Annotated in this window: 59 protein-coding genes (2 of these 59 running past the window's edge); 38 read left to right on the top strand and 21 right to left on the bottom strand. The window is 64.0% G+C overall.

Annotated elements, in window-relative coordinates:
* On the top strand, window positions 1-263 hold the final stretch of the coding sequence (locus AC07ZH_RS05780) for a cbb3-type cytochrome c oxidase subunit I (RefSeq protein ID WP_495198917.1). Its footprint begins 1,195 nt before the window's first position; only the last 263 of its 1,458 coding nucleotides appear in the window; its start codon lies beyond the left edge, outside the window; it ends in the stop codon at window positions 261-263.
* The gene (locus AC07ZH_RS05775; protein WP_495198916.1) at window positions 260-2,206 is read left to right on the top strand and encodes an FAD-binding oxidoreductase; all 1,947 of its coding nucleotides are present in this window, start codon (window positions 260-262) and stop codon (window positions 2,204-2,206) included. Before AC07ZH_RS05780 ends, AC07ZH_RS05775 begins: the two co-directional genes overlap by 4 nt.
* Here AC07ZH_RS05775 and ubiD read toward each other — a convergent pair.
* The 6 genes from ubiD to ubiU all read right to left on the bottom strand — a co-directional run bounded on the left by ubiD (window position 2,188) and on the right by ubiU (window position 7,669).
* A complete protein-coding gene (ubiD, locus tag AC07ZH_RS05770) occupies window positions 2,188-3,672 on the bottom strand; it encodes a 4-hydroxy-3-polyprenylbenzoate decarboxylase (RefSeq protein WP_495198915.1) in 1,485 nt (494 codons plus the stop codon). The two genes, AC07ZH_RS05775 and ubiD, sit on opposite strands and share 19 nt — an antisense overlap.
* Window positions 3,673-3,805: 133 nt before the next feature.
* The gene (locus AC07ZH_RS05765) at window positions 3,806-4,423 is read right to left on the bottom strand and encodes a UbiX family flavin prenyltransferase (RefSeq protein ID WP_495198914.1); all 618 of its coding nucleotides are present in this window, start codon (window positions 4,421-4,423) and stop codon (window positions 3,806-3,808) included.
* A 176-nt stretch (window positions 4,424-4,599) separates the two neighbouring features.
* On the bottom strand, window positions 4,600-5,043 hold the full coding sequence (locus AC07ZH_RS05760; RefSeq protein WP_495198913.1) for a putative zinc-binding protein: 444 nt from the start codon (window positions 5,041-5,043) through the stop codon (window positions 4,600-4,602).
* Complete coding sequence (gene ubiT, locus AC07ZH_RS05755) at window positions 5,040-5,570, bottom strand: ubiquinone anaerobic biosynthesis accessory factor UbiT (protein WP_495198912.1); 531 nt, start codon at window positions 5,568-5,570, stop codon at window positions 5,040-5,042. The genes AC07ZH_RS05760 and ubiT overlap by 4 nt, the downstream gene beginning before the upstream one ends.
* A 114-nt stretch (window positions 5,571-5,684) precedes the next feature.
* Window positions 5,685-6,593, bottom strand: coding sequence for a U32 family peptidase (locus AC07ZH_RS05750; protein WP_495198955.1), 909 nt, complete (start codon window positions 6,591-6,593; stop codon window positions 5,685-5,687).
* Window positions 6,594-6,607: 14 nt separating this feature from the next.
* The gene (ubiU, locus tag AC07ZH_RS05745; protein ID WP_495198911.1) at window positions 6,608-7,669 is read right to left on the bottom strand and encodes a ubiquinone anaerobic biosynthesis protein UbiU; all 1,062 of its coding nucleotides are present in this window, start codon (window positions 7,667-7,669) and stop codon (window positions 6,608-6,610) included.
* Between the two features lie 334 nt (window positions 7,670-8,003).
* Here ubiU and AC07ZH_RS05740 point away from each other — a divergent pair, with 334 nt between their 5' ends.
* Both AC07ZH_RS05740 and AC07ZH_RS05735 read left to right on the top strand, forming a co-directional pair.
* Window positions 8,004-9,188, top strand: a complete 1,185-nt coding sequence (locus tag AC07ZH_RS05740) for an MFS transporter (RefSeq protein WP_495198910.1) — start codon at window positions 8,004-8,006, stop codon at window positions 9,186-9,188.
* Window positions 9,189-9,260: 72 nt separating this feature from the next.
* Window positions 9,261-9,734 carry a YidB family protein gene (locus tag AC07ZH_RS05735; RefSeq protein WP_495198909.1) on the top strand — a complete coding sequence of 158 codons (474 nt, stop codon included), beginning with the start codon at window positions 9,261-9,263 and terminating at the stop codon, window positions 9,732-9,734.
* 78 nt (window positions 9,735-9,812) lie between these two features.
* Here the strand turns inward: AC07ZH_RS05735 and AC07ZH_RS05730 are convergent, their stop codons facing one another.
* The 5 genes from AC07ZH_RS05730 to alr form a co-directional block, all read right to left on the bottom strand.
* Window positions 9,813-10,664, bottom strand: a complete 852-nt coding sequence (locus AC07ZH_RS05730; RefSeq protein WP_495198908.1) for an alpha/beta hydrolase — start codon at window positions 10,662-10,664, stop codon at window positions 9,813-9,815.
* Window positions 10,665-10,752: 88 nt separating this feature from the next.
* Complete coding sequence (locus AC07ZH_RS05725) at window positions 10,753-12,213, bottom strand: M20 family metallopeptidase (RefSeq protein ID WP_495198907.1); 1,461 nt, start codon at window positions 12,211-12,213, stop codon at window positions 10,753-10,755.
* 81 nt (window positions 12,214-12,294) lie between these two features.
* Window positions 12,295-13,497 carry a GGDEF domain-containing protein gene (locus AC07ZH_RS05720; protein ID WP_495198906.1) on the bottom strand — a complete coding sequence of 401 codons (1,203 nt, stop codon included), beginning with the start codon at window positions 13,495-13,497 and terminating at the stop codon, window positions 12,295-12,297.
* Window positions 13,498-13,729: 232 nt separating this feature from the next.
* Window positions 13,730-15,739, bottom strand: a complete 2,010-nt coding sequence (locus AC07ZH_RS05715) for a methyl-accepting chemotaxis protein (protein ID WP_495198905.1) — start codon at window positions 15,737-15,739, stop codon at window positions 13,730-13,732.
* Between the two features lie 147 nt (window positions 15,740-15,886).
* Window positions 15,887-16,993: an alanine racemase gene (gene alr / locus AC07ZH_RS05710; RefSeq protein ID WP_495198954.1), complete on the bottom strand. Its 1,107-nt coding sequence runs from the start codon at window positions 16,991-16,993 to the stop codon at window positions 15,887-15,889.
* A 164-nt stretch (window positions 16,994-17,157) separates the two neighbouring features.
* On the opposite strand from alr, the gene lplT reads away from it, so the two are divergent.
* The 4 genes from lplT (at window position 17,158) to corA (ending at window position 20,976) form a co-directional block, all read left to right on the top strand.
* On the top strand, window positions 17,158-18,462 hold the full coding sequence (lplT, locus tag AC07ZH_RS05705; protein ID WP_495198904.1) for a lysophospholipid transporter LplT: 1,305 nt from the start codon (window positions 17,158-17,160) through the stop codon (window positions 18,460-18,462).
* A gap of 102 nt (window positions 18,463-18,564) precedes the next feature.
* Window positions 18,565-19,485 carry a DMT family transporter gene (locus tag AC07ZH_RS05700; protein WP_495198903.1) on the top strand — a complete coding sequence of 307 codons (921 nt, stop codon included), beginning with the start codon at window positions 18,565-18,567 and terminating at the stop codon, window positions 19,483-19,485.
* A gap of 9 nt (window positions 19,486-19,494) precedes the next feature.
* On the top strand, window positions 19,495-19,986 hold the full coding sequence (locus AC07ZH_RS05695) for a glutathione peroxidase (protein ID WP_119109967.1): 492 nt from the start codon (window positions 19,495-19,497) through the stop codon (window positions 19,984-19,986).
* Window positions 19,987-20,010: 24 nt separating this feature from the next.
* A complete protein-coding gene (gene corA, locus AC07ZH_RS05690; protein ID WP_495198902.1) occupies window positions 20,011-20,976 on the top strand; it encodes a magnesium/cobalt transporter CorA in 966 nt (321 codons plus the stop codon).
* Between the two features lie 188 nt (window positions 20,977-21,164).
* On the opposite strand, the gene AC07ZH_RS05685 is transcribed toward corA, so the two are convergent.
* The 5 genes from AC07ZH_RS05685 to hemB all read right to left on the bottom strand — a co-directional run bounded on the left by AC07ZH_RS05685 (window position 21,165) and on the right by hemB (window position 29,028).
* Window positions 21,165-22,793: a methyl-accepting chemotaxis protein gene (locus AC07ZH_RS05685; protein WP_495198901.1), complete on the bottom strand. Its 1,629-nt coding sequence runs from the start codon at window positions 22,791-22,793 to the stop codon at window positions 21,165-21,167.
* Window positions 22,790-25,063, bottom strand: coding sequence for a putative bifunctional diguanylate cyclase/phosphodiesterase (locus AC07ZH_RS05680; protein ID WP_495198900.1), 2,274 nt, complete (start codon window positions 25,061-25,063; stop codon window positions 22,790-22,792). The genes AC07ZH_RS05685 and AC07ZH_RS05680 overlap by 4 nt, the downstream gene beginning before the upstream one ends.
* Window positions 25,064-25,283: 220 nt before the next feature.
* A complete protein-coding gene (locus AC07ZH_RS05675) occupies window positions 25,284-25,901 on the bottom strand; it encodes an ANTAR domain-containing response regulator (RefSeq protein ID WP_495198899.1) in 618 nt (205 codons plus the stop codon).
* Window positions 25,898-27,796, bottom strand: coding sequence for a PAS domain S-box protein (locus tag AC07ZH_RS05670; protein ID WP_495198898.1), 1,899 nt, complete (start codon window positions 27,794-27,796; stop codon window positions 25,898-25,900). Before AC07ZH_RS05670 ends, AC07ZH_RS05675 begins: the two co-directional genes overlap by 4 nt.
* Before the next feature lie 221 nt (window positions 27,797-28,017).
* Window positions 28,018-29,028, bottom strand: a complete 1,011-nt coding sequence (hemB, locus tag AC07ZH_RS05665) for a porphobilinogen synthase (RefSeq protein ID WP_495198897.1) — start codon at window positions 29,026-29,028, stop codon at window positions 28,018-28,020.
* 54 nt (window positions 29,029-29,082) lie between these two features.
* Here hemB and AC07ZH_RS05660 point away from each other — a divergent pair, with 54 nt between their 5' ends.
* The 20 genes from AC07ZH_RS05660 (at window position 29,083) to rpsQ (ending at window position 43,396) form a co-directional block, all read left to right on the top strand.
* On the top strand, window positions 29,083-29,511 hold the full coding sequence (locus AC07ZH_RS05660) for a CopD family protein (protein WP_495198896.1): 429 nt from the start codon (window positions 29,083-29,085) through the stop codon (window positions 29,509-29,511).
* Between the two features lie 19 nt (window positions 29,512-29,530).
* Complete coding sequence (locus AC07ZH_RS05655) at window positions 29,531-30,631, top strand: VanZ family protein (RefSeq protein ID WP_495198895.1); 1,101 nt, start codon at window positions 29,531-29,533, stop codon at window positions 30,629-30,631.
* A 32-nt stretch (window positions 30,632-30,663) separates the two neighbouring features.
* Window positions 30,664-31,014: a (2Fe-2S) ferredoxin domain-containing protein gene (locus tag AC07ZH_RS05650; protein ID WP_119109976.1), complete on the top strand. Its 351-nt coding sequence runs from the start codon at window positions 30,664-30,666 to the stop codon at window positions 31,012-31,014.
* A 110-nt stretch (window positions 31,015-31,124) separates the two neighbouring features.
* On the top strand, window positions 31,125-31,751 hold the full coding sequence (locus AC07ZH_RS05645; protein WP_495198894.1) for an alpha/beta hydrolase: 627 nt from the start codon (window positions 31,125-31,127) through the stop codon (window positions 31,749-31,751).
* Between the two features lie 66 nt (window positions 31,752-31,817).
* The gene (locus AC07ZH_RS05640; protein ID WP_119109978.1) at window positions 31,818-32,987 is read left to right on the top strand and encodes a D-alanyl-D-alanine carboxypeptidase family protein; all 1,170 of its coding nucleotides are present in this window, start codon (window positions 31,818-31,820) and stop codon (window positions 32,985-32,987) included.
* Between the two features lie 291 nt (window positions 32,988-33,278).
* Entirely contained in the window at window positions 33,279-33,656 is a 378-nt protein-coding gene (gene rpsL / locus AC07ZH_RS05635; protein ID WP_056266875.1) for a 30S ribosomal protein S12, read from the top strand.
* 178 nt (window positions 33,657-33,834) lie between these two features.
* Window positions 33,835-34,308: a 30S ribosomal protein S7 gene (gene rpsG, locus AC07ZH_RS05630; RefSeq protein WP_119109979.1), complete on the top strand. Its 474-nt coding sequence runs from the start codon at window positions 33,835-33,837 to the stop codon at window positions 34,306-34,308.
* 82 nt (window positions 34,309-34,390) lie between these two features.
* Window positions 34,391-36,493, top strand: coding sequence for an elongation factor G (fusA, locus tag AC07ZH_RS05625; protein ID WP_119109980.1), 2,103 nt, complete (start codon window positions 34,391-34,393; stop codon window positions 36,491-36,493).
* A 272-nt stretch (window positions 36,494-36,765) separates the two neighbouring features.
* Window positions 36,766-37,956, top strand: a complete 1,191-nt coding sequence (tuf, locus tag AC07ZH_RS05620; protein WP_119110021.1) for an elongation factor Tu — start codon at window positions 36,766-36,768, stop codon at window positions 37,954-37,956.
* A 26-nt stretch (window positions 37,957-37,982) separates the two neighbouring features.
* The gene (gene rpsJ / locus AC07ZH_RS05615) at window positions 37,983-38,294 is read left to right on the top strand and encodes a 30S ribosomal protein S10 (protein ID WP_005796953.1); all 312 of its coding nucleotides are present in this window, start codon (window positions 37,983-37,985) and stop codon (window positions 38,292-38,294) included.
* A 220-nt stretch (window positions 38,295-38,514) separates the two neighbouring features.
* On the top strand, window positions 38,515-39,189 hold the full coding sequence (rplC, locus tag AC07ZH_RS05610) for a 50S ribosomal protein L3 (RefSeq protein WP_119109989.1): 675 nt from the start codon (window positions 38,515-38,517) through the stop codon (window positions 39,187-39,189).
* Window positions 39,189-39,809: a 50S ribosomal protein L4 gene (gene rplD / locus AC07ZH_RS05605; protein ID WP_119109990.1), complete on the top strand. Its 621-nt coding sequence runs from the start codon at window positions 39,189-39,191 to the stop codon at window positions 39,807-39,809. Before rplC ends, rplD begins: the two co-directional genes overlap by 1 nt.
* Window positions 39,806-40,120 carry a 50S ribosomal protein L23 gene (gene rplW, locus AC07ZH_RS05600; protein WP_119109991.1) on the top strand — a complete coding sequence of 105 codons (315 nt, stop codon included), beginning with the start codon at window positions 39,806-39,808 and terminating at the stop codon, window positions 40,118-40,120. The genes rplD and rplW overlap by 4 nt, the downstream gene beginning before the upstream one ends.
* A 3-nt stretch (window positions 40,121-40,123) precedes the next feature.
* A complete protein-coding gene (rplB, locus tag AC07ZH_RS05595; protein ID WP_119109992.1) occupies window positions 40,124-40,948 on the top strand; it encodes a 50S ribosomal protein L2 in 825 nt (274 codons plus the stop codon).
* A 10-nt stretch (window positions 40,949-40,958) separates the two neighbouring features.
* Window positions 40,959-41,234: a 30S ribosomal protein S19 gene (rpsS, locus tag AC07ZH_RS05590; RefSeq protein WP_119109993.1), complete on the top strand. Its 276-nt coding sequence runs from the start codon at window positions 40,959-40,961 to the stop codon at window positions 41,232-41,234.
* 9 nt (window positions 41,235-41,243) lie between these two features.
* On the top strand, window positions 41,244-41,576 hold the full coding sequence (gene rplV, locus AC07ZH_RS05585) for a 50S ribosomal protein L22 (RefSeq protein WP_106445895.1): 333 nt from the start codon (window positions 41,244-41,246) through the stop codon (window positions 41,574-41,576).
* Window positions 41,577-41,591: 15 nt separating this feature from the next.
* Window positions 41,592-42,485, top strand: a complete 894-nt coding sequence (rpsC, locus tag AC07ZH_RS05580; RefSeq protein ID WP_495198893.1) for a 30S ribosomal protein S3 — start codon at window positions 41,592-41,594, stop codon at window positions 42,483-42,485.
* 3 nt (window positions 42,486-42,488) lie between these two features.
* Window positions 42,489-42,905 carry a 50S ribosomal protein L16 gene (gene rplP / locus AC07ZH_RS05575; protein ID WP_119109995.1) on the top strand — a complete coding sequence of 139 codons (417 nt, stop codon included), beginning with the start codon at window positions 42,489-42,491 and terminating at the stop codon, window positions 42,903-42,905.
* Between the two features lie 17 nt (window positions 42,906-42,922).
* On the top strand, window positions 42,923-43,117 hold the full coding sequence (rpmC, locus tag AC07ZH_RS05570) for a 50S ribosomal protein L29 (RefSeq protein WP_119109996.1): 195 nt from the start codon (window positions 42,923-42,925) through the stop codon (window positions 43,115-43,117).
* Window positions 43,118-43,126: 9 nt separating this feature from the next.
* Window positions 43,127-43,396, top strand: coding sequence for a 30S ribosomal protein S17 (gene rpsQ / locus AC07ZH_RS05565; RefSeq protein ID WP_119109997.1), 270 nt, complete (start codon window positions 43,127-43,129; stop codon window positions 43,394-43,396).
* Window positions 43,397-43,574: 178 nt separating this feature from the next.
* On the opposite strand, the gene AC07ZH_RS05560 is transcribed toward rpsQ, so the two are convergent.
* On the bottom strand, window positions 43,575-44,048 hold the full coding sequence (locus AC07ZH_RS05560; protein WP_495198953.1) for a GNAT family N-acetyltransferase: 474 nt from the start codon (window positions 44,046-44,048) through the stop codon (window positions 43,575-43,577).
* A 315-nt stretch (window positions 44,049-44,363) separates the two neighbouring features.
* The gene (locus AC07ZH_RS05555) at window positions 44,364-44,867 is read right to left on the bottom strand and encodes a TlpA family protein disulfide reductase (protein WP_119109999.1); all 504 of its coding nucleotides are present in this window, start codon (window positions 44,865-44,867) and stop codon (window positions 44,364-44,366) included.
* A gap of 169 nt (window positions 44,868-45,036) precedes the next feature.
* On the opposite strand from AC07ZH_RS05555, the gene AC07ZH_RS05550 reads away from it, so the two are divergent.
* Genes AC07ZH_RS05550 through ptsP form a run of 6 tightly spaced genes read left to right on the top strand, consistent with a single transcriptional unit; the run spans window position 45,037 to window position 49,324 of the window.
* Window positions 45,037-45,444, top strand: a complete 408-nt coding sequence (locus AC07ZH_RS05550) for a hypothetical protein (protein ID WP_495198892.1) — start codon at window positions 45,037-45,039, stop codon at window positions 45,442-45,444.
* Window positions 45,445-45,570, top strand: a complete 126-nt coding sequence (locus AC07ZH_RS05545) for a hypothetical protein (RefSeq protein ID WP_495198891.1) — start codon at window positions 45,445-45,447, stop codon at window positions 45,568-45,570.
* Window positions 45,567-46,781, top strand: coding sequence for an MFS transporter (locus AC07ZH_RS05540; RefSeq protein ID WP_495198890.1), 1,215 nt, complete (start codon window positions 45,567-45,569; stop codon window positions 46,779-46,781). The genes AC07ZH_RS05545 and AC07ZH_RS05540 overlap by 4 nt, the downstream gene beginning before the upstream one ends.
* 21 nt (window positions 46,782-46,802) lie before the next feature.
* The gene (locus tag AC07ZH_RS05535) at window positions 46,803-47,246 is read left to right on the top strand and encodes a PTS sugar transporter subunit IIA (protein WP_495198889.1); all 444 of its coding nucleotides are present in this window, start codon (window positions 46,803-46,805) and stop codon (window positions 47,244-47,246) included.
* Complete coding sequence (locus AC07ZH_RS05530; RefSeq protein ID WP_495198888.1) at window positions 47,221-47,490, top strand: HPr family phosphocarrier protein; 270 nt, start codon at window positions 47,221-47,223, stop codon at window positions 47,488-47,490. Before AC07ZH_RS05535 ends, AC07ZH_RS05530 begins: the two co-directional genes overlap by 26 nt.
* A gap of 52 nt (window positions 47,491-47,542) precedes the next feature.
* Window positions 47,543-49,324 carry a phosphoenolpyruvate--protein phosphotransferase gene (gene ptsP / locus AC07ZH_RS05525; RefSeq protein WP_495198887.1) on the top strand — a complete coding sequence of 594 codons (1,782 nt, stop codon included), beginning with the start codon at window positions 47,543-47,545 and terminating at the stop codon, window positions 49,322-49,324.
* Between the two features lie 377 nt (window positions 49,325-49,701).
* Here the strand turns inward: ptsP and lipA are convergent, their stop codons facing one another.
* The 3 genes from lipA to AC07ZH_RS05510 are packed head-to-tail and all read right to left on the bottom strand — an operon-like array spanning window position 49,702 to window position 51,704.
* Window positions 49,702-50,682 (bottom strand): lipoyl synthase, encoded by a 981-nt coding sequence (lipA, locus tag AC07ZH_RS05520; RefSeq protein WP_119110005.1) that lies wholly within the window; start codon window positions 50,680-50,682, stop codon window positions 49,702-49,704.
* A 15-nt stretch (window positions 50,683-50,697) separates the two neighbouring features.
* Window positions 50,698-51,390 carry a lipoyl(octanoyl) transferase LipB gene (gene lipB, locus AC07ZH_RS05515; protein ID WP_495198952.1) on the bottom strand — a complete coding sequence of 231 codons (693 nt, stop codon included), beginning with the start codon at window positions 51,388-51,390 and terminating at the stop codon, window positions 50,698-50,700.
* A gap of 8 nt (window positions 51,391-51,398) precedes the next feature.
* The gene (locus AC07ZH_RS05510) at window positions 51,399-51,704 is read right to left on the bottom strand and encodes a YbeD family protein (protein WP_495198886.1); all 306 of its coding nucleotides are present in this window, start codon (window positions 51,702-51,704) and stop codon (window positions 51,399-51,401) included.
* A 246-nt stretch (window positions 51,705-51,950) separates the two neighbouring features.
* On the opposite strand from AC07ZH_RS05510, the gene AC07ZH_RS05505 reads away from it, so the two are divergent.
* The 4 genes in view from AC07ZH_RS05505 to AC07ZH_RS05490 are tightly spaced (at most 48 nt apart) and all read left to right on the top strand, a layout consistent with a single transcriptional unit that may run on beyond the window.
* Window positions 51,951-52,421, top strand: coding sequence for an ATP synthase subunit I (locus tag AC07ZH_RS05505; protein ID WP_495198885.1), 471 nt, complete (start codon window positions 51,951-51,953; stop codon window positions 52,419-52,421).
* Window positions 52,422-52,436: 15 nt separating this feature from the next.
* Window positions 52,437-53,315, top strand: coding sequence for a F0F1 ATP synthase subunit A (gene atpB / locus AC07ZH_RS05500; protein ID WP_495198884.1), 879 nt, complete (start codon window positions 52,437-52,439; stop codon window positions 53,313-53,315).
* A gap of 48 nt (window positions 53,316-53,363) precedes the next feature.
* Entirely contained in the window at window positions 53,364-53,615 is a 252-nt protein-coding gene (gene atpE / locus AC07ZH_RS05495; RefSeq protein WP_119110010.1) for a F0F1 ATP synthase subunit C, read from the top strand.
* 34 nt (window positions 53,616-53,649) lie between these two features.
* A protein-coding gene (locus tag AC07ZH_RS05490) for a F0F1 ATP synthase subunit B (protein WP_119110011.1) crosses the window boundary here: on the top strand, window positions 53,650-54,047 show its 5' portion. It continues 73 nt past the right edge of the window; only the first 398 of its 471 coding nucleotides appear in the window; the start codon lies at window positions 53,650-53,652; the stop codon falls past the right edge of the window.

The raw sequence follows: 54,047 nt of genomic DNA, 5'->3' as shown, positions 1-54,047 counted from the left end.
TGGCGCAGCCCTGGGTTTACGGCCTGGGGCAGCTGATGCACATCATCGGTCTGGTGTGGTCCGGTGGCTACGGCGTGCAGCGCAAGGTGGCGGGCGCCGAGCAGGTGCTGCGCTCTAGCGGCGAGGTGGCCGGCATGGCGCTGATGGGGCTGGGTGGGCTGGTGGCCATCGTGGGTGGGGTGTTGTTCATTGTGGTGGCCGTCCGGGCGATGCGGACAGGCGCCGCGCAGGCCGATGGCAGCGAAATGGTGGTCTCTTCATGAAAGTGTTCCAGGCGGCCCTGCAGTGGCTCTTCATGCGCGTCGAGGCGCTGTTCAACCGTGCTTTTGGCGACCGTATCAACCCGCTGTACCACCTTGGTTCCATCACCTTCTTCCTGTTCTGGATCGTGGGCGGCAGCGGCTTGTACCTGTACGCGTTCTTCGAGACCGGCGTTTCGGGCGCCCACGACTCGGTGCAGTCGCTCACGCACGGCCAGTGGTGGCTGGGCGGCATCCTGCGCAGCGTGCACCGCTACGCGTCCGACGCCATGGTGCTCACCATGGTGCTGCACATGCTGCGCTACTTTGCGTTCAACCTGTTCCACGGCTTCCGCTGGTTTTCCTGGGTCACCGGGGTGGCGCTGATCTGGCTGGTCTACGCCTCGGGTGCCAACGGCTACATGCTGCCCTGGGACACGCTGGCGCAGTACGTGACCGTCTCCAGCTTCGAGTGGCTTGACTGGCTGCCGCCCTTCAGCGGCACGCTGATGCGCAATTTCGTCTACGCCGACAGCGTCAGTGACCGCTTTTTCTCGCTGCTGTCCTTCTTGCATATCGGCTTGCCGCTGGTGGTGCTGCTGCTGATGTGGATCCACGTGCAGCGCGTGCCCAAGGCGCGCACCACGCCGCCACGCCCGATCGTCATTGGCCTGGTGCTGACCTTCCTGGTCATGGCACTGGTGGCGCCGGTGGACAGCCAGGGCGGCGCGGCCGATCTGGCCAGGGCGGTCATGAGCGTCAAGCTCGACTGGTTCCTGCTGGCGATCTACCCCTTGATCAGCCAGTGGCCGCTAGGCAAGGTGTGGGCGCTGGTGTCGGGCGCCACGCTGGTGCTGCTGCTACTGCCGCTGTGGCCCCAGCCGCGCCGCAAAGGCCAGGGCACCTTGCATGCCACGGTGCGCGGCGAAGATGGCAGCGCTGCCGAGTTCACCTTGCGCCCTGGGGAGACGCTGCTGGACGCCGGCCTGCGCGACGGTCTCGCTCTGCCTTACGAGTGCCGCAATGGCGCTTGCGGCCTGTGCCTGTGCAGCATGGAGCAGGGCACGGTGGAGCACCGCCCCTACCAGAAGACGGCGCTGTCGGACGCCCAACTGGCGCGTGGACTGGCGCTGATGTGCTGCGCCGTGCCCAATGGCGATGTGGTGATCGCGGTCGATGGCTTCACCGGCGCCAGTGCGGCCGAAGTGCCGCAGTACGAGGCACGCGTTGTGCACATGGAGCATCTGGCCGACGATGTGATGCGCCTTCGGCTGGAGCTGCCCGGCGCCGAGCGATTGCCCTTCGAGGCGGGCCAGTACATCGACATCGTGCTGGAAGATGGCCAGCGCCGCGCCTTCTCGTTTGCCAATCCCCCCCAGAACAATGCGCTCATCGAATTGCACGTGCGCCTGGTGCCGGGCGGGCGTTTCACCACCCATGTGTTCGACGGCATGCAGGTGGGCGATACCGTCACCTTTGAAGGCCCGCGCGGCCAGTTCACGCTGCGGGACGGCACCGAGCCCATTCTCTTCATCGCCGGCGCCACGGGTTTTGCGCCCATCAAGAGCATTCTGGAAGACGCCTTTGCGCGCGGTATCACCCGGCCCATGCGTCTGTACTGGGGTGTGCGCGACCGCAAGGATCTGTACCTGCTCTCGCTGTGCGAAGCGTGGCAGCGCGAGCACAGCAACTTCAGTGTCGTGCCCGTGGTGTCGGAACCTGTGCCGGGCGACGGCTGGGAGGGGCGCATTGGCCTGGTCCACGAAGCCATGCTGGACGATTTCCCCGATCTGAGCGGCCACGAGGTCTACCTGTGTGGCTCGGTGCGCATGGTGGAGGCCGCGGTGCCGGCCTTCCTGGCGCAGGGGCTCGCCGAGGGGGCATGCTTCTCGGATGCGTTCGTGCCGGCGGCGCGGCCGGTATCGGCTGCCGTTTCAGAGCCTGGCGCTCAAAGCCCCAGCGTTTGAGCCAGCGCGTCCATGCGCGCCGCCACATCGGCGTCCATGGCGATGGTGCGGCCCCATTCGCGCTGCGTCTCGCCCGGCCACTTGTTCGTGGCGTCCATGCCCATCTTGCTGCCCAGGCCGCTGACCGGCGAGGCGAAGTCGAGGTAGTCGATGGGCGTGTGCTCGATGAGCATGGTGTCGCGTACCGGGTCCATGCGTGTGGTCATGGCCCACACCACGTCCTTCCAATGGCGCACGTCCACATCGTCGTCCACCACCACGATGAACTTGGTGTACATGAACTGGCGCAGATGGCTCCACACGCCCATCATCACGCGCCGCGCGTGGCCGGGGTAGGCCTTCTTGATACGCACCAGCGCCATGCGGTAACTGCAGCCCTCGAGTGGCAAATAGAAATCGACGATCTCCGGGAACTGGCGCTGCAACAGCGGAATGAACAGCTCGTTGAGCGCGACGCCCAGCACCGCCGGTTCATCCGGTGGCTTGCCGGTGTAGGTGGAGTGGTAGAGGGCGTCCTTGCGCAAGGTGATGCGGTCCACGGTGAACACCGGGAACTCGGCGCGCTCGTTGTAGTAGCCGGTGTGGTCGCCGTACGGGCCTTCCAGCGCGTGCTGCCAGCCGCTGGCGTGCGCGGCATCGGGGTAGATATGGCCCTCCAGCACGATCTCGGCGTGCGCGGGAACAGACAGTGGTACCCCCAGCGCCTTCGCCACTTCGGTGCGCGCGCCGCGCAGCAGGCCGGCGAACTGGTATTCAGAAAGGCTGTCGGGCACGGGCGTGACCGCACCGAGGATGGTCGCCGGGTCCGCGCCAATGGCGACGGCCACCGGGTAGGGCTCGCCGGGGTGCAGGCGGCAGTGCTCGGCAAAATCGAGCGCGCCGCCGCGGTGCGCCAGCCAGCGCATGATGAGCTGGTTGCGGCCCAATACCTGCTGGCGGTAGATGCCCAGGTTCTGCCGCGCTTTGTGCGGCCCGCGCGTGATGACCAGGCCCCAGGTGATGAGCGGCGCCACGTCGTCTGGCCAGCAGTGCTGAATGGGCAGGCGCGCCAGGTCCACGTCCTGTCCTTCCCACACCAGCTCCTGGCAGGGTGGGTTGCTGCGCTCCTTGGGCGCCATGTTCCACAGGGTTTTGAGCAGGCTGCTCATGCCCACCATCTCCTTGAAACCCTTGGGCGCCTCGGGCTCCTTGAGCGACGCCAGCAGCTCGCCAAAGGGGCGCAGGCCGGCGATGCTCTCCACTCCCATGGCGCGCGCCACGCGCTCGGGCGTGCCAAACAGGTTGGCCAGCACGGGCATGCTGTGGCCCGTGGGGTTTTCAAACAGCAGGGCCGGGCCGCCCGCGCGCAGCACCCGGTCGCACAGGGCCGTCATCTCCAGGTGCGGCGAGACGGGCTCGGTGATGCGGCGCAGCTCGCTGGTCTGTTCGAGCTGGGTGAGGAAGCTGCGGAGGTCGTGGCTGGGCATGGCGCTGAATTTTGAATGAAAACAGGCTCTACCGCTTATGGGTATTGCGCTGCAAGCTACTAGTTTAATAGCGTTTCTGGGCCTGGCTACGTGTGCCAAGGCCCATCGGTGTGCCGGGCCGCGATCGCCGCCCTTATTGTGGCCCTACCGGGGCATCGGCTTCCCTTGCCGTCTCCCCGTTCCACCGGGTCGCCAGCGCATGCGGCACCCCCAGCAGATCCAGCACCCGCGCCACGCTGGCATCCACGATGTCGGCCACGCTGTGCGGGCGCAGGTAGAAGGCGGGCATGGGCGGGCAGACGATGGCGCCCATTTCGGTCACGCTGACCATGTTGCGCAGATGGCCCAGGTGCAGGGGGGTCTCGCGCGCCATCAGGATCAGGCGGCGGCGTTCTTTCAGCACCACGTCGGCGGCGCGCGTGAGCAGGTTGTCCGACAGGCTGTGCGCCACCGAGGCCAGCGTGCGCATCGAGCAGGGCGCCACCACCATGCCGGTGCACTGAAACGAGCCGCTGGCAATGCTGGCGCCCACGTCGCGTGCGTCGTGCGCCTGGTGTGCCAGGGCTTCGACGGCGGGGCGCTCCAGGCCCAGTTCGTGGCGCAGCGTGCGCCAGCCGGCGTCCGAGACCACCAAATGCAATTCGACGCCGGGGCATTCGCGCAGCGCCTGCAGCAGGCGCACGCCATACACCGCGCCGCTGGCGCCCGAGATGCCGACGATGATGCGTTGCGCTGCGCTGGGAGGGTTCATGGTGGGCAAGCTTAGGGCAATGCTGAATACGTCACCGCGATGGCGCGCGCCGTGCCTCGGGATGGGAGGCAAGGCGCAAACCGCAGCCATAGCCGCAGCTATGGCGAGGATTCGCAACGCCGCAGACCGCCCGAAGCACGGATGCGCGGCGCGTGAGGGACTTGTTCGGCATGGCCTTATGCCAATCGCAGGGCTTGGCCGCCTCCGGCGGCCTGGTTCGCCGCGTCGTTGTTGCGCGGGGTGGCCGCCAGCGGGTGCGCCAGCAGGTCGGCCTGCACCTGTGCCAGCACAGCGCTCGCCTGTGCGGGGTCGAAATCTTCGTGGCGGCGCTTTTTCACGCCGTACTGCTGCAATTGGTAATGCCGTTCGGCGGTGATGCCATGGCGCGCCAGGCACCCTTGCACGCAGTTGAGCGGGCAGCCGTCGAGCGCAATGATGGGGCGGCCCGAGTGCGCGGTGCGTACCAGGTTGGGTACGTCGCCGCCGACACCGGCAATGCACGACATCTCGGCCACGCCGGCACGGTCCAGGCGCAGGGCGACGTGGTTGGCCAGCTGCGCGGCGCTGGAACACCCCGAGCAGGAATAGACCAGGGGCAACACAGTGTGGTCGCTGTTCATGGCTGGGTACTGGGGGTGAGCGGGTCGGCAGGGCGTGCGCCGGGGCGCAGGGCGGCGAGGCGCGAGAGCACATGGCGCGGCGCCCACTGCTGCAGGTCGAGCACCGGCAGGTCCAGCGCGTCGAGCGTGTTTTTCACCACCAGGCCCAGTTCGGTGTCGCCTTCCATGACCAAGCGGCGGTTGAAGAACAGCGTGTCCGGGTCTTGCTGGCGCTGCGCCAGCAGCAGAAAGTCGTGCGCGGAGGCCGCGATGCACAGGTCGGTCTCGCGCTGGCGCGGCCGGGCGGCGAAGGCGTTGCCGGTCCAGGTGAAATCCAAAGTGACACGGGCATCGCGCACCTGGATGCGCAGGCGCTTGCCGCGCAGCATCTCGCCCACATCGCTTGGAATTTGGCGCGCGACGCCCAGGTTGAGCGCCGTCACCAGCAAGAGCGAGCCCGGGTACGCGGGCAGCCGCCCGGTGAGCGCCGCCAGGGGCGTGGGCAGGGTGAAGGGGCGCGAGGTGGTGGTGGAGGCGGAGGCGTTCATGGCGTTCCTTGTGGGGTGGTGTTCTCTGCTTCTATCTTGATAGCTGTTAGCGCTTATCCAATAAGCGTCAGAGGCACTTTTGAATCGTATTTTTCGAGTCGCATCGCTTGGGTGTCAGGCAGGAGCCAGCGCTGGCGTCTCCACCAGATCCAGGCCGGGCTGGCCGTGCCAGTAGCCGTTGCAGCTCTGGTCGGGCACCAGGGGCTGCAGTTGGGCGCGGGCGTCGTGTGGTGCCAGCGTGCCGCGGCGCACGGCGTCGAACAGGGCGACGATCTCGCCCGTGTGCTGGGCCTGCGGGCTGATGCGGGCCACGGCGACACCCATGCGCTGCATGCGCGGCAGTTCGTCGATCAGGTTGTGCACGCGGGCCGATTGCGTCTGGATGCCGTTGAGCACCAGAAAATCCTGGCTCTCGCGCGTCTTGAGCATCAGGCCGTCGGGGTGGTCCATGCAGCTGAACTGGCAATCGTCCTTGGGCAAATTGCGCTGGCGCGCGGTGAAACACCGTGCCGAGAAGGCCAGCGGCATGCGGCCATAGGCAAACACCTCGGTCTGCAGGTTCTGCGGGCCGGCCTCGATCAGGGCGGAAAGGTCCTGGTGCTTCATCTCCAGCGGCGCCACCCAGCGCGTGGCGCCCAGCGAAGCCAGCCAGGTGAGCGAGGGCTGGTTGTAGATGTTCAGGTGCAGGCCGCCAACAAAGGGGCGCTGGCCCGCCAGGCGCTGCACCGCGCCCATGTCGTTGGCTTCAATGAGGTAATCCAGGTTGCTGGTGACCTTGTGCATGGCACTCACCTCGACGCCCGATTCGAGCAGCACCTGGGTGGACAGCACGGCCTCCTTGCCCGAATCGCGCATCAGGTCGGCAATGTCGATCCAGTCGGACAGGCGCAGCTCATGGCGGCGCGAGCACACGGTTTCGCCCAGGTAGACGATGTCCACCGGCGAGGCGGCGATGGCCTCGTAGAAATCAAAAATGGTCTGGCGCGGCCAGTAGTACTGCAGCGCACCGAGGGAGAGTTTCAAAGCGGGCATCGTCATTATTTCCAAGGGCGGTGGTAAGCGCCCAGGGTGTGTTGCTGGCCCTCGGCCACCTGGTCGAGACTGGCCATCCAGGCGGTCTTGGGGGTGTAGCGCAAGGGGTCGGCCAGGCAGTTGTCGATGGCCTCGCGCCAGACCTTGGTGACCTGGGCGGTGTAGGCGGGGCTGCGCTGGCGCCCTTCGATCTTGACGGCGCGCACGCCGATCTTCATGAGCTCGGGCAGGAGTTCGAGCGTGTTCAGGCTGGTGGGCTCTTCGATGGCGTAGTAGTTTTTGTCTTCGGCCACGTCAAAGCGCCCCTTGCACAGCGTCGGGTAGCCCGCGTTCTCGCCGGGGGCGTAGCGGTCTATCAGCACGCCATTCAGGCGCGATTCGAGGCCCTTGGGCGTCTCTTGCCAGCGCACGGATTTGGCCGGCGAGCACACGCCGTGCGTGTTGGGCGATTCGCCGGTCACATAGGACGACAGGGCGCAACGCCCCTCCACCATCACGCACAGGCTGCCAAAACCGAAGACTTCGATTTCCACCGGGGTACGGTCGATGACGCGCTGCACCTGCTCCATCGACAGCACGCGCGGCAGCACGGCGCGCACCACGCCGAACTGTTCGCGGTAGAAGTTGATGGCGTCGGCACTGGTGGCCGAGCCCTGCACCGACAGGTGCAGGCGCAGCTTGGGGTGGTGCTGCGCGGCGTACTGCATGAGCCCCGGGTCGGCCAGGATGACGGCGTCCACGCCCAGATCCACGGCCTTGTCCACCGCGGCACACCAGGGTGCGGGGTTGGCGGCCTGCGGGTAGGTGTTGAGCGCCATGAACACCTTGCAGCCGCGTGCGTGGGCATAGGCAATGCCGCTGGCAATGGCGGCCTCGTCGAAGTTCAGGCCGGCGAAGTTGCGGGCATTGGTGGCGTCGCGCAGGCCCAGGTAGACGCAGCTGGCGCCGTTGTCGACCGCCGCCTTGAGGGCTGGCAGGCTGCCTGCGGGGCAGACCAGTTCAAACGGGAGCGGCGCGCTTGCGGGCGCCGTGGCTTCGGGTGTGGAGGTGGGTGTGGGGGCGTGCATGCGGAGACCAGGAGAAAAGCGCGAGCGCCGCAGGGCCGGGCGACTGCGCAATAGCGCGCAACCATACGCGCGACCGGCACGCTGTGCGCTGACCTTTGTCAAGACTGCGCCACAATCGAAGCCGCCCCTCGGCGCCCACACGACGGACAAAGACGGCCGCGGCCCCGCAGAATGGTTCTAGAAACGCCGCATGGTGCGGCCAGCGTGGTGCTGGTGGGTGCCTAGCGCTGTCTGCCCCAGAGGGGCGCGCCAACGAAGCCAACCATGCCGGTCGCCATGCGACTTTTCAGACGATAACGAGCGGTCAACGGCCAGTTCTAGGATGACGACCCCCATGAAGAAAAATCTTTGGCTGCTCGCCCTGTGCCAGGGCCTCCTGATGACCAACAACGTGGTCTTCATCGCCATCAATGGGCTCGTGGGCCTGCAACTGGCGCCGTTTGGCTGGATGGCGACACTGCCGGTCATGGGTTATGTGGTGGGCGGCGCGCTCTCGACGCCGCTGGTCGCGGCCAGCCAGACGCGCTGGGGGCGGCGCGGCTCGTTCCAGCTCGGGCTGGCGGTCGCCTTTTTATCGGCAGCGCTGTGTGCCTGGGCGGCTTTTAGTGCCAACTTCTGGCTGCTGTGCGCCGCGACGGTCCTTGCTGGCTATTACAACGCCAATGGCCAGTTGTACCGCTTTGCCGCAGCCGAGCTGACCGCATCGGCGTTTCGTGAAAAGGCCGTTTCGCTGGTGCTGGCCGGCGGTTTGCTGGGAGCCGTGGCAGGGCCGAACCTGGCGAGCGGCACGCGCAACCTGTTTCCCGTGCCGTTTGCTGGCGCCTACATGGCGCTGATGCTGGTGGCCTTGCTCGCCATGGCCTGCATGGCCGGCGTGCGGTTCGAAGCCCTGCCCAAGCCCACGCCTGGCGCTACGCCGTTGCCCGCCGGCCGCCCGCTCAGCGAATTGCTGCGCCAGCCGGTCTTTGCGGTGGCGGTGCTGGGCGCGGCGCTGGGCTACGGCGTGATGAACCTGCTGATGGCGGCCACGCCGCTGGCCATGCAGGTCTGCGGCTTTGGCTTTGACTCGGCTGCCCTGGTGCTCGAATGGCACGTGATCGGCATGTTTGCGCCGGGGTTTTTCACCGGCCACCTCATCAAACGGGTGGGCACGCTGCCGGTCATGTTTCTGGGTGTGTTGCTCAACCTGGTGTGTGTGGGCATCGCGCTGTCGGGGCAGGAGATCGCCCATTTCACCGCAGCGCTGTTCCTGCTCGGCGTGGGCTGGAATTTTCTCTTCACCGGCAGCACCACCCTGGCGCTGACCGCCTACCGGAAGGAGGAAAAAGACCGGGCGCAGGGCGCCATCAACTTCTTCGTCTTTGCCACCATGGCCGTCACCTCGCTGGCTTCTGGGGCCCTGGTGACCACCAGCGGCTGGAACTGGCTGAATCTGGCATCTCTGCCGCCCTTGTGCCTTACCGGCGGGGCGCTCCTGTGGTTGATGGCGCGCCAGCGGCGCCTGCAGCCGTCGGTCTAGGAGCGGACAAGCGGCGGCTCCCTCATCGGGGCACACTTGGCGCTTGTTCGCTTGTTGTTTAAGGAGTCCGTTATGGGTTTGCTTGATTCGGTCTTGGGTTCGGTGATGAACGCGCAGTCGCAAGGCGAGCGTACGGAAGGTGCCTTGGGCGCGCTGAGCGGTCTGGTGGCTCTGGCGGCCAACAATCCCCAGGTGGTGCACGCCGTCATGGGCATGCTGGCCGACGATGGCGGGCACGGTGGCCTGGGCGGCCTGGTGGCAAAATTTCAGCAAGCGGGGCTGGGCGATGTGGTCGCCTCGTGGTTGGGCACGGGCGCCAACCAGCCCGTGACGGGCGACCAAGTCACGCAGGCACTGGGGCCCGATGCCGTATCGCAACTCGGTGCCCGGATGGGACTGAACCCTGGCGAAGCGGCTTCCAGCCTGGCGCAGATGCTGCCCGGCCTGGTTGACCATCTCACGCCCCAGGGCCAGGCCCCTGCAGGCGGCCTGGGCAATGCCAGTGATTTGATGGGAATGTTGGGTGGTTTGCTTCAAAGAGCATAGCTGTTGACGCTTACCACATAAGCGCTAGAGCCGAATTTCGCCGCAAAATATTTGCCTGGAGCGGCTTTGAACAGGCTCTTAGCGGCAGTGCACATCCAGCCATTGGCGCAGTACGGCAAATACCGGCGCTGCATCGCGCTCATTGAACAGTTCGTGGTACAGCCCCGCAAAGCATTGCGACTGCACCACGGCCACTGGCGCCGCAGCCACAAAGGCGGCGCTGCCTGCAGGCCGCACCAGGCGGTCGGCGCCGGCCCAGAGCAGCAGGGTGGGCACGCTCCAGTGCGGCGCGCGTGCCAGCGTCGCTGGGCCAGCTTCGGCAATGAAGCGGCCCAGGCGCGCGCTGATGCGGTCGTGGCACAGCGGGTCGGCCTGGTAGGCGGCCACCACGGCGGGGTCGTGCGACAGCGCCTGCACATCAAGCCCGTTGCCCACGCGCAAATTCGGCGCCAAGCGCGGCAGGGTTGCCAACAGCAGCTTTTGAAACCCCGACAGCCCCGTATCGAGCGCAGGGGAAGAGAGCACCAGCGCGTCCACGGATCGCAGGTGCAGCGAGACAAAGCGTGCCGCCACCAAGCCGCCCAGGCTGTGGCCGAGCAGCACCAGCGGCTCGCCCGGTGCCATGCGCTTGCGCGTCGCGTCCACCAAATCGGCCAGATCGTCGAGCAGGCGGCTGTCGTGGTTCAGCCCGCCGCGCGGGCCGCCCGAGCGGCCATGGCCGTACTGGTCGTAGGCGCGTACGGCAAAGCCCCAGGCATTGAGGTGCTGCGCGACATGGCCGTAGCGGCCGGCGTGCTCACCAAGGCCGTGCACCAGCAGCACGGTGCCGCGGCGCGGGCTGCCTTCGGGCAGCGGCCAGTCGTAGAGCGCGAGGTTTTCGCCGTCGCTGGCGGTGAAGGGAAGCATCGTGGCGGCGGGAAAGTCGAACATGGGGGTCTTGCAAGCAGCGCAGGCTGGTCGTGTCGGCGACAGGGTTTCCGCATGATAGGGGTTCTCGCCAATGCTGGCGCAGGCCCAATCAGGGCATGGCGGCGATGACCTGCGCCACTGCAGCAGTGAGCCGCTTGGCGTAGGGCACATGCAGGAATTCGTTTGGGCCGTGCGCATTGCTGCGCGGCCCGAGTACGCCGCAGACCATCATCTGCGCCTTGGGGAAGCCTTTGCTCAGCATGCCCATCAGCGGAATCGTGCCGCCCTGGCCGATGTGGCCGCACGGTGCGCCGAAATGTGCCTGGCTGGCAGCGTTGAGCGCGTCTTCGAACCAGGGAGAGGTCTCGGGTGCGCTCCAGCCATTGGCGCCGCTGGCGCCCTGCCAGGTCACTTTGGCCTGGTAGGGGGCGTTGTCTTCCAGCAGGGCTTTCATGTCCTGCACGCACTGCGCGGCATCCACCAGTGGGGGTAGACGCAGGCTGAGCTTGAAGGCCGTGTAGGGGCGCAGCACGTTGCCGGCGTCCTGCAAGGCGGGAAAGCCCTCGGCGCCGGTGACGCTCAGCGTGGGCTCCCAGGTGCGCTTGAGCAGGGCCTGCACCGGGTCCTGCGTGGTCGGCAGGGCAAAGGCGGTGCTGCCGCCGCAGTCGTAGTGCGCCCAGGGAAAGCGCTGCGTGATCTCCTGGCCCAGAATGGCCGCCGTGGCGCGTGCCTGCGCCAGGCGCTCTGCGGGAACTTCGCAGTGGAAGCTCGCCGGCAGCAGCCGGCCGGTGGCGCTGTCTTCCAGCCGGTCAAGCACCTGGCGCATGACGCGAAACGAGGAGGGCACCAGACCCGAAGCGTCGCCCGAGTGCACGCCTTCGGTGAGGATCTCGACCTTGAGGGTGCCGGCCACCATGCCGCGCAGGCTGGTGGTGAGCCAGAGTTGGTCGTAGTTGCCAGCGCCGGAGTCGAGGCAGACCACCAGGGCGATGTCGCCAAGACGGGTTTTGAGGGCGTCGATGGTGGGCAGCAGGTCGCGCGAGCCGCTTTCTTCGCTGGTTTCTATCAAACCGACAATGCGCGGGTGCGGCACACCCTGGCGTTTGAGCTCCTGCACCGCGGCGATGCTGGCGTACACCGCGTAGCCGTCGTCTGCGCCGCCGCGGCCGTAGAGTTTGCCGTCCTCGTATTTCGGCGCCCAGGGGCCGAGGTCTGCGCGCCAGCCGGAAAATTCGGGCTGCTTGTCCAGGTGGCCGTACATCAGCACGCTCTGGCCGGATGGCGCTTGCGTCGCCGCTACTTCAAAGAACAGCACCGGGGTACGCCCGGGCAGGCGCACGATTTCAAGCGCGAGTCCGTCGATCTTCTGCTCCAGCACCCAATCGGCGGCATTGCGGACCACCGTGTCAAGCAAGCCCTGCTGCTCCCAGTCGGGTGCGAACATGGGCGACTTGGCGGGAATGCGGATGTAGTCGGTGAGCTGGGGCAGGATGCGTTCGTCCCAGGCCTGGCTGATGCGTTCCAGGGCCTGGGCGGGTTGCAGCTGGGCGGGGGCAATGCGGGCGTTCATGGCGGACTCCTTCGGGGCGAGACAAGTCGCCCATTGCACCACAGGCGGGGCTCGCACGCTGCCGCGCGGCGTGCCGGCGTGCTATTGCAAGGTAGCGGGGAAGGTTTCCGGGTGGGGGCTGGCCGTGCCTGCGCGCGGCAGGACTGGGGTCGTTTCGACCCGGTTGCGTCCGGCATCTTTGGCGCGGTAGAGCGCACTGTCGGCTGCGTGGATCAGCAAATCCCAGCTGTCGCCCGGCTCCAGGCGGCCGCCGAACACGCCAATGCTGATGGTCACGGTGATCCGCTGGCCGGAGTACGACGTGGCATGCGCCGCGGCGGCGTTGCAAAGGTCTTGGGCCAGGCGCTGGACGCCGGCCAGCGAGGTGTCGGGGAGCACCACGAGGAACTCTTCACCGCCGTAGCGGCCGACGATATCCTGCGTGCGGATGCGTTGGCGAATCAGGCTCACAAGGCTGCGCAACACGGCGTCGCCTGCCAGATGGCCATGAATATCGTTGACGCGCTTGAAATGGTCGATATCGATCATCATCAGGGCCAAGGGCTCGCGCGTGCGGATGGCGCGGCCGATATCGCGGTCCAGGGCTTCTATGATGGCGCGGCGATTGGCGGCCCCTGTCAGGGGGTCGGCCGCCGCCAGAAGGCGATTGGCCTCATCGGCGCGCTCTTTTGTCATGAAGATAAAACCGAGCGATGTCACCAGCAGCACGATAAAGGTGCCAAAAAAAGTGAGTGTCTGGAGGGCTCCGGTTTGCAGCAGGCGATCCGCTCCCTGAGCGCCTGCACCGGCCGCGCGCAGTGCCATGAGCAGGGCTTCCACCGCCATCCCCGCCATGACCAGGCGCGCGCCGCGGCCTACCGTTTCGTTCCGGCGCCGGTAGAGCGCCACTGCCACGGCACCGGCCTGCGCTGCGTACAGGGCGCCGCTCAAGATCACACGGGCGCTGTAGTTCTCCAGCAGCAAGGAAAGGCCCACGAGCAGCAGTGCGGGCGGTGCCATCAGTGCCAGCCAGCGGTGGTGCGCTCCGTAAAAGCGCCCCACCGCCGCAAGCAGCAGCGCCAAGGCCAGCGAGGTCAGCGCATTGCCCGCCAGGATCGACAGAGTCTGGTCCATTTGGCCGCGCAATGCGAGAAACAGATACCCCGCCGCATGGACGGCCAGGCCCCCGGCCCATAGCTGCAGCCCTTCGCGCCGCATGCCCCACCCCACCACTACCATCACCGCCGCCATGGTCAGCGAGGCCAGCAGGATGGTGGCCATCAAGGTCGGAACATCTGCGTACATGAAGGAGAAAGGTGTGTCGGTCCAGGGTCTTAAGGACGTCCTGCATAACTCCTCGCGGCGTGCGATAGCACGGACTCAGGCGGTCTGCGTCGCTCCGTTTCACAGCCAATAGCCCCGGCTATGGGCTGTGAAACACGCCTGGCACCCCATCCCGATCCGCACTACACCCTCCCGCGTAGAGCGATGCAGAACATCCTTAAGTATGGGGGACAAATTGCAAGGACGTGGGTGCTCAGGCCGCGGTGTGTTCGGCCCCATGCGGGGCCAACAGCACGGGGTGCTGCGCAGGAGCCCCGAGGGCGCGGCCATCCCCTGGCGCATCACCCAGCTTGAACACCTCTATGGCGCCTGCCAGGCGCTCTGCCTGGTCGCGCAGGCTTTGTGCAGCGGCAGCCGATTGCTCCACCAGCGCGGCGTTCTGCTGTGTCATCTGGTCGAGCTGGTTGACGGCCTGGTTGACCTGGCCAATGCCGTCGGACTGTTCAGACGCGGCTGCCGTGATTTCGCTGATGATGTCGCCCACGCGCTGCACCGAGCCAACGATCTCGTCCATGGTGGTACCGGCGTTTTGCACCAGGCGCGCGCCCGATTCGACCTTGTCGACCGATGCGCCAATGAGCGCCTTGATTTCGCGCGCCGCTTCGGCCGAGCGGCCTGCGAGGCTGCGCACCTCGCTCGCCACCACCGCAAAGCCCCGGCCCTGCTCGCCGGCGCGTGCCGCCTCGACGGCAGCGTTGAGCGCCAGAATGTTGGTCTGGAAGGCAATGCCGTCGATCACGCTGATGATGTCGGCGATGCGGCGCGAGCTTTGGTTGATCTCGCCCATGGTGGTCACCACCTCGCCGACCACCTGGCCGCCGCGCGCCGCCACTTCCGCCGCAGAGCCCGCCAACTGGTTGGCCTGGTGCGCCGCGTCGGCCGATTGGCGCACCGTGGCCGTGAGCTGTTCCATGCTTTGCGCGGTGGTCTGCAGGCTGCTGGCGGTCTGTTCGGTGCGTGCCGACAAGTCCTGGTTGCCGCTGGCAATCTCGGCGCTGGCGGTGGTGATGTTGTCAACGGCCGTGCGCACTTCCTGCAGCATTTGCAGATAGTGCAGGCGCATGCCATCGACCTCTTGCACCAGTGCGCCGATTTCATCGCGCTGATTGGTGTGGAAGGCTTGCGTCAAGTCGCCCTGGGCCACCAGCGTGACCGCCTGGGTCAGCTGGCGCAGGGGCCGGCTGACACCGCGGCGCAGCATGGCGAACAGCCCGGCGCCCAGAAGCACGACAGCAACGGCAATGAGGCCCCAGACGGCTAGCAGCACCGGGCGCTGGCTCGCCATGGCTTCGGCGTCCGGCACCTCGGCGACCACCCACAGGCCATCGGGGCCGGTTTTGCGCAGCAGCGCCCAGGGATCTTTGTCGTCGTTCCCCAGCAGACTGGCGGCGTGGCGGACATAACCGTCCGGCGCGGCGGCGAGCGCTTCAAGCAGTGGGCCGGCCTGTGGGAAGGCTTCCAGCACCCGTTTTCCGCGTGCTGTGGGATGGGCGACAAACACCGCATCGCTGGGCTTGTCACGCGGGTCGATCACGTAGGTGGCGCCATGCGCGAAGAACTGCGTCTGGGCGACCTGCTTTTGCTGCATTTGCTCCATCACGCCGATGTCGTTGCCGATGAAGAGCAAGGCAATCGTCTTTTTGCCCGCGTCCTGCATCGGCAGGTAGTAGCCCATGTAGGGCTTGCCGGCCACCACGGTGCGCCCTGTCCAGGCCTTGCCCGCCAGGGCGGCCGTGAGGGCCGGGCCGGCCAGCGGGCTTGCCGTTTCCCGCGTGCCCTGTGCATCCTTGACCGAGCTGGTGATGCTCGTGAACCCATTGCCCTTGCGCACGTACACCCTGGCAACGCCGCCGGTTTCGTTGGCAAAGCGATCCACCGAGCCGTGGTCGTCGTTGACGAGGGCGCCATAGCTGCGCAGCTCGCCGGTGGCTTCGTCCAGTGCCATGTTGGCGTCGAAGTAGCGCTGGAAGCCCTTCATGGTGCGCTGCACCAGTTCGCGGTTGGTGGCGTCGGCGGCGTTCAGCGCATTGGCCACGCTTTGCGTCGTGTCGGCCACGCTTTGCACCACCTGGGCGCGCGTGCTGCGCTCGGTCAGCACCGAAATGGCCAAGCCGACCAATACCAGCACGACAGTCACCAGCGCGATGGCCAGACCCGTCAGACGGCGGGCCACGGAACGGTTGTAGGCAGCAGGGGGTGCCATGGGAATCTCCTCGGGAAAAGGAGCAAGGGCGGCGCCAGCTCCGGGAAAACCCAATGTACGGCACGGCGACCGTTACATTAATTCACGAATTCCCTTACGCAGTCTTGCGTAACGGCAGCTTTTCTCAGAGGGTGAAGGGCCGTCTGATCAGCCCTGGTGGACCGGCACGCGCGGCGCCAGTGCGCACATCAACTCGTAGCCCACGGTCCCCGCTGCCTGCGCCACTTCGTCGATGGCCAGCACGGCGCCGCCCGATGCGCGGCCCCATAACGTGACTTCGGCGCCAAAGCCCGGTGCCAGGCCGGCGGCGAAGACAGGTTCCAGGTCTACCGTGACCATGTCCATGCTGACGCGCCCCACCAGCCGCGTGCGCACCCCCTCCACCAGCACCGGTGTTCCGGTGTCGGCGTGGCGCGGGTAGCCGTCGGCATAGCCGCAGGCGGCGACGCCAATGCGCATGGGCGCTTCGGCCCGAAAGCGCGAGCCGTAGCCGACGCTGTCGCCGGCCTGCAGGTGCTGCAGGCCAATGAGGCGTGTGGACAGCGTCATGGTGGGGGCCAGTTCCCAGGTGGCGGCACTGTGCTCGGGGAAGTCGGGCGCGCTGCCATAGAGCGCAATGCCGGCGCGCACCCAGTCGCCGCGCACACGCGCATCGCCTGCGTGGCGCAGGATGGCGGCGCTGTTGCAAACGCTGCGCTCGCCCGGCAGATCTTGCGTGGCGGCGCAAAACGCCTGCCACTGTTCGGCAATGCCGCGCGGGCCGTCGGCGTCGGAGAAATGCGTCATGTGCGAAATCTCGTCCACCTGCGTCAGCGCATTCAGGCGCGCCCAGGCGCTGCGGTAGCGCGCTGGCGTGAAGCCCAGCCGGTTCATGCCGGAATTGAGCTTGAGGAAGACGCGCTGCGGTGCCTGTGTCTTGTGCGCCGCCAGCATGTCGATCTGCTCGTCGCAGTGCACCGCGTGCCAGAGTGAGAGGCGCGAGCACAGTTCCAGGTCGCGCGGCTCGAAGACGCCTTCGAGCAGCAGGATGGGGCCGCGCCAGCCCAGGTGTCGCACGCGCTCGGCCTCGGCAAGGTCAAGCAGGGCAAAACCGTCGGCGGCGCGCAGCGCCTCAAATACCCGCTCGATGCCATGGCCATAGGCGTTGGCTTTGACCACGGCCCACACCCGCGCGTCGGGCGCGGCGCGGCGTGCGCGCTCAAGATTGGCGGCGAGGGCGGCGGTGTGGATGTGGGCGCAAATGGGACGGGGCATGGCGGGCAGGCGCGAGGGTCTGGCAGAGGGCATGATTTTGGCACTCCTCCTGCCTCGGGCAGGGTCTTCATAACAAAAGGCTGCGTGATATAACCGCCGCTTCTTGCCAGGCGACCCGTTCACACTTGGTCATTCGACTGCCAGATGACCCTTTCAGCCATTCGATGAAGCGCGGTTTCTACACCATCATGTCGGCGCAGTTTTTCAGCTCGCTGGCCGACAACGCACTTTTCGTCGCCGCGGTGGAATTGCTGCGCGCCGGAGGTTCCCCAGAGTGGCAGCGTGCGGCCCTGGTGCCGATGTTCGCCCTGTTCTACGTGGTGCTGGCGCCGTTCGTGGGCGCCTTTGCCGATGCACTGCCCAAGGGATGGGTGATGTTCATCAGCAATGCCATCAAGATCGTCGGCTGCATCATGATGCTGTTCGGCTCGCACCCCCTGGTGGCGTACGCCGTGGTGGGGCTGGGCGCTGCAGCCTATTCGCCAGCCAAGTACGGCATCCTCACCGAGTTGTTGCCGACCTCGCAACTCGTCAAGGCCAATGGCTGGATCGAGGGGCTCACGATTGCGTCCATCATTCTGGGTCTTCTGCTGGGCGGTCAGCTGGTCGGGCACAAGCTCTCGGGCCTGCTGCTGCAATTTGATTTGCCGCTGATCGACACCGGCGTGAACACGCCAGCCGAAGCGGCGATTGCGGCCTTGATTGCGGTGTACGCCATTGCTGCGTGGTTCAACCTGCGCATTCCGCACACCGGTGTTGAAATGCGGCCCTTGCGCCGCACGGTGCAGTCGGGCGTGCTGGCCAGCGCGCTCGCGCTGGTGCCCGACTTCTGGTCGTGCAACGCGCGCCTCTGGCGCGACTGCCTGGGGCAGATCTCGCTCTCGACCACCACGCTGTTTTGGGGTGCGAGCAGCAATCTCAAGTTGATCGTGCTGGTCTGGGCCGGGGTGGCGCTGGGCTACAGCACCACGCAGGCCTCGGCGCTGATTGGCGTGGTGGCCGTTGGGACGGCGGCGGGCGCGGTACTGGCCTCGATGCGCATGCGGCTGGAGTGCGCCACCCGCGTGATTCCCATGGGCATTGCCATGGGCGTTCTGCTGATCGTGATGATCTTCATCCACAGCATCTGGTTGGCCGTGCCTTTTCTGATCGTGCTGGGGGGGCTGGGTGGCTTTCTGGTGGTGCCCATGAATGCCCTGCTGCAGCACCGGGGCCACAACCTCATGGGCTCGGGGCGCTCGATTGCCGTGCAGAACTTCAACGAGCAGGCGGCGACGCTGGGAATGGGCGCGTTCTACAGCCTCTCCCTCAAACTTGGGCTGTCGGTGTTTGGTGCGATAGCGGTGTTCGGCCTTGTCGTGGCCAGCGCCATGTGGCTGATCGGGCGCTGGCACCAGTACAACTGCCGCCACCATACCGAAGAGCTGGAGCACCTGCTGCAGATTGCGCGCCAGGATACGCACGTTTGACGCGCCCCGGCCCTGCGCAGCGCAGGGGGCCAAGAAAACTATAATTTTGATAGCTGTATGCGCTTTACAGATAAGCGCTAGACCCATTTTTTTCCTATTTTGATGCCCCGCGCGCTGCCCGTTTTCGCCCTGCTGTTCAATGCCCTGGTCTGGGGCTGCTCCTGGTGGCCGCTGCGCACGCTCAACGCCGCCGGCCTGCACCCGCTGTGGGCCACGGCGCTGGTCTACCTGGCGGTTCTCATGGTGCTGGTGGTGGCGCTTCCCGCCAGCGCACTGAGCTTTGTGCGCACGCCGAAACTGTGGCTGCTTGCCGCTGCAGCGGGGCTGACCAACATCTGCTTCAACTGGGCGGTGGCGCTGGGCGATGTGGTGCGTGTGGTGCTGCTGTTCTATCTGATGCCCGCCTGGTCGGTGCTGCTCGCCTGGTGGTTGCTGGATGAGCCGCCAACGCCGCTGGCGCTGCTGCGACTGCTGCTGGCCTTTGCCGGTGTGGCGCTGGTGGTGGTGCCGCCGGGCGCGCCACTCTCCCGGCTGGCCAGCGGTCTCTCGGCCACCGACGTGCTGGCGGTGGCGGGAGGGTTTTGCTTTGCGCTGACCAACGTCTTCCTGCGCCGCTTCAACCAGACGCCCGAGCGCGACCGCATGGTGGCCATGTTCAGTGGCGGTTTTGTCATGGCAACGGTCGGTGCCTGTGCCGCCACAGGGCTTGCGCTGGCCAGCGCACCGCCTGCGCCGGCGGCCGGCTGGCTGTGGGTGGCGGCCGGCCTGGCGCTGGCGTTCATGCTGGGCAACCTGGGCCTGCAGTACGGGGCCGCTCGTCTGGCCGCCGGCACCACGGCGCTGGTCATGCTCAGCGAAGTGCTGTTTGCCAGTGCCTCCTCCTGGCTGATGGGCGCCGCACAGTTGGCGCCGCGCATGCTGGCCGGCGGCGCGCTGATCGTGCTGGCGGCCTTGCTGGCGCTGCTGCCACGGCGCCGGCAGCAAGCAACGCGCGGCGCGGCTACCATGGGCCATTCACCCTGAGAGAACCCCATGGCCCAGACCGCCTACGACTTTGACGCTTTGCAGATGGACGGCAGTACCGTTCCACTGTCGAACTACCGCGGCCAGGTGCTGCTGATCGTCAACACGGCGAGCGCCTGCGGCTTTACGCCGCAGTTCAAGGGGCTGGAGGCCTTGCACCGCGAGTACGGCGGCAAAGGCCTGGTTGTGCTGGGTTTTCCGTGCAACCAGTTTGCCGGGCAAGACCCAGGCAGCAACGAGGAGATTGCCTCGTTCTGCGCGCTTAACTATGGGGTGAGTTTTCCCATGATGGCCAAGATCGACGTCAATGGCGCCGCCGCCAGCCCGCTGTACCGGTGGCTTGCTGCTGAGGCGCCAGGGCTCTTGGGTAGCAAGGCGATCAAATGGAACTTCACCAAGTTTCTGGTCGGGACCGATGGCCAGGTGATCCGCCGCTACGCACCGCAGGAGGCGCCCGAGAACCTGGCCGGCGATATCGAAGCGGCGCTGGCCAGCGCCTGAATAGCCCACCCACAGCCTGTCACCATGCTCATCAACTGCGTCGCTTACGAACACGGCCGCAAGCTGGCCGACATCGGTACGGACCAGATTGCCCATTGGCTCAAGGAGCCCGAGGCCTTTGTCTGGGTCGCGCTGCTCGACCCGAGTGCAGAGGAGCTGGCGCAGATGCAGCGTGAATTCGGCCTGCACGAGCTGGCGGTGGAAGACGCGCTCAAAGGCCACCAGCGCCCGAAGATCGAAGAGTATGGCGACATGGTGTTCGTGGTCATGCACCTGGTTGAGCCCGCCGACGACGACCTGGCCGTGGGGGAAGTCGCGGTGTTTGTCGGGAAAAACTTCATCCTCTCGGCGCGCAGCCGCAGTCAGCACGGGTTTCTGGGCGTGCGTGAGCGCTGCGAGCGCGAGCCGCTCTTGCTGGAACGCGGCTCGGGGTTCGTGCTGTACGCGCTGATGGATGCGGTGGTGGACCGGTACTTTCCGGTGATCGACCTGCTCGAAGCCGAGCTCGAAGGCATCGAGGAGCAGATATTTGCCGCTGGCGCGGCGCGCGGCAACATTGAGCGGCTGTATGACCTGAAGCACCGCAGTGCCGTGCTGCGCCACGCGGTGGCGCCGCTCCTGGAGATGCTCAACAAGCTGCACGGCGGGCGCGTGCCACCGGTTTTCGCCAGCACGCAGGAGTATTTCCGCGATGTGCACGACCATCTGGCGCGCATCAACGGCTCCATCGACACCATCCGCGACACCATCGGCACGGCCATCCAGGTGAACCTGTCGATGGTGGCGATTGAGGAGTCCGAAACGACCAAGCGCTTGGCGGCCTGGGCGGCCATCTTTGCCGTCTCCACTGCCATGGCCGGTATCTGGGGCATGAACTTCGAGGTCATGCCCGAACTCAAGTGGCGCTACGGCTACCCGGCGGCCCTGGGCGCCATCGTCTTCGCGGGCCTGGTGCTGTACCGGCGGTTTCGCAAGGTGGGCTGGCTGTAGCGTTCCAGGGATTGCCTGTAATCGGCTGGGCTAGCGCCCCTGCGCACGGAGCCGTGGACCGCCTCTGTTCGCATGGGAAATATGAGGAAAAAGAGGCTCTAGCGCTTTACTGATAAGCGCTTGCAGCTATGCTTTTCGAAGAGATTTTGCTGGAACTCAGGACGTCGCTGCCAAGGGATGCCACGCGATCAAACGCCCGCCAGGGCAGCCATCCTGGCGGGTGTCGGCAACCGCCTGGGCGATGCGGCAGGCGTGCCGCTGGTGGGCGTTTGATCGCGCGGCAGCGTGAATACGGCGATGGTCTGTACCTGGCCCTGGGCCTGATCCTGCAGACTGCGTGCCGCGGCCGACAGTTCTTCCACCAGCGAAGCATTCTGCTGGGTGGTCTGGTCCAGGTGCTGCACCGCCTCGCCGATCTGCCCCATGCCGCTGCTTTGCTCTGCGGTGGCAGCGCTGATGTCGGTCATCAGGGTGGTCACGCGCTGGATGGCGGTGACGGCTTCCTGCATGGTGGTGCCGGCCGTGTTCACCAGTTCGGTGCCCTTGCCCACGCGCTCCACGCTGGAGCTGATGAGCGTCTTGATTTCCTTGGCCGCATCGGCCGAGCGCTTGGCAAGGGCCCGCACCTCGGTGGCCACGACGGCAAAACCACGGCCCTGTTCGCCGGCCCGTGCGGCTTCCACGGCCGCATTGAGCGCCAGGATGTTGGTCTGGAAGGCAATGCCGTCGATCACGCCAATGATGTCGGCGATTTTCCCCGAGGAGGTATGGATCTCGCGCATCGTGCTGACCACCTGGCCCATCACCTCGCCGCCCTTGACGGCCACTGCGCTGGCGCTGGCCGACAACTGCTGCGCCTGGCGGGCGTTGTCGGCGTTCTGGTGCACCGTGGCGTTGAGCTGCTCCATGGCGGCCGCCGTCTGTTCCAGGGCGCTGGCCTGCTGTTCGGTGCGGCTGGCCAGGTCGTGGTTGCCCGACGAAATCTGCGCCGATGCGCTGGCCAGGCTCTCACCGCCTTCGCGAATGTGGGTGACGATGCCGGTCAGTTGCTGCTGCATGGCGCCCAGCGCATGCAGTACCTGGGCGGCTTCGTCCTGGCCCTGCACCGTGACCGGGCGGGTCAGGTCGCCTTGGGCGATGGTCTGGGCCACGCCGATGGCGTATCCCAGGGAACGGGAAATGCCGCGCACCAGGGCGGCAGCGAACAGTGCGGCAAACAGCAGGCCGGAAAGAATGGAGGCAACCGCGGCGGCGCGTATGGTGGCGTAGCGCGTATCGGCGGCTTCGGCGGCCTTGCGGGCGGCCTCGAACTGGATGGCAATCATGGCCTTGATCTCGTCGCCCACCGGGGCATACAAAGGGCGAATTTTCTCGACCACGGCGCGTTCTGCTGCGGGCATGTCGTTGGCCTTGAGCGCGGCCACGGTCACCAAAAGGCCCTCTTGCACAAAGCGCTTGCGGTCTTGCGTGAAGCGCTGGGCCAGTGCGGCTTCTTCCGCGCTGTGGGGGCGCGCAAGATAGCCGTCCCAGAGGCGGGTGATGGCGGCGATATTGTTTTCCACCTCGGTGGTGCTGGACTGGATGGTGGCGGCATCGGGCGTCACCTGGGCCACGGCCAGCGCCAGACGGTTGCGCAGCAACAGGGCCTCGATCTGGTGCACCTCCGACGTTGTCACCAGGTTGTCCTGGTACAGGGAGCGCAGCGCCTGGTTGGTCTGGGCCAGGCCCCACAGGCCCAGGCCCCCAATGCCCAGGAGCAGCAGAGACAAAAGGCCGGCCAGAACGGCAACACGGGTCGAAATTTTGAAACGGTTCATGAAAACTCTCTTGGGTTGAGTGGCACTGCAAGGGCCGTTGCAAAAAGGGAAATGGGGGTGGGGGGCTGGGCCAGCCAGGTCTCGAAGGCGCTCAGCGGCTGCGGGCGACCGAACAGGAAGCCCTGGAAGACCGTGCAGTCGAGCCGCTGCAGGGCAAGGCGTTGCGCCTGCGTTTCCACGCCCTCGGCAATCACGCTCAGGCCAAGGTTGCGGGCCATGCCGATGATGGTCTGGACGATGGCCGCATCGCCCGGTTCAATGACGATGTCCTGCACAAAGCTGCGGTCGATCTTGAGCTGGTGCAGCGGCAGTCGCCTGAGGTGCGCCAGGGACGAGTAGCCCGTGCCAAAGTCGTCCAGCGCGAAGCGCACGCCATGTCGGCGCAGGGCCTGCATCTTGGCCACGGTATCGGCAACGTCGTGGAGCACCAGGCTTTCGGTCAACTCCAGCACCAGGCGGGTGGGCGGCGCGCCAGACTGTTTGAGGGCCTCGCACACCTGGGACACGAAATCCGGGTGCCGGAACTGCCTTGCACTGACGTTGACGGCCAGTTCCAGGTGCCGGGTCTGGGATTGCTCCGCCCACGCCCCGAGTTGCGCGCAGGCCTGCTGCAGCACCCACTCTCCAATGGGCAGGATGAGTCCGGAGGCTTCCGCGATAGGAATGAACTGTGCGGGTGGCACATGGCCGTACACGGGGTGTTCCCAGCGCAGCAGGACTTCGGCTCCCAGCGCTTGTCCACCGTGGTCGACTTGCACCTGGAAATGCAGGGCCAGCTGGCCTTCGCTGATCGCATCGCGCAGGGCGGTTTCCAGGGCCGCACGGGTTTCCACATCGGCCTGCAAGGCAGGGTCGAACAGGCGGTAGCTGTTGCGCCCGGCGTTCTTGGCCTGGTACATGGCCGTGTCGGACCGCTTGAGCAGTTCGTGGATGCTGGCGTTGCCGCGTCGAAACAGGCAGATGCCGATGCTGGCGCTTCCGTGGTGCATCTGCCCTTGCAAGAGGCAGGGCCGGGCGGCACTGGCCAGCAGCTGCCGCGCCAGGGCATCGGCCTGCGCAAGGGCCTGTGCTTCAGCGGTGGGCAGGTCGTCCATCAAGACGACGAATTCATCGCCACCGATGCGCGCGACCGAATGGGGCGCGCGCGCGACCTCGCGAAAGCGGCAGGCCATCTCCACCAGGTACTGGTCGCCTACTTCGTGCCCCAGTGTGTCGTTGATGGTTTTGAAGTTGTCCAGATCCAGCAGCAGCACCGCGCGATGCTGGTCGTCCTGGCCGCTGGCGTCCAGCGCCCTCTGGATGCGGTCGCGCAGCAGGCGCCGATTGGGCAAATGGGTCAAGGGGTCGAAATACGCCAGCTCATGAATCGCCTTTTCGTTGGTGGCAAGGCGCGACTGCATGGCGCGCAACTCGAAGAGCAGCGTGCTGATTTCGTCCTTGCCCTCGACGACGATGAGTGAGTCCAGTTGCCCGGCGGCAATTTTGCGGAACACGGCACTGACCTGCTGCAGGGGACGGACGATCGATCGGATCAGCATGGCACCCAGGAACCCGAGCAAGGCCATGGAGGCCAACAGCGCACCCAGCGCCAGTTGGCGTGTTTGCGCGTGGCGTTGTATGCCCGCCTCGTAGGTGGCATGGGCCAGCTCGAACTGCAGGTCGGTTAAAGCCTGGATGTCCGGGCTGGCGCGCTCGTACAGCGTGCGCGCTGTGTCGGCCAGGTGCTGGGCGCCTGCGTAGTCCAGGCTGCGCAGCGCGTCGATGGCGGGCTTTACCGCCTCGCGCAGGTAGGCTGCGCGCTGGTGGGCAAAGTGTTCTGCCAGCGCGGCTTCCTGCGGCGCCTTCGGTGTGGCGGCATAGGGGGCCCAGAGCCGGTCGATGGCGAGCATGTTGTGCTCTATGGCCTGTGCCGCACTGCGTGCCAGGTCTGGCTGTAAGGTGGCCCGCGCTGCGCTGCCTGCCGCGTGGGGTGGAGCCAGCGCCATCTGCAGCTGAAGCTGGTTGGAGAGCATCAGGTGGGTAATCTGCCCCAGGCTTCGCACCGGGGCCATGCGCTCCTCGTACACCGTGCGCAGGCTTTCGTTGGCCGCCGCTAGCCCCCGGATGCCCATGGCCGCCAGCAGGGCGCTGATCGTTGCCGCCAGCACCATCAAGACTGCCAGGCGCGTGCCAATGCGGAAATGCGAAAACAGGCTGTACCCCATGCCCTGCGGCGAGCCGGGCGTGGACGGCCACGGCGCAGCATCGTGCGCAAGCGGAGCGCCGGTCATCGCCTGGCCATGCGTGCACGCAGGTGCACGGTGGGTACGGGAAGGGTTGTAGAGGAACCGAACATTGGCCTGTGCCCACGGGCGCAAGGCCGTGGCAGGGTGCGAGGCGTGTTCGGGGCCTCAAGGGCTCAGGCTGCGGGGCGGGGCAGGCGTGAGCCAGAGCTGGGGATTTTGTTGTATGGGTTTGTAACTTTTAATAAGGGTAAACCCTTGACTTGTGTCACGGCTTTGTCACCGTGTGCAAGCGGTCGCTGGTGTCGATCACTTCCTTGGCCAGCCCGGCCAGCTTGCGCCGCTGCGAGCGTGCAGCCGAGCGCAGCAGCTCGAACGCAGCGGTGCGCGGCAACCGGTACTGCATCATGGTGATGCCGGTGGCCACGTTGATGCTGCGGTCGCCATCAAGCGCCTCCTGCAATTGGGCACGGGACTGGCGCAGCTGGTCAATTTCCTGGGCCCGCTGCAACGCGGCTTCTATGGTGGGCCGGATTTGGACCACGTCCATTGGCTTGACCAGGTAGCCCAGCGCGCCAAAACCCGAAGCACGATCAACATTCTGGGTGTCGCTGAAGGCGCTGAGCATCAGAAACGGGATGTGGTCCAGGTTGCGCAGGCGGTCGGCCAGTTCCAGGCCGTCGCGTCCGGGCATGCGCACGTCCACGATGGCCAGATCCGGGCGCAGTCCGCCGGTCAGCAGCGCTTCGGCATCGTCCACGGATTCAGCGGTGCTGACCTGGTAGCCCATGTCCTGCAGCCCGCTCGACAGCGTGGCCAGGATGAGGCGGTCGTCGTCCACCAGCAGCAGATGGGCGGGCGCGGGATCGGAGGCAGAAGCGTTCATGGTGCTGGCGCTGTTTCGAGATGGATGACCGGAGGGGAAAATTCCAGGCGCAGCACGGCCCGGTCGGCCTCCTGCGTGCGTGTTACGGTGGCGCCGCTGCGGGGCATGAGCGCCGACACCAGGCTGTGCCCGCCCTTGGCAGAAGGTGGCGATGCAGGCCATTGTCCGGGGTTGGCGATGGTGATGTGGACATGGTCCGGTTGCGCTCCCTTGCGCAGCACGACCTGGACATCCTGGTGCTGCTTGCCACCATGCTTGACAGCGTTGAGCATCAGCTCGTTGAGCACCAGCGCCACGGGAACGGCCTCGGTGGGGTTGATGCGGCATACCTGCCAGGGCGTGGGAATGTCCACATGGATGGGGGTGTGCCAGAGCGATTCAATGCCCGCCGCCACGGCGCAGGTCAGCTCGCACAGCCGCACCTGGTCGGCGTTGGCGCGGCCTTGCAGGCCGTGGATGACGGCGATGCTGTGAATCTGCCCGATGACCTGGGTGATGGGGCCGTGCAGATCGGGGTGCTGTTGGTCGAGCGTACGCAGCATGCCCATGATGCCCTGCAGGTTGTTCTTGATGCGGTGGTGCACTTCCTGCACCAGGGCTTCACGCTGCGCCTGCTCCATCTTGCGGCGCTGTGCTTCCTGCTGAAGCAAGTTGGTGATGTCGGTCATGGTCACCACGTAGTGCGTGGTGTGCGCCTGCAGATCCTTGACGGGGCTCAGCGTGATCCAGGCGGGGTAGACCTCGCCGGACTTGCGCTGGTGCCATTGCCTGCGCTGCACGGCGTGCTGGGGGGAAAAATCCAGCGCGGTCTGTGCGGGCCCTTCGGGGGGCGCGTCCGTCACGGACAACAGGAAATGAGGGGTCTTGCCCAATACCTCGTGGGCCTCATAGCCCGACATCCGCAGGAACGACTGGTTGGCCTGCAGGATCACGCCCTGCGCATCGGTGATGAGCATGCCCTCCTGGCATTCGAAGGCGATGGCCGCCACGCGCAGTGCGGCTTTCTGGCGCCTGCGCTCGGCGATGTAGGCCGCCAGCGACAGTCCCACCACCGCCAGGATCACCATGTACGACCAGTAACCAAAACCGTGGTTGACGGCGATGTCGCGGGCAAAGAAGCCGGTGCGCTGGTAGGTGCCCCACAGAGCCTGCAGCGCGATCATGCACAGCAACGCCGTGGTGGAGAGCAGACCCAGGCGCACGCCCGACCAGGTCACGAACAGGAACATCCAGTAGGCGTTGGCCAGCGAGGCCAGTACCGGGTTGTGCGTGCTGCCGAAAATGGCGACAGCGCAAGCCATGGCCAGAAGCCAGACCAGAATGCCTTCGCCCACATGGCGCAGGGGTTCCGGGAAGCGCAGCGTCCGTCGGTAGGACAGGGCCATGGGCGCGATCAGCAGGCTGCCCAGCGAGCACCCCAGCCACCAATGCAGGAGATGCCCGGTCCAGGCGGAGGGGGCGATTTCTCCCGCCAGCAGCAACCCCGTGCTGGCCACCAGCGCGCCGGCCCCGGCCCCGGCACCGCACACCCACAGCAGCACATGCCGAATGATCCTGAAGTTGGGATGGTCCTTGTCAAAATCTGGCTGCCGCAGCAGGAGCGCGCAAGAGAGCCAGGCCGCCGTGACGGTGCCCAGCGCTGCGGCCAGCGCGGCCAGCGGCGCATTGCCCGCCAGCAGCCCGCTGAGCAGGCTGCCGATGAAGAGGGCCGGCGCCAGTTGCAGACCACCCACAACCAGCAGCACCAAGGCCAGCCCGCTGGCCGGTTGCAGCAGTTGCTCCAGCCCCTGACCGGGCAGGGGTATGGCCGTGGCCTCGGCCACTGCCATATAGAACAGCACCGTGCCCGCCATGGCAAGCAGCGACGGTTGTGGGGGGCTTCGTTCGTGAATCATGGCGCCAAAATAACAGTCAAATTGGCCTCTAGGGAGCCTCTGCACGAATCGCGTGGCAAGTGGGCGCTGCGGATCGGGATGAGCTGCAAGGCGCAAACTGCAGCGATAGCCGTAGCTATCGCGAGGATTTGCAACGCTGCAGATCGTCCGAGGCCGCAGATGCACACGGCGCGACGATTCGTGCAGAGGCTCCCTAGCGCCCGTTGGTATTGCGCAACCAGCTATCGATTCAGGAGTAAGCGTGCAGCGTCCCGCGCGAAGTACGTCAGCACGCCGTCGGCCCCTGCGCGCTTGAAGGCCAGCAGGCTCTCCATCATCACCGCGTCGTGGTCCAACCAGCCGTTGTGCGCGGCGGCCTTGAGCATGGCGTATTCGCCTGATACCTGGTAGGCGAAGGTGGGCACCTTGAACTCGTCTTTCACGCGGCGCACCACGTCCAGGTAAGGCATGCCGGGCTTGACCATCACCATGTCGGCGCCTTCGGCGATGTCGATCGCCACTTCGCGCAGTGCCTCGTCGGTGTTGCCGGGGTCCATCTGGTAGCAGTTCTTGTCGGCTTTGCCGAGCGCGCCGCGTGTGCCCACGGCATCGCGGAACGGGCCGTAGAAGGCGCTGGCGTACTTGGCGCTGTAGGCCATGATGCGGGTGTGGATGTGGCCGTGGGCTTCCAGCGCGTTGCGGATGGCGCCAATGCGCCCATCCATCATGTCGCTGGGTGCGACGATGTCCACGCCCGCCTCGGCGTGCGTGAGCGCCTGGCCGGTCAGCATTTCCACCGTCACGTCGTTGAGGATGTAGCCGGTGTCGTCCAGCAGGCCGTCCTGGCCGTGGCTGGTGTAGGGGTCGAGCGCCACGTCGGTCATCACGCCCAGGTCGGGGAATTCCTTTTTGAGGGCCCGCACCACGCGCGGGATCAGGCCATCCGGGTTGAGCGCCTCCTTGCCGTCCGGCGTCTTGAGCGCCGCGTCGATCGAGGGGAACAGCGCCATCACCGGAATCCCGAGCGTGGCGCATTCCTCCGCCACGGGCAGCAGCAGGTCCAGGCTGAGGCGGTCCACGCCGGGCATGGAGGGCACGGCCTGGCGGATGTTTTGGCCTTCGTGCACGAACACCGGGTAGATCAGGTCGTGCGCCGTGAGCCGGTGCTCGCGCACCAGGTTGCGGGTGAAAGCGTCGTGGCGCAGGCGGCGCGGACGTGCGGTAGGAAAGGGGGCTGGGCTGGAGAGATGCATCCGAAAATTGTGCACCAGTCCCGCAAGATGTACCGGGGCGCCTAAACTGCCCCCATGCTTTGGGTCAAATCTCTCCACATCGTTTTCGTCACCAGCTGGTTTGCTGGTTTGTTCTACCTGCCGCGCATCTTCGTCAATCTGGCCATGGTCTCGCCCGGGTCGGTCGCCGAGCGTGAGCGCCTGATGCTGATGGCGAAAAAGCTCATGCGCTTCACCACGCTGCTGGCGGTGCCGGCCGTGGGGCTCGGCCTGTGGCTGTGGCTGGGCTATGGTATCGGCAGAGGGCCGGGCAATGGCTGGCTGCATGCCAAGCTGGCCCTGGTGCTGCTGGTGCTCGGCTACCACCACGCCTGCGGGGTGCTGCTGCGCAAATTTGGTGCCGAGCAGAACACGCACAGCCACCGCTGGTACCGGTGGTTCAATGAAATGCCCGTGCTGCTGCTGCTGGCCATCGTCGTGCTGGTGGTGGTCAAGCCGTTCTGAGGTGGCCAAGGCGCGGTGTATGGAAAAGACCATTGCCTGGCCCCTGGCGCTGGTATATACCGCGCTGATCATTTTTGCCAGCCTGTTCCCGTTTGAGGGCTGGCGCGCGCAGGGGGTTGCGCCCTGGGAGTTCCTTGTGGCGCCCTTGCCGCATTACTGGACGGGTTTTGACGTCGGCATCAACGTTGCCGGCTACGCGCCGTTCGGTTTCCTGCTGGCGCTGGGGTTCACGCGCAGTGGCTGGCCGCGCTCGGCGGTTCCACTGGCGTTCGTGATCGGGACGGTGCTGTCGCTCCTGATGGAGTTCCTGCAGATCTACCTGCCCAAGCGCGTTTCCTCCAACCTCGATCTGCTGCTGAATTCTGCCGGCATATTGCTTGGCGCAGTGACGGCCGCAGGGCTCGAGCGCCTGGGTGCGCTGGACCACTGGAGCCGCTTTCGCGCGCGCTGGTTTGCCCGCGATGCGCGCGGAGCCCTGGTGTTGCTGGCGCTTTGGCCGTGGGCGCTGCTGTTTCCGGCGGCCGAGCCGTTTGGATTGGGCCAGGTGATCGAGCGACTCGAAGCCGTGCTGGACGACCTTTTCGATGGCACACCGTTTTACGACTGGCTGCCCGTGCGCCAGGCGCCGCTGGAGGCGCTCTCGCCTGCGGTCGAAGCGCTCTGCGTGGGCCTGGGCCTGCTGGCGCCCTGTTTGCTCGCTTTCAGTGTGGCGCGCCAGCCAGCCCGGCGGGTGGCGCTGCTGTTGTCGGCTGCGGTGATAGGCGTGGGGGTGACGGCGCTGTCCTCGGCGCTGAGTTGGGGGCCATCGCACGCCTGGGCGTGGCTGAGTGCGCCTGCGCGCGCCGGCATCGTATTGGGCTTGCTGCTGGCGGCCGCCGCCATCGGGCTGCGCCAGCGCGCCTGCGCTGTGGTGCTGCTGGTGGTGATCAGCCTGCATCTGGCACTGCTGAACGACGCGCCCACCAGCGCCTACTTCGCTCAGACGCTGGTCGACTGGGAGCAGGGCCGCTTCATCCGCTTCTACGGCCTGGGCCAATGGCTGGGCTGGCTTTGGCCTTACGTTACGCTGGTCTACGTGCTGCAGCGCGCTTCGCGCCGGGCACTGCCCGAGCGTGGCTGAGGCAGCGCCCGGCACACTTTTAGAATGCAGACATGAGCGAATCCACTGCCGCAGCGCCCGGCTACTTTGCGCGCCATATTTTTTTCTGCCTTAATGAACGCTCCAATGGCGAGGCCTGCTGCGCCCAGCACGGCGCCCAGGCCGCGTTCGAGCATTGCAAGTCGCGCGTCAAGGCCGCCGGCCTCGCCGGCCCAGGCAAGGTGCGGGTGAACAAGTCGGGCTGCCTGGACCGCTGCGCCGCCGGGCCGGTGGCGGTGGTCTATCCCGAAGGCGTCTGGTACAGCTACGTGGACCTGTCCGACATCGACGAGATCGTCGATTCGCACCTGGTGCGCGGCGTGGTGGTCGAGCGCTTGCGCACGCCGCCGGAACTTGGGCGCTAAGAAACGCTCAACCTGTTCGGTGCGCACCGGTAGATGTGCCAAAAAATACAGTCAAATCGGCCTCTGGCGCTTATCCTATAAGCGCTGTTAGCTATTAAAAAAGTAGTCCATTGAACGCCCAAACCGAACGCCTGGTCCTGCAGGGCGAAGCTGGCGCCCTTGAGGCGCTGCGCGATACCGCCGCGGCGGCACACGGCGTGGCCGTGCTGGCGCATCCGCATCCGCTGTTTGGCGGCACCATGCACAACAAGGTGGTCCAGACGCTGGCCCGAGCCTTCGTGCAGTGCGGTTACACCGCGGTGCGTTTCAACTTTCGTGGCGTAGGCGAGAGCGCTGGCACCCACGACGCGGGCCGCGGCGAGCTTGCCGATCTGCTGGCGGTCGTGGATCAGGTGGCTGCGGATGGTCCTATCGCCCTGGCAGGTTTTTCTTTTGGTGCCTTCGTCACCAGCCACGCCTTGGCGCAATTGTGGAGTGCGCGCGACGTGCGGCACGCCGTGTTGGTGGGAACGGCCGCCAGCCGCTTTGCGGTCGCCTCCGTACCGGCAGAGGCCCACGCACGCACACTCGTGCTGCACGGCGAGAGCGACGACACCGTGCCGCTCGCCAGCGTGCTCGACTGGGCGCGGCCGCAGACACTACCGGTTACCGTGATTCCCGGAGTAGGGCATTTCTTTCACGGACAATTGCCGCTGCTCAAGAATTTGGTGGTGCGCCACCTGCAGGCCCCGGGCTGACGCAATGCGCTTGCGTGCCGCCCAGGCGGCATGCCGTTTTTTCACTTTAGACCCTCCGCGAGCTCCATGAACCGAATCTTTCGCGCCCTGCGCGCCCTCGTTTTTCCCATTTTTGCCGTTGCTGCTGCCGGCGGTGCCTTCGCTCAAGCACCGCAGCCACCGGAGATCGCTGCGCGCAATTACCTGCTGATGGATGCCACCTCCGGGCAGATTCTGGCCGCCAAGGACATCGACGCGCCGGTGGAACAGGCATCGCTGACCAAGCTGATGGCTTCTTATGTCGTTTTTGATGCCCTGCGCGCCAAGAAAATCACGCTGGAGCAAAAATTTCCGGTGAGTGAGCGCGCCTGGAAGATGCCGGGCTCGCGCATGTTCATCGACCCCAAGATGCAGGTGCCAGTCGGTGACTTGATCAGTGGCATGGTCATCCAGTCGGGCAACGACGCCACCATGGCGCTGGCCGAGGGCGTGGGCGGTACGGCCGAGCAGTTCGTCAAGATGATGAACGAAGAAGCTGCGGCCATGGGTCTCAAAGGAACGGCCTACAAGAACCCCGACGGCCTGACCGAGGCTGGCCACATCACCACGGCGCGCGACCTCGCCACCATCACGGCGCGCCTGCGCCACGATTTCCCCGAGTACATGCACTACTACGCGGCCAAGCAGTATCTCTACCCCGGTACGCCGAAGTCGAACAGCCAAAACCGCAACTACCTGCTGTTTCGTGATCCGTCGGTCGATGGCATGAAGACTGGCCACACCGCTGCCGCAGGCTACTGCCTGGTTGCCACTGCGCACCGCGACTTTCCCAACGTCGGTGAGCGTCGCCTGATTGCCATCGTGCTCGGCACTACCAGCGAAAACGCCCGCGCCAACGAAAGCCAGAAGCTGCTCAACTGGGGGTACACAGCCTTTGATGCGGTCAAACTCTTTGACGCCAACCAGGCCGTGGAGACGCCGGCGGTCTGGAAGGGCACACAAAGCACCCTCAAGATTGGCAGTGCCGACCCCATCGTCATTTCCGTCCCGGCAGGCAGCGCCGGCAAGGTGAAGACACAGGTCGTCCGCCAAGACCCGCTGGTGGCGCCGTTTACCAAAGGACAGGAAGTCGGCAAGCTCAAGGTCGTTGTGGGCGACCAGACGGTGCGCGAAGTGCCGCTGGTGGCGCTCGACGATGTTCCGCAGGCTGGCATCTTCGGCCGCGCCTGGGATGCGATCCGCCTCTGGATCAAGTAGAAGATACAACCCCCTGCGCGGGCAGGCTTGGAGTTGCAGCCCTCAGCCCCTTCTCTTGGCTTTGCCAGGAAGGGGGCGCCGCCGATGCGGCGGGGCGGCCCTTGCACGGCGCCGCTCGCCTAAAGCGTGCCTGTGTTGAGGGTGGTGGCGGGGCTGGGCCCGGCCTGAAAGCTCGGACCCGCTTGCCCCATGCAGGCTTTGCTGCTACATTTGAAGGCTTTTCGGAATTTCCGAAGGGAAACACGTTTTCGCTTATCACGCTAGATTTCACGTTTAGGGACGTCAGTATTCATGCCAACCATTAACCAGCTCGTGCGTCACGGGCGCGAGGTCGAAAAGACCAAATCCAAAAGCCCGGCGATGGAAAACTCGCCGCAGCGCCGTGGTGTCTGCACCCGTGTGTACACCACCACCCCCAAGAAACCTAACTCTGCTCTGCGCAAAGTTGCCAAGGTTCGTCTGACGAACGGTTTCGAGGTCATTTCCTACATCGGCGGCGAAGGCCACAACCTGCAAGAGCACAGCGTCGTGCTGGTGCGCGGCGGTCGTGTGAAGGACTTGCCTGGTGTGCGCTACCACATCGTGCGCGGCTCGCTCGACTTGCAAGGCGTGAAAGACCGCAAGCAGTCGCGCTCCAAGTACGGCGCCAAGAAGCCCAAGGCCAAGTAAACCGGGCCCTGAGCCAGGTTTCTGTCCAGTACATCGGTGTTTGCCGTGCCTTGGCGGGCCGTGCAAGCGAAGTGACCCCAAACGCAAATGTCTTGCGCGGGTCGAGTAAGTGAGAGTTTTGTATGGCTCTCGCGGCGTTCTGAAAAGGCGCCAACTGAAGCAAATATTGAGGTGAAAAATGCCACGTCGTCGCGAAGTTCCCAAACGTGAAATCTTGCCGGACCCTAAATTCGGCAATGTAGAGCTGTCCAAATTCATGAACGTGATCATGGAAGGCGGCAAGAAGGCTGTGGCCGAGCGCATCATTTATGGCGCGCTTGACCTCATCGAGAAGAAGAATCCCGACAAAGACCCGCTGGAAGCTTTCGTTGTGGCCATCAACAACGTCAAGCCCATGGTCGAAGTCAAGTCGCGCCGTGTCGGTGGCGCGAACTACCAGGTGCCTGTGGAAGTGCGCCCGGTGCGCCGTCTGGCGCTGTCGATGCGCTGGATCAAGGAAGCCGCCCGCAAGCGCGGCGAAAAATCGATGGCACAACGCCTGGCCAACGAGATTCTGGAGGCCACCGAAGGCCGTGGCGGCGCCATGAAGAAGCGTGACGAAGTGCACCGCATGGCCGAAGCCAACAAGGCTTTCAGCCACTTCCGCTTCTAAGTTTCGTCCCCATATTCCGAAGTCTGGAAGCCCGACCCGCCTCCTTGGCGGGCGGGCTTTCAGCCGTTAACGAAAGCACATCATGGCACGCAAGACCCCCATCGAGCGCTACCGCAATATCGGTATCTCGGCCCACATCGACGCTGGCAAGACCACGACGACCGAGCGCATTCTTTTCTATACCGGCGTGAACCACAAGATTGGTGAAGTTCACGACGGTGCCGCCACCATGGACTGGATGGAGCAAGAGCAAGAGCGCGGCATCACGATCACGTCGGCGGCTGTTACCTGCTTCTGGAAGGGCATGGACCTGTCCTACCCTGAGCACCGCTTCAACATCATTGACACCCCCGGCCACGTGGACTTCACCATTGAGGTGGAGCGTTCCATGCGCGTCCTGGACGGTGCCTGCATGGTGTACTGCGCCGTGGGCGGCGTGCAGCCCCAGTCGGAAACCGTGTGGCGCCAGGCCAACAAGTACAAGGTGCCGCGTCTGGCCTTTGTGAACAAGATGGACCGTACCGGTGCCAACTTCTTCAAGGTCTACGACCAGATGAAGCTGCGCCTGAAGGCCAACCCGGTGCCCGTCGTCATTCCGATCGGTGCCGAGGAGAAGTTCGTCGGTGTGGTCGATCTGCTGAAGATGAAGGCCATCATCTGGGACGAAGCGTCGCAGGGCATGAAGTTCAGCTACGAAGACATCCCTGCCGATCTGGTCGCGTCCGCCAACGAATGGCGCGAAAAGATGGTCGAGGCCGCTGCCGAAGCTTCGGAAGAGTTGATGAACAAGTACCTTGAAGAAGGTAGCTTGACCGAAGACGAAATCAAGCTCGGCCTGCGCATGCGCACCATCGCGACCGAAATCCACCCCATGCTGTGTGGCACTGCGTTCAAGAACAAGGGTGTGCAGCGCATGCTGGACGCTGTCATCGACTATCTGCCCGCGCCTACCGACATTCCGGATGTCACGGGCACGGACGAGGAAGAGCAGCCAGTCACCCGCAAGGCCGACGACACCGAGAAGTTCTCTGCACTCGCGTTCAAGCTCATGACCGACCCGTTCGTCGGGCAGCTCACGTTCGTGCGCGTCTACTCCGGCGTGCTGACCAAGGGCGACACGGTCTTCAACTCGGTCAAGGGCAAGAAGGAACGCATCGGCCGGATCGTGCAGATGATGGCCAACGACCGCGTCGAAGTCGACGAAATCCGCGCCGGCGACATCGCCGCCTGCGTGGGCCTGAAGGAAGTGACCACCGGCGAAACGCTGTGCGACGTCGCTTCGCCCATCGTGCTCGAACGCATGGTGTTCCCGGAGCCCGTGATCTCGCAGGCCGTGGAACCCAAGACCAAGGCCGACCAGGAAAAGATGGGCATCGCCCTGCAGCGCCTGGCTGCCGAAGACCCGTCGTTCCGCGTGCGCACCGACGAAGAATCCGGCCAAACCATCATTTCCGGCATGGGCGAGCTGCACCTGGAAATTCTGGTCGACCGCATGAAGCGTGAATTTGGCGTGGAGGCCAACGTCGGCAAGCCCCAGGTGGCGTACCGCGAAACCATCCGCAAGACGGTGGAAGATGCCGAAGGCAAGTTCGTGCGCCAGTCCGGCGGCAAGGGCCAGTACGGTCACGTCGTGCTCAAGATCGAGCCGAACGAAGCCGGCAAGGGCATCGAATTCGTCGACGCCATCAAGGGCGGCGTGGTGCCGCGCGAATTCATCCCCGCCGTGGAAAAGGGTATCAACGAAGCCGTCACGCAAGGCGTGCTGGCCGGCTACCCGGTGGTGGACGTCAAGGTCACGCTGCACTTCGGTTCGTACCACGACGTGGACTCGAACGAACTGGCGTTCAAGATGGCCGCCATCTTCGGTTTCAAGGAAGGCTGCCGCAAGGCCAGCCCTGTCATCCTGGAGCCCATGATGGCGGTGGAAGTCGAAACGCCCGAAGACTACGCCGGCAACGTGATGGGCGATCTGTCCTCACGCCGCGGCATGGTGCAGGGCATGGACGACATCCCGGGCGGTGGCAAGGCCATCCGCGCCGAAGTGCCGCTGTCGGAAATGTTTGGCTATTCCACGACGCTGCGTTCGGCCACGCAGGGGCGTGCCACCTACACGATGGAATTCAAGCATTACTCGGAAGCCCCGCGCAATGTGTCTGAAGCCATCATGGCGGCAAGGGCCAAATAAGTCCTTGGGGTCAGATCAGCTCCGCTGCTCTGGCCCCTCTGACTGGATGGGGGCAGGTCAGCCTGGCTGTTCTGCCCTCTCTGCTAGGTGAATTCATGGTCAAAATGGCCTCTAGCGCTTATCTATCAAGCGCAGACAGCTATTTTTTCAGTAGCAAATAGTTTTTTGCAATCTGCGATCCGGTGCCGTCCCGTTGTCCTGTGCGGGGCGACCAAGCAACCGGGTGCAGACGTTAAACCTATACACAGGCATCGCTCTTTGGAGAATTGGAAATGGCAAAAGGAAAATTCGAACGTACCAAGCCGCACGTCAACGTCGGCACGATCGGCCACGTGGACCACGGCAAGACGACGCTGACGGCGGCGATTGCCACCGTGCTGTCCGCCAAGTTCGGCGGTGAAGCCAAGGCCTACGACCAGATCGACGCGGCTCCGGAAGAAAAGGCCCGCGGCATCACGATCAACACGGCTCACGTGGAATACGAAACGCAGAATCGCCACTACGCCCACGTGGACTGCCCTGGCCACGCCGACTATGTGAAGAACATGATCACCGGTGCCGCCCAGATGGACGGCGCCATCCTCGTGTGCTCGGCCGCTGACGGCCCAATGCCCCAGACGCGCGAGCACATCCTGCTGGCCCGCCAGGTCGGCGTGCCCTACATCATCGTGTTCCTGAACAAGTGCGACATGGTCGACGACGAGGAACTCCTCGAACTCGTCGAAATGGAAGTGCGCGAACTCCTCGACAAATACGATTTCCCTGGCGACGACACCCCGATCATTCGCGGCTCCGCCAAGCTCGCCCTGGAAGGCGACAAGGGCCCTCTGGGCGAGCAGGCCATCATGAAGCTCGCTGAAGCCCTGGACACCTACATCCCCACGCCTGAGCGTGCCGTGGACGGCGCCTTCCTGATGCCCGTGGAAGACGTGTTCTCCATCTCCGGTCGTGGCACCGTGGTCACGGGCCGTATCGAGCGCGGCGTCATCAAGGTCGGCGAAGAAATCGAAATCGTCGGCATCAAGGACACCGCCAAGACCACCTGCACCGGCGTGGAAATGTTCCGCAAGTTGCTCGACCAAGGCCAAGCTGGCGACAACGTCGGCCTGCTGCTGCGCGGCACCAAGCGCGAAGACGTCGAACGCGGCCAAGTGCTGTGCAAACCCGGCTCGATCAAGCCGCACACGCACTTCACCGCTGAGGTGTACGTCCTGTCCAAGGACGAAGGCGGCCGCCATACGCCGTTCTTCAACAACTACCGCCCCCAGTTTTACTTCCGCACGACGGACGTGACGGGCGCGATCGAGTTGCCTGCCGACAAGGAAATGGTCATGCCTGGCGACAACGTGTCGATCACGGTCAAGCTGATCAACCCCATCGCCATGGAAGAAGGTCTGCGCTTTGCTATCCGCGAAGGCGGCCGCACCGTCGGCGCGGGCGTTGTTGCCAAGATCATTGCTTAAACCTTAAGCACACACAGGAACTTGCCATGTCCAAGCAAAAAATCCGCATCCGTCTCAAGGCCTTCGATTACAAGCTGATCGACCAGTCCGCAGCGGAAATCGTTGACACTGCCAAGCGCACCGGCGCGATCGTCAAGGGCCCCGTGCCCCTGCCGACACGCATGAAGCGTTTCGACATCCTGCGTTCGCCGCACGTCAACAAGACCAGCCGCGACCAGCTCGAAATCCGCACGCACCAGCGTCTGATGGACATCGTCGACCCGACCGACAAGACGGTGGACGCACTGATGAAGCTCGACCTGCCCGCAGGCGTGGACGTCGAAATCAAGCTGCAGTAAACCCTGCCCCGTGCAACGGGGCCTGCACATATAACGCGAACTTGCCGAAAAAGGAAGTTCGCGTTATACTTTGTGGCTTCGCCTTTTTTGCGTGCGTTTTTTATACGCGCAGTGATTTTTAGGGCGGAGTTTTATCAACCGTCTTTCATGTGCGCGGGAATGCCCGGGCGCAACGCCGCGGCCAATTGCAGTCGCGGCGGTGAGAGTTTTGGAGAAACAAATGAGTCTGAGCAACTCCCTCGGGTTGCTGGGCCGCAAGGTTGGCATGATGCGCTTGTTCACCGATGAAGGGGATGCAATCCCTGTCACGGTGGTCGACGTATCCAACAACCGCGTCACCCAGGTCAAAACCCAAGAGAACGATGGCTACGTGGCCCTGCAGGTCACGTTCGGTGCGCGCCGGGCCTCCCGCGTCACCAAGCCCGCCGCGGGTCACCTTGCCAAGGCAGGTGTTGAAGCCGGCGAAATCATCCAGGAATTCCGCGTTACCGCAGACGTCGCCGGCAAATATGCCGCCGGTGCCACGGTGCCCGTGGCCGACCTGTTCACCGTGGGCCAAAAGGTCGACGTGCAAGGTACTTCGATTGGTAAGGGCTTTGCCGGCACCATCAAGCGTCACAACATGTCTTCCCAGCGCGCGTCGCACGGTAACAGCCGTTCGCACAACGTGCCGGGCTCCATCGGTATGGCGCAAGATCCGGGCCGCGTGTTTCCGGGCAAGCGCATGACCGGTCACCTCGGCGACGTTACGGTCACCACCCAAAACCTCGACGTGGTTCGTATTGACGAAGCACGCCAACTGCTCTTGATCAAGGGCGCTGTTCCGGGCTCCAAGGGTGGGTTCGTGACGGTGCGCCCGGCCATCAAGGCTACCGCTGCCAAAGGAGCGAACTGATGCAGCTCGAACTCCTCAATGACCAAGGCCAGGGCTCAGCGAAGCTCGACGTTCCTGAGACCGTGTTTGGTCGCGAATACAACGAAGATCTGGTGCACCAGATCGTCATCGCTTACCGCGCCAACGGCCGCCAGGGCACCCGTGCCCAGAAGGACCGCGAACAGGTTCGCCACTCGACCAAGAAGCCTTTCAAGCAAAAGGGCACCGGCCGCGCACGCGCCGGTATGACGTCCTCGCCTCTGTGGCGCGGAGGCGGTCGCATTTTCCCGAATTTGCCTGACGAAAACTTCACGCAGAAGATCAACAAGAAGATGTACCGCGCCGGCATGGCCGCCATCCTCTCGCAGTTGGCCCGCGAAGGCCGTCTGGCTGTGGTGGATTCGATGAAGCTCGATTCGCCCAAGACCAAGGTGCTGGCCGACAAGTTCAAGGCCATGAACCTGCAGTCCGTGATGGTGATCGCCGACGAAGTCGACGAAAACCTGTACCTGGCATCGCGCAACCTCGTGAACGTGTACGTGGTTGAGCCGCGTTACGCCGATCCGGTGTCGCTGGTGCAGTACAAGAAGGTCATCGTTACCAAGGCCGCGATCGACCAACTCAAGGAGATGTTCGCATGAGCGCGCTCAAGTTTGACGAAGGCCGTCTGATGCAGGTTCTCGTTGCCCCCATCGTGTCCGAAAAGGCCACCATGGTTGCTGAGAAATCCAATGCCGTGACGTTCAAGGTGCTGCAGAGCGCCACCAAGCACGAGATCAAAGCCGCTGTAGAACTGCTGTTCAAGGTGGAAGTCAAGGGCGTCTCGGTTCTCAACACCAAAGGCAAGACCAAGCGCTTTGGCAAGACCATGGGCCGTCGCGACAACGTTCGCAAGGCTTATGTGACGCTCAAGCCCGGTCAAGAGCTGAACCTCTCCGGGGAGGCCGCGTAAATCATGGCTGTCATCAAGATGAAACCCACCTCGCCCGGCCAACGTGCCGTGGTGAAGGTCACGCGCGATCACCTGTACAAGGGCGATGGCTATGCACCGCTGCTGGAGCCCCAGTTCCAGAAGGCTGGCCGCAACAACAACGGCCACATCACGACGCGCCACAAGGGCGGTGGTCACAAGCACCACTACCGCGTGGTGGACTTCAAGCGCAACAAGGACGGCATCGCCGCCAAGGTTGAGCGCATCGAGTACGACCCGAACCGCACGGCCCACATCGCTTTGGTGTGCTACGCCGACGGCGAGCGCCGCTACATCATCGCCCCGCGCGGTCTGGAAGTCGGCAGCACGCTGATGTCCGGCGCTGAATCCCCGATCCGCGCTGGCAACACCCTGCCGATTCGCAACATTCCGGTGGGTTCGACCATTCACTGCATCGAGCTCAAGCCCGGTGCTGGTGCCCAGATCGCCCGCTCGGCGGGTGCTTCGGCAACGCTGCTGGCACGCGAATCCATGTACGCCCAGGTGCGCATGCGCTCGGGTGAAGTGCGCCGCATTCACATCGAATGCCGCGCCACGATTGGTGAAGTCGCCAACGAAGAACACAGCCTGCGCCAGCTCGGCAAGGCCGGTGTCAAGCGCTGGATGGGTATCCGTCCGACGGTGCGTGGCGTTGCCATGAACCCGGTGGATCACCCCCACGGTGGTGGCGAAGGCCGCACCGGCGAAGGCCGCCATGCAGTCGACCCATGGGGCAATCTGACCAAGGGTTATCGCACCCGCAACAACAAGCGCACGCAGAACATGATTGTTTCGCGCCGCAAGAAATAAGGGATAGCCAATGACTCGCTCTCTCAAAAAAGGTCCGTTCGTTGACCACCATTTGCTGGCAAAGGTCGAAAAGGCCGTTGCCACCAAGGACAAGAAGCCCGTCAAGACCTGGTCGCGCCGCTCCATGGTGCTTCCCGACTTCATCGGCCTGACGATTGCCGTGCACAACGGCAAGCAGCACGTGCCGGTCTATATCACCGACCAGATGGTGGGCCACAAGCTCGGCGAATTCGCCCTGACGCGCACCTTCAAGGGCCACCCCGCTGATAAAAAAGCGAAGAAATAAGGAACGACCATGTCTGAAACACGTGCAGTCCTCCGGGGCGTCCGTCTGTCGGTCGACAAGGGCCGCCTCGTTGCCGACCTCATCCGCGGCAAGAAGGTGGACCAGGCCCTGAACATCCTGAACTTCACGCAGAAAAAAGCTGCGGGAATCGTCCGGAAGGTTCTGGAATCCGCCATCGCCAACGCTGAGCACAACGACGGCGCCGATATCGATGAACTGAAGGTCAAGACCATCTACGTCGAGCAAGGCACCACGCTCAAGCGTTTCACCGCGCGCGCCAAAGGCCGCGGCAACCGCATCAGCAAGCCCACGTGCCATGTGTACGTGACGGTTGGCAACTAAAGGCCTGGAAAGACTATGGGACAAAAAATCCATCCTACCGGCTTCCGCCTCGCGGTCAGCCGCAACTGGGCCAGCCGCTGGTACGCCAGCAACCGCGACTTCGCCGGCATGCTGGCCGAAGACATCAAGGTGCGCGAGTACCTCAAGGCCAAGCTGAAGAACGCCGCCGTATCCCGCATCCTGATTGAGCGCCCCGCCAAGAACGCCCGCATCACCATTTACTCGGCACGTCCGGGCGTGGTGATCGGCAAGAAGGGCGAAGACATCGAGAACCTCAAGAAGGAACTCGCGATCCGTCTGGGCGTGCCCGTCGCAGTGAACATCGAAGAAGTGCGCAAGCCCGAAATCGATGCCAAGCTGATCGCCGACAGCATCACCCAGCAGCTGGAAAAGCGCATCATGTTCCGCCGCGCCATGAAACGCGCCATGCAGAACGCCATGCGTCTGGGTGCCCTGGGCATCAAGATCATGTCGTCGGGCCGTCTGAATGGCATCGAAATCGCCCGCTGCGAGTGGTACCGCGAAGGCCGCGTGCCACTTCACACGTTGCGCGCCGACATCGACTACGGTACTTCGGAAGCCAAGACCACCTATGGCGTCATCGGCGTCAAGGTCTGGGTCTACAAGGGCGATACGCTGGGCCGCAACGATCTGCCCGCCGTGGAAACCCCACGTCCGGACGACGAGCGCCGTCCCCGTGGTCCACGCCGTGATGGCCGCCCTGGTGGCGATCGCGACCGTGGTCCTGGTGCCGGTCGTGGCGCACCGCGCCGCCCGGCCGCTACCAACGTGGCGCCTGCCGATGGCAGCGACAAGCCCGCTGGCGCCGGTGGCGCCGATACAACCGCCGTTAAGCGCGTTCGCAAGGTTGACGCGCCCGCTACAGCAGCGGACGGAAAAGGAGAATAAAACATGCTGCAACCCGCTCGCCGCAAATACCGCAAGGAGCAAAAAGGCCGCAACACTGGCGTCGCAACCCGGGGCAACTCGGTGGCGTTTGGTGATTTCGGTCTCAAGTGCACCGACCGCGGTCGCCTGACGGCCCGCCAATTGGAAGCCGCTCGCCGCGCCATTTCGCGCCACGTCAAGCGTGGTGGCCGCATCTGGATTCGCGTATTCCCGGACAAGCCAATTTCCGCCAAACCCGCAGAAGTGCGGATGGGTAACGGTAAGGGCAACCCCGAGTTCTACGTGGCTGAAATCCAGCCCGGCAAGATCGTGTTCGAGATCATCGGCGTACCCGAAGAACTCGCCCGCGAAGCCTTCCGCCTGGCAGCTGCCAAGCTGCCCCTGCGCACGACGTTCGTCACGCGCATGATTGGCCAGTGAGTTCAGGAGAAACTGATATGAATACTGCTGAACTGCGTCAAAAGGACGTCGCTGGCATCCAGGACGAAATCAAGGCCCTGCAAAAGGCCCATTTCGGTCTGCGCATGCAAAAGGCTACGCAACAACTGAGCAACACCGGCACGCTGCGCACCACGCGCCGTGACATCGCCCGCGCCAAAACCATCCTTGCTGAAAAGCAAGCCGCCAAGTAAGGAGCACACATGACGGAAGCTAAAAAATCCCTCAAGCGCACCTTGGTTGGCAAGGTGGTCAGCGACAAGCGTGAAAAAACCGTGACCGTGCTGGTCGAGCGCCGTGTCAAGCACGAGCTCTACGGCAAGATCGTCGGCAAGTCGAGCAAGTACCACGCGCACGACGAAAACAACGAGTACAAGACGGGCGACGTGATTGAAATCACGGAGAGCCGTCCCCTCTCGAAAACCAAAAACTGGGTGGCGAGCCGCTTGGTGACCAAGGCAGCGCTGGTCTAATCCGCCCCTGCTTCGCACGCTCCTGCGTGCAGCAAAAAAATGGCCCATTTGCGTGGGCCATTTTTTTTGCCGCAAAAATCGAGGCACTGTACAGATAGCTATCAAATAGATAGCTATAAAGGCAATGCCTATAAGCGCTGGCGGCCTAAAATGCCTAAAAATTAACAGCGCCTGAAGGCTACAGGATGCTCGCCTTGAGGTAGTGTGCGCCGGGAATAGGGTTGTGGTAGTACGGCGGAATTTCGCAAAACCCGAGTTCCTGGTACAGCGCGCGCGCGGACTCCATATCGTCCAGCGTATCGAGCAGCACGCTTGCATATCCGCCCTCGCGTGCGGCGTCTAATGCAGCCTCTGCCAGTTGCCGTCCCAGGCCAAACCCCCGAAATGCCTTGCGAACAAAAAGACGCTTCATTTCTGCCGCATTGGCGTAGTCGGCGCTGTCCAAGGGACGCAACGCGCAGCAGCCTGCCGGTGCACCATCGACCAGCGCCAACAGCCAGGCCCCGCGCGGTGGGGAATATTCACCCGGCAGGTTGCTGAGTTCTTCCTGGAAATTCTGGAAACCCAAATCAACGGACAGGCTGGATGCGTATTCCTCAAATAGCTCTCGCAGTGCCGGAACATGGTCGGCGCCAGGGGCGTTGAGAATCATCACGGAAGGGTTCTGCACGGGCGGATTCGGGGAGCTGGAACGCGTACCAGTGTAAAACAAGCCTTTGCGTGTCCCTGCAGGTCTATTCGCGACTCAGATATACCAGGCCGGCAACCGCCACTGCGTACCGGCAGCAGTTGCAAGGCTTGTCACGGTAGCGATCTCAACAAACAAAACTATAAAATTAATAGCTGCAGGCGCTCTATTGGTAAGCGCAAGAGACCATTTTCACTAAAAATTAACCTGCGAAAGGATATTGCCCAGCGCCTTCCCCGGCTCTGATCTGGGCCAGGCCAGAACCCTACTCAATGGCGCTCAGGCCTCTGCGAGCAGCTTTTCTATGAGTTGGTGCAGCTCATCGAAATTGGGTGGACCGACATAGGTTTTCACGATTTCGCCACGCTTGTTCACGAGGTACGTTGTCGGCGTGAGCTGTACATCGCCCCAGGCTTTGGCAATCGCACCGGTATTGTCGAGCGCGACCTGGAAGGGAATTTTGCGTGTCTCGACGAAGTTCACGACATAGCTGGGCGGGTCGTAATTCATGGCCACGGCGAGGGTGTCGTAGCCGCGTGCATGGTATTTGTGGTGGGTGGCAATCAGCTCTGGCATTTCGGCCACGCAGGTCGTGCAACTGGTGGCCCAGAAATTGACCAGCGTGACTTTGCCCCGCAGGTCCTCGGTGCTTAGCTTGCTGGCATCAAGCAGCACGAATGTCGATTGTGGCGCGGGCTTGGGCGAAGTGTTCAAGAACAGCCAAGTGCCGATCGCTGCAAACGCGACCACCGCCAAGACTGTCCAAACCGTCTTCGTACGCATGCGCCACCCCGAGTAAATTCCAAATCGCCATTGTGCGCCACGCGGCGGCACTGCGCTGAGATTGGCGCGCGGCCCCTTTGGTTCCCAGATTCATTGAGATCGCGTGCAGGTTCCCAGAGCGCTTGGCCGCGGGCCGCCCTTAACAGGGCCGCGTGGCCATAATCGGGCCATGTTTTTACGCGCCCTCCTGGTTTTTTGTCTGTTTTCGAGCGGGCTTGCTGCTTGCGGTCCGGCGCTGGAGTGGCGCAGCCTGCCGCTGCCAGAACTGGGCATGCAAGCGAGTTTGCCGTGCAAACCCGATCGCGTCGAGCACAGCGTGGATCTGGCAGGCCAATCCGCGCAGGTGATCATGCAGGGTTGTGGCGCGTCGGGCCTCACCTTTGCCGTGGCTTGCGCCGTGCTGGCCGAGCCTTCGATGGCCGGTGCGGCGCTTGCACACTGGCGTGCCGCAGTGCTTGCGGCCGCACAGGCGCGTGATGCCAAAGACAGCCCGTTCCAACCCGCTGGTGGACTGGGCCTGCCCCAGGCAGTGCGAACCAGCGCCATGGGGCGCCTGCCCGGCGGCAGCGCCATGTAGATGCAGGCGGCCTGGTTTGCCCGGGTGCAGCATGGCGCGGTACACGCGTGCCATGCCATGGTGTATGGCAGCGAACTGCCAGCGGCGACGGCCGACGCATTTTTCGAAGCCCTGGTGTTGCGGTGAGCCTTCTGGCGCGCCGGGCGGCAGTGTTGATCTTCCTGCCCTTTGCGGCTGCGTATTTCCTCTCGGCGCTGCTCCGCACTGTAACGGCGACCCTCGCGCCCACGTTGGCGCAGGCGTTCTCACTGAGCGCGGGGGAGCTGGGGCTGCTTTCGGGTGGTTACTTTCTGGGCTTTGCCGTGCCCCAACTGCCGCTCGGCCATTGGCTCGATTGCCACGGGCCGCGCAAGGTGCTCCTGGCGTTTCTGGGTGTCGCGGTGGCAGGCTGCCTGGTGTTTGCGCAGGCCAGCGGTTTTTCTGGCCTGCTGGTCGGGCGTGTGCTGTTTGGCGCTGGTGTGAGCGCCTGCCTGATGGCGCCTCTGACAGGTTACCGATGCTGGTACAGCCCGGCGGCGCAGTTGCGGGCGAACTCATGGATGCTGATGACCGGTTCCCTCGGCATGGTGGCGTCTACCCTGCCAGTGCAATGGTTGCTGCCCCTGGTAGGCTGGCGAGTCATGTTCTGGGGCATTGCCGCTCTGGTACTGCTGTCGGCCGGCTGGATTGCGCTGGCTGTGCCTGCCTGGCGCAAGCCCACAACGGTCCCTGGTCTCGGCCAGCCTGCGCCGGGTTACGCGGCGGTCTGGCGCGATTCGTACTTTCGGCGGATAGCCCCGCTGGGCTTCTTCACCTACGGCGGCATGATGGCCATGCAGACGCTGTGGGCCGGGCCCTGGCTGCAGCGCGTGTCGCACTACGGCGCGCTGGAGGCGGCGACGGGCTTGTTCTGGATCAACGTGTCCATGCTGTGCACGTTCTGGACCTGGGGTTTTCTCGGGCCCTGGATGGCGCGCAACGGCATGGACGTGAACCGGGTAATGGCGCGCGGCGTGCCGTTGTCGCTGTGCGTGATGCTGGGCATTTTGGGGCTGGGGCCGCGAGCAGGCACCTGGGCCTGGGCGCTGTACTGCGTTTCCTGCACGGTCATGTCGTTGTCCCTGCCCGCTGTGGCGATGGCGTTCGAGGCAGGTGTGGCAGGGCGTGGGCTTTCGGCTTACAACCTGGTGGTATTTGCTGGCGTGTTTGTCTTGCAATGGGGCATTGGCCTTGTCGTCGATGCCTTTGGCGCTGTGGGCTGGACGCAACTGGCTGCGTTTCGGGCTGCGCTTGGCCTCTACCTTGCCTGTAATCTGGCGGCCTGGCTGTGGTTCGTGCGGACAGCAGGCCGGCCATAATGATCCGTAAGCGTCTCTTGCATGAACACTCTCATCCTTCTCATTGCCCACGCTCCGCTAGCGCATGCGGCTCGCGCGTGTGCGCTGCACGTGTTTCCCGATTGCGGGGACGCGGTGCGCGTGCTCGACGTGCCGCCCGATGCCGCTCCGGAGGCAAGTCTCCAAGAGGCCAAGGCGTTGATCGCCGATGCCGCCGAACGCCCTTTGCTGGTGCTCACCGACCTCTTCGGCGCCACACCCTGCAACATTGCCCAGCGCTTGGTGGAGGGTCGCAGCGGCGCGTGCCTGGTCACGGGCTTGAACCTGCCCATGCTGCTGCGCGCCGTGAGCTACCGCGCGGAGGCGCTTGATCTGCTGGTACAGCGTGCTCTGGTGGGAGGTACCCAGGGTGTGATGCAAGTGGCAGTGCAAACACCGCAAAAACCTGTACACAACACCCATGATCAAGACCCGCAAGACGATTAGCAACCAGCTTGGCCTGCATGCCCGCGCTTCGGCCAAACTCACCAAGGTGGCCGCCGCGTTCCCGTGTAGCGTGTGGATGAGCCGGGGCGAACGCCGTATCAATGCGAAAAGCATCATGGGCGTGATGATGCTGGCCGCAGGCATGGGGGTCGAAATCGAAATTGAAACCGATGGCCCGCAGGAGCAGGAGGCCATGGACGCGCTGCTGGCCATGATCGACGACAAGTTTGGAGAAGGGCAATAGCCATGCACCATGCGCACCCCGTAGCGCAGGTCCGTGGCTGGAGGCGCCGTATATGACATTTTCAGTTCCCGGCCTGGCCGTCGCGCGCGGCATTGCCATCGGGCGCGCCGTGCTGGTGGGTTCGAGCCGCGTCGACGTGGCGCACTACTTCATCGACGCGCACCAGGTGCCGAGTGAAATCGAGCGTGTGCGCAGCGGACGCAACGCCGTGATGCAGGAGCTCTCGCGGCTGCAGGCCGACATGCCCCAGGACGCACCGCCGGAACTGGGTGCGCTGCTGGATGTGCACATCATGCTGTTGCAAGACGAGATGCTCGTCTCTGGCGTCAAGCACTGGATCACCGAGCGCCTGTACAACGCCGAATGGGCCCTGACCACGCAGCTCGAACTCATCGCGCGCCAGTTTGACGAAATGGAGGACGACTATCTGCGCGAGCGCAAGGCCGACCTCGAGCAAGTGGTCGAGCGCATCTTGCGGCACATGAAGGGCGTGCCCAACCCTGTGGCGCCTCCGGTCCCCAGCCCACGCCGCAAGACGCAGCAGGATCTGCTGCTGGACGACACCGAAGACGTGCCCCTGGTGCTGGTGGCGCACGACCTCTCGCCTGCCGACATGCTGCAGTTCAAAAAGAGCGTGTTCGCCGGTTTTGTCACTGACGTGGGCGGCAAGACATCGCACACCGCCATTGTTGCGCGCAGCATGGATATTCCCGCAGTGGTGGGCGCGCGCGCGGCCAGCCAACTGGTGCGTCAAGACGACTGGGTCATCATCGACGGCGATGCCGGTGTGATCATCGTCGACCCCTCGGCCATCATCCTGGCCGAATACGGTTTCCGCCAGCGCCAGATTGAGCTTGAGCGCGAGCGCCTGAGCCGCCTGCGCCACACCCCCTGCGTGACCATCGACGGCGAAAAGATTGAGCTGCTCGCCAATATTGAATTGCCTGCAGACGGTGCAAGCGCTATTGCCGCGGGCGCTGTGGGCGTTGGACTTTTTCGCACCGAATTCCTGTTCATGGGGCGCAGCGGGAAGCTGCCCGACGAGGAAGAGCAGTACCTTGCCTACCGCGAAGCGGTGGAAGCCATGCAGGGCCTGCCCGTCACCATTCGCACGCTCGATATTGGGGCGGACAAACCGCTCGATCGCGCTCGCAAGGACGATTCGCTCAATCCTGCGCTCGGCCTGCGTGCCATCCGCTGGAGCCTGGCCGATCCCGCCATGTTTCGCACCCAGGTGCGTGCGGTGCTGCGCGCGGCTGCGCATGGCCGCGTGAGCATGATGTTCCCGATGCTGGTGAATGCCGAAGAGATTCGCCAGACACTGGCGCATGTGCGCCTCGCCCAGACCGAGCTCGACGACCGCGGTGCCGTGTACGGCGCCGTGCGCCTGGGCGCGATGATTGAAGTGCCCGCTGCGGCACTCACGGTGCGCATGTTCCTGCGCCATTTCGATTTTCTATCGATTGGCACCAACGATTTGATTCAATACACGCTTGCCATCGACCGGGCCGACGAGGCGGTGGCCGACCTGTACGACCCCATGCATCCGGCGGTGCTGTGCCTGATTGCCGGTGTGATCGCCGAAAGCCGCGCTCAGGGCAAGAGCGTGTCGGTGTGCGGTGAAATGGCGGGTGACCTGGGCCTTACGAGGCTGCTCCTGGGGCTTGGCCTGCGGACCTTCTCGATGCACCCGGCGCAGATCCTGGCAGTCAAACAGGAGGTGTTGCGCGCCGACACGCGCAAGCTCCGGCTGTGGGCGCAGCAAGTACTGGAAGGGGGCGAGTGTGCCGGGTTTCGCGTGGCGCAGCCCAGTGATTCGCTATATAAAATATAGTTGGCTTGGAGAGCTGCCGCGTGCTTGGTCAGCCGCGAATAGGTAGCCCAGAGGACGGCCGAAGCCAGCGCCAGCATAGCCCTCAGGAGAGCATTCCGCTCAGCTCACGCCCTCTGGAGATCGCCATGCCGGAGCGTTTCTGATCGTCGGCGCAATGCCAGTCGGTAGAAAGGGCGGCACATGGGAGGGTGATACCGCGATACTGCGAGCGAGGCAAGGGCAGCGCACAGGGCGATGGCGGCCAGGGCGCACAGATCGGCCTGTAAGCGCAAGCAAGTTTGGCGCACGCGCCGTCGCTCAAGGGTTGCTTGATGGGCCGTGAAATGCCCGGTGCAAGACTGTTGGACGGTTCCTGTGCGCCGCCGACTGGCTGGCACCTACACGCCAGCCGACTTGGCTTGCTGATCTGCGTGGTAGCTCGACCGCACCATGGCGCCCACGGCGGCGTGCGTGAAGCCCATGGCATAAGCGGCTTCTTCAATTTGCTTGAACTGGTCGGGGTGCACATAGCGGCGCACGGGCAGGTGGCTGCTGCTGGGCGCCAGGTATTGGCCAACAGTCAGCATGCTTACACCATGCGCACGCAGGTCGCGCATTACATCGAGGATTTCTTCGTCCGTCTCGCCCAGACCAACCATGATGCCGCTCTTGGTCGGCACGTTCGGGTGAAGCGCCTTGAACTTCTTCAGCAAGTTCAGCGAGAACTGGTAGTCGCTGCCTGGGCGCGCTTCCTTGTACAGGCGCGGTGCGGTCTCCAGGTTGTGGTTCATCACGTCGGGCAGTGCGGTGGCCAGAATGCTGAGTGCGCGGTCATCGCGTCCACGAAAATCGGGTGTGAGAATTTCAATTTGCGTGCTCGGCGAGAGCGAGCGGATGTTCTGGATGCACTCGACGAAATGCCCGGCCCCGCCATCGCGCAGATCGTCGCGGTCAACACTGGTGATCACTGCGTATTTCAGGCGCAGCGCCGCGATGGTGCGCGCCAGGTTCAGCGGCTCGTCCTTGTCGAGCGCGTCGGGCCGACCGTGGCCGACGTCGCAAAATGGGCAGCGACGCGTGCACTTGTCGCCCATGATCATGAACGTCGCTGTCCCATTGCCAAAGCACTCGCCGATATTCGGGCAACTCGCCTCTTCGCACACCGTATGCAGCTTGTGCTCGCGCAGGATGCTCTTGATTTCGTAGAAGCGCGTGCTCGGTGAGCCGGCCTTGACACGAATCCATTCGGGTTTTTTCAGCACTGGCCCTTGCTCGACCTTGACGGGGATGCGCGAGAGCTTCGCAGCGGCCTTCTGTTTGGTGAACGGGTTGTATTTGGCGCTGGTTTGCGCTTCGCGGACGACGTCGGAGGTGCTCATGGCTACGTGGTGGAGTCAGGGTGCAAGGCGCGTGATCAGCTGTTTGCCGAGCACGTGTGCCGCTTCTTCCCAAGTGGTGTGGACCCCGATTGTAGAAAGATCCACGGTGCGCAAACCCGCGTAGCCACATGGGTTGATACGCTCGAAGGGTTCCAGGTCCATGGCCACGTTGAGTGCCACGCCGTGCAGCGTGCAGTGGCGCGAGACTTTAATGCCGAGCGCCGAGATTTTGCCCAGGCCTGTGAAGTCGGGCGCCTGCCTGGGCCCGGCAGAAGTGTCTCTGCTGGGTCGCTCGGGGAGTAAAGCATGGCTGGCAGGATCGTCCAGCCGTACGTAAATGCCCGGCGCGTGGGCGACGCGATGGCCCGTCACGCCAAAGTGGGCCAGGGTGCGGATGACGGCTTCTTCCAGGCGGTAGACATATTCTTTGACGTAGTAGCCTGCGCGGCGCAAATCGATCAGTGGGTACGCAACCACTTGGCCGGGCCCGTGGAATGTCACCTGCCCGCCGCGGTTGCTTGCCACCACGGGAATTTCCCCTGCCGCCAGCACATGTTCGGCCCGACCTGAAATACCCTGCGTGAACACCGGTGAATGCTCACAGATCCATAGCTGATCGGGCCCGTCTTCAGGGCGCTGCGCGGTGAACTCCCACATGGAAGCGTAGGTGTCTTCATAGTCGACGCGGCCAAGACGGCGCAACTCCATCGGGCTGATCACAGCACCACTTTCACAAGCGGGTGAGAGGTGAGTGCCCGGTAGAGGTCGTCAAGCTGTTCGCGGCTGGTGGCGTTGATGGTCAGTGTCACGCCCAAGTACTTGCCGGCGCGACTGGGGTGCAGCTCAACGCTTGCCCCCTCGAAATCGGTATCGAACTGCTTGGTGACTTCAATCAGCCCCGGCACCAACTCAGCGACATTTGCCCCCATAACTTTGATGGGGAAGCGCGACGGATACTCGATCAGCGACTCCTTGCGGGCGTCGGAGGCGATGACCGGATGGTCAGAGTTGGAAGAGCTCATCGTGTCAATTTACTTCCCAATTGATAGCTGTATTGTGATATGCCGTAAGCGATAGACGCAACCATGGTGCGGACGTTTAGATCTGTGCACGAGCAGCACATGCAAGCCAAGTTGGCCGTGGAACAACAACATGGGATGGGCAACCCCAATGCATCATGTGAAATTTTGGTGATGCTCGCGGGTTTTTACTTATAATGAGAGGCTTTTGTGAAAAAAGTTTCGACACGCCGATTCGGGGAGGCCCATGTGAATGACGTCACCCCCAGGCACGAAGCTGAGGACGAAGAACCTGAGTTCAAGCCCCTGACGCCTGAACAGGCGCTCGAATGGCGCAAGCGCCATCCGACCTTGTCTGTGTGGCGTTTGGTATTCGGGCAGTTGCTGGTTGGCCTTCTGGTCACCTTGCTGGTCTGGATCGTCACGCAAGACTTTGCCGCGGCGAAGTCTTCTGCCTGGGGTGCTCTGTGTGTGGTGGTTCCGGCGGCGCTGTTTGCGCGTGGCCTGGCTCATGCCAGGCATACGGCCGGCGGGGTGTTGGCAGGGTTTTTTGTCTGGGAGATGGCGAAGATTGCGTTGACTGTGGCCATGCTCGGCATTGCGCTGCGCTGGTTGCAGCCGCTGAACTGGCTGGCGCTGCTTGCCGGAATGGTGGTAACAATGAAAACGTACTGGTTCGTGCTGCTGGCACGGTCCGGTGTCCGAAAACCGATAGATTGAGAGAAGAGTTGTCCGATGGCCGCTGAAGCGCACGCTCTAACTGCAAGTGAATACATTGTTCACCATCTGCAGCATCTTCAAAATGGCAAGCAAAAATTCATCATCGATATGTCGGTGGTGAATTACGACTCCGTCATCTTCAGTCTGGTGGTGGGGGTGTTGGGTTTGCTCTTTTTCTGGCTGGCGGCGCGCAAGGCGACGTCTGGTGTTCCGGGTCGCTGGCAAGCGGCAGTGGAAATGATGGTTGAAATGGTTGATACCCAGGCCAAAGCGACGATCCACAATGCGCAAAGCCGCAAGCTGATTGCTCCCTTGGCTCTGACGGTGTTTGTCTGGATTTTTCTGATGAATGCCATGGACCTGTTGCCGGTGGATTTGCTGCCTGCCATTTGGGCGCAAATCTATGGCGCTGCCGGTCACAATCCCCACCATGCTTATCTGCGCATCGTGCCGACGGCGGATCTTTCGACCACCCTTGGCTTGTCTGTCTCGGTGCTGGTTCTCTGCTTGATTTATAGCGTCAAAATTAAGGGCCTCGGCGGCTGGACGCACGAACTCGTTACGGCGCCTTTTGGTACCAGCAAGAATCCTGTTTTTGCTCTGATTCTCGGAGTGATCAATCTGCTCATGCAGATCATCGAATACGTTGCCAAAACGGTGTCGCACGGTATGCGACTGTTTGGCAATATGTACGCTGGTGAGTTGGTGTTCATGCTGATCGCTCTGATGGGTGGTGCGGCGGCCATATCAATCTCTGGTGTGTTGCTCCCGTTGGGACAAATTATTGCGGGCTCGATTTGGGCGATCTTTCACATTCTGATCATTACCCTGCAAGCCTTCATTTTCATGATGCTGACGCTGATTTACCTCGGCCAGGCACATGATTCTCACTGATCATTTCCCTTTTCTTTTTCAACTTAGCTTTTTCAATTAGGAGTCATCATGGAACACATTCTCGGTCTCGTCGCTCTGGGTTGCGGTCTTATCGTCGGCCTGGGTGCTATTGGCGCTTCCATCGGTATTGGCCTGATGGGTGGCAAGTTCCTGGAAGCTTCGGCACGCCAGCCTGAACTGATCAACGAACTGCAAACCAAGATGTTCGTTCTGGCTGGTCTGATCGACGCCGCCTTCCTGATTGGTGTGGCCATCGCCCTGCTGTTCGCTTTCGCCAACCCCTTCGTCCTGGCGGCCTAAGCACCCTTCAACGCCCACTTAGAAAGGTGTTGCCGTGAGTATCAATGCGACCCTGTTCGTTCAGGCCATTGTCTTTTTGATTCTGGTGCTGTTCACGATGAAGTTCGTGTGGCCCCCGGTCGCGAAGGCACTGGATGAACGAGCCCTGAAAATCGCCGATGGCCTCGCTGCTGCCGACCGTGCCAAGTCCGAGCTGAGCGCTGCCAACCAGCGCGTTGAGCAAGAACTGGCGCAGACGCGAAGCGAGACGGCGACACGTCTTGCCGACGCGGATCGCCGCGCCCAGGCCATTATTGAAGAAGCCAAGGTCCGCGCCAGCGAGGAAGCAGCGAAAATCGTGGCTGCTGCCCGGACGGAAGCTGAACAGCAGTCTGTCAAGGCCCGTGAGGCCCTGCGTGAGCAGGTGGCAGTGCTGGCCGTCAAGGGTGCCGA

The organism is Simplicispira sp. GW247-4R2A (assembly GCF_059424465.1).
The sequence above is the reverse complement of the archived record's forward strand: the minus strand, read 5'-3'. Positions and strand labels throughout refer to the sequence as shown.

What these genes read in the sequence shown, in the direction of transcription:
- AC07ZH_RS05775 (WP_495198916.1), top strand. Translation starts at nt 260, where the DNA reads ATGAAAGTGTTCCAGGCGGCCCTGCAGTGGCTCTTCATGCGCGTCGAG.
- ubiD (WP_495198915.1), bottom strand. Translation starts at nt 3,672, where the DNA reads ATGCCCAGCCACGACCTCCGCAGCTTCCTCACCCAGCTCGAACAGACC.
- AC07ZH_RS05765 (WP_495198914.1), bottom strand. Translation starts at nt 4,423, where the DNA reads ATGAACCCTCCCAGCGCAGCGCAACGCATCATCGTCGGCATCTCGGGC.
- AC07ZH_RS05760 (WP_495198913.1), bottom strand. Translation starts at nt 5,043, where the DNA reads ATGAACAGCGACCACACTGTGTTGCCCCTGGTCTATTCCTGCTCGGGG.
- ubiT (WP_495198912.1), bottom strand. Translation starts at nt 5,570, where the DNA reads ATGAACGCCTCCGCCTCCACCACCACCTCGCGCCCCTTCACCCTGCCC.
- ubiU (WP_495198911.1), bottom strand. Translation starts at nt 7,669, where the DNA reads ATGCACGCCCCCACACCCACCTCCACACCCGAAGCCACGGCGCCCGCA.
- AC07ZH_RS05740 (WP_495198910.1), top strand. Translation starts at nt 8,004, where the DNA reads ATGAAGAAAAATCTTTGGCTGCTCGCCCTGTGCCAGGGCCTCCTGATG.
- AC07ZH_RS05735 (WP_495198909.1), top strand. Translation starts at nt 9,261, where the DNA reads ATGGGTTTGCTTGATTCGGTCTTGGGTTCGGTGATGAACGCGCAGTCG.
- AC07ZH_RS05730 (WP_495198908.1), bottom strand. Translation starts at nt 10,664, where the DNA reads ATGTTCGACTTTCCCGCCGCCACGATGCTTCCCTTCACCGCCAGCGAC.
- AC07ZH_RS05725 (WP_495198907.1), bottom strand. Translation starts at nt 12,213, where the DNA reads ATGAACGCCCGCATTGCCCCCGCCCAGCTGCAACCCGCCCAGGCCCTG.
- AC07ZH_RS05720 (WP_495198906.1), bottom strand. Translation starts at nt 13,497, where the DNA reads ATGTACGCAGATGTTCCGACCTTGATGGCCACCATCCTGCTGGCCTCG.
- AC07ZH_RS05715 (WP_495198905.1), bottom strand. Translation starts at nt 15,739, where the DNA reads ATGGCACCCCCTGCTGCCTACAACCGTTCCGTGGCCCGCCGTCTGACG.
- alr (WP_495198954.1), bottom strand. Translation starts at nt 16,993, where the DNA reads ATGCCCCGTCCCATTTGCGCCCACATCCACACCGCCGCCCTCGCCGCC.
- lplT (WP_495198904.1), top strand. Translation starts at nt 17,158, where the DNA reads ATGAAGCGCGGTTTCTACACCATCATGTCGGCGCAGTTTTTCAGCTCG.
- AC07ZH_RS05700 (WP_495198903.1), top strand. Translation starts at nt 18,565, where the DNA reads ATGCCCCGCGCGCTGCCCGTTTTCGCCCTGCTGTTCAATGCCCTGGTC.
- AC07ZH_RS05695 (WP_119109967.1), top strand. Translation starts at nt 19,495, where the DNA reads ATGGCCCAGACCGCCTACGACTTTGACGCTTTGCAGATGGACGGCAGT.
- corA (WP_495198902.1), top strand. Translation starts at nt 20,011, where the DNA reads ATGCTCATCAACTGCGTCGCTTACGAACACGGCCGCAAGCTGGCCGAC.
- AC07ZH_RS05685 (WP_495198901.1), bottom strand. Translation starts at nt 22,793, where the DNA reads ATGAACCGTTTCAAAATTTCGACCCGTGTTGCCGTTCTGGCCGGCCTT.
- AC07ZH_RS05680 (WP_495198900.1), bottom strand. Translation starts at nt 25,063, where the DNA reads ATGACCGGCGCTCCGCTTGCGCACGATGCTGCGCCGTGGCCGTCCACG.
- AC07ZH_RS05675 (WP_495198899.1), bottom strand. Translation starts at nt 25,901, where the DNA reads ATGAACGCTTCTGCCTCCGATCCCGCGCCCGCCCATCTGCTGCTGGTG.
- AC07ZH_RS05670 (WP_495198898.1), bottom strand. Translation starts at nt 27,796, where the DNA reads ATGATTCACGAACGAAGCCCCCCACAACCGTCGCTGCTTGCCATGGCG.
- hemB (WP_495198897.1), bottom strand. Translation starts at nt 29,028, where the DNA reads ATGCATCTCTCCAGCCCAGCCCCCTTTCCTACCGCACGTCCGCGCCGC.
- AC07ZH_RS05660 (WP_495198896.1), top strand. Translation starts at nt 29,083, where the DNA reads ATGCTTTGGGTCAAATCTCTCCACATCGTTTTCGTCACCAGCTGGTTT.
- AC07ZH_RS05655 (WP_495198895.1), top strand. Translation starts at nt 29,531, where the DNA reads ATGGAAAAGACCATTGCCTGGCCCCTGGCGCTGGTATATACCGCGCTG.
- AC07ZH_RS05650 (WP_119109976.1), top strand. Translation starts at nt 30,664, where the DNA reads ATGAGCGAATCCACTGCCGCAGCGCCCGGCTACTTTGCGCGCCATATT.
- AC07ZH_RS05640 (WP_119109978.1), top strand. Translation starts at nt 31,818, where the DNA reads ATGAACCGAATCTTTCGCGCCCTGCGCGCCCTCGTTTTTCCCATTTTT.
- rpsL (WP_056266875.1), top strand. Translation starts at nt 33,279, where the DNA reads ATGCCAACCATTAACCAGCTCGTGCGTCACGGGCGCGAGGTCGAAAAG.
- rpsG (WP_119109979.1), top strand. Translation starts at nt 33,835, where the DNA reads ATGCCACGTCGTCGCGAAGTTCCCAAACGTGAAATCTTGCCGGACCCT.
- fusA (WP_119109980.1), top strand. Translation starts at nt 34,391, where the DNA reads ATGGCACGCAAGACCCCCATCGAGCGCTACCGCAATATCGGTATCTCG.
- tuf (WP_119110021.1), top strand. Translation starts at nt 36,766, where the DNA reads ATGGCAAAAGGAAAATTCGAACGTACCAAGCCGCACGTCAACGTCGGC.
- rpsJ (WP_005796953.1), top strand. Translation starts at nt 37,983, where the DNA reads ATGTCCAAGCAAAAAATCCGCATCCGTCTCAAGGCCTTCGATTACAAG.
- rplC (WP_119109989.1), top strand. Translation starts at nt 38,515, where the DNA reads ATGAGTCTGAGCAACTCCCTCGGGTTGCTGGGCCGCAAGGTTGGCATG.
- rplD (WP_119109990.1), top strand. Translation starts at nt 39,189, where the DNA reads ATGCAGCTCGAACTCCTCAATGACCAAGGCCAGGGCTCAGCGAAGCTC.
- rplW (WP_119109991.1), top strand. Translation starts at nt 39,806, where the DNA reads ATGAGCGCGCTCAAGTTTGACGAAGGCCGTCTGATGCAGGTTCTCGTT.
- rplB (WP_119109992.1), top strand. Translation starts at nt 40,124, where the DNA reads ATGGCTGTCATCAAGATGAAACCCACCTCGCCCGGCCAACGTGCCGTG.
- rpsS (WP_119109993.1), top strand. Translation starts at nt 40,959, where the DNA reads ATGACTCGCTCTCTCAAAAAAGGTCCGTTCGTTGACCACCATTTGCTG.
- rplV (WP_106445895.1), top strand. Translation starts at nt 41,244, where the DNA reads ATGTCTGAAACACGTGCAGTCCTCCGGGGCGTCCGTCTGTCGGTCGAC.
- rpsC (WP_495198893.1), top strand. Translation starts at nt 41,592, where the DNA reads ATGGGACAAAAAATCCATCCTACCGGCTTCCGCCTCGCGGTCAGCCGC.
- rplP (WP_119109995.1), top strand. Translation starts at nt 42,489, where the DNA reads ATGCTGCAACCCGCTCGCCGCAAATACCGCAAGGAGCAAAAAGGCCGC.
- rpmC (WP_119109996.1), top strand. Translation starts at nt 42,923, where the DNA reads ATGAATACTGCTGAACTGCGTCAAAAGGACGTCGCTGGCATCCAGGAC.
- rpsQ (WP_119109997.1), top strand. Translation starts at nt 43,127, where the DNA reads ATGACGGAAGCTAAAAAATCCCTCAAGCGCACCTTGGTTGGCAAGGTG.
- AC07ZH_RS05560 (WP_495198953.1), bottom strand. Translation starts at nt 44,048, where the DNA reads ATGATTCTCAACGCCCCTGGCGCCGACCATGTTCCGGCACTGCGAGAG.
- AC07ZH_RS05555 (WP_119109999.1), bottom strand. Translation starts at nt 44,867, where the DNA reads ATGCGTACGAAGACGGTTTGGACAGTCTTGGCGGTGGTCGCGTTTGCA.
- AC07ZH_RS05550 (WP_495198892.1), top strand. Translation starts at nt 45,037, where the DNA reads ATGTTTTTACGCGCCCTCCTGGTTTTTTGTCTGTTTTCGAGCGGGCTT.
- AC07ZH_RS05545 (WP_495198891.1), top strand. Translation starts at nt 45,445, where the DNA reads ATGCAGGCGGCCTGGTTTGCCCGGGTGCAGCATGGCGCGGTACACGCG.
- AC07ZH_RS05535 (WP_495198889.1), top strand. Translation starts at nt 46,803, where the DNA reads ATGAACACTCTCATCCTTCTCATTGCCCACGCTCCGCTAGCGCATGCG.
- AC07ZH_RS05530 (WP_495198888.1), top strand. Translation starts at nt 47,221, where the DNA reads ATGATCAAGACCCGCAAGACGATTAGCAACCAGCTTGGCCTGCATGCC.
- ptsP (WP_495198887.1), top strand. Translation starts at nt 47,543, where the DNA reads ATGACATTTTCAGTTCCCGGCCTGGCCGTCGCGCGCGGCATTGCCATC.
- lipA (WP_119110005.1), bottom strand. Translation starts at nt 50,682, where the DNA reads ATGAGCACCTCCGACGTCGTCCGCGAAGCGCAAACCAGCGCCAAATAC.
- lipB (WP_495198952.1), bottom strand. Translation starts at nt 51,390, where the DNA reads ATGGAGTTGCGCCGTCTTGGCCGCGTCGACTATGAAGACACCTACGCT.
- AC07ZH_RS05510 (WP_495198886.1), bottom strand. Translation starts at nt 51,704, where the DNA reads ATGAGCTCTTCCAACTCTGACCATCCGGTCATCGCCTCCGACGCCCGC.
- atpB (WP_495198884.1), top strand. Translation starts at nt 52,437, where the DNA reads ATGGCCGCTGAAGCGCACGCTCTAACTGCAAGTGAATACATTGTTCAC.
- atpE (WP_119110010.1), top strand. Translation starts at nt 53,364, where the DNA reads ATGGAACACATTCTCGGTCTCGTCGCTCTGGGTTGCGGTCTTATCGTC.